This window comes from Pantoea sp. 18069, assembly GCF_902706035.1.
Taxonomy (GTDB): Bacteria; Pseudomonadota; Gammaproteobacteria; order Burkholderiales; family Burkholderiaceae_C; genus Comamonas.
This window is the reverse complement of record NZ_CACSJA010000010.1, coordinates 1-55,358: the sequence shown is the minus strand read 5'-3', so window position 1 is coordinate 55,358 and position 55,358 is coordinate 1. Positions and strand designations below refer to the sequence as shown.

At 65.9% G+C, this 55,358-nt stretch carries 55 protein-coding genes and 1 tRNA gene (1 of these 56 running past the window's edge); 40 read left to right on the top strand and 16 right to left on the bottom strand.

Annotation, left to right across the window (positions count from 1 at the left end):
- The 5 genes in view from GVL12_RS10150 to GVL12_RS10130 are tightly spaced (at most 60 nt apart) and all read left to right on the top strand, a layout consistent with a single transcriptional unit that may run on beyond the window.
- Positions 1 to 480: the 3' portion of a 3-hydroxybenzoate 6-monooxygenase gene (locus GVL12_RS10150; protein WP_159913465.1), read on the top strand. 723 nt of this gene lie to the left of the window's left edge; only the last 480 of its 1,203 coding nucleotides appear in the window; its start codon lies off the left edge, out of view; the stop codon is at positions 478 to 480.
- A gap of 21 nt (positions 481 to 501) precedes the next feature.
- Positions 502 to 1,539, top strand: coding sequence for a cupin domain-containing protein (locus GVL12_RS10145; protein WP_159913463.1), 1,038 nt, complete (start codon positions 502 to 504; stop codon positions 1,537 to 1,539).
- A 36-nt stretch (positions 1,540 to 1,575) separates the two neighbouring features.
- The gene (locus GVL12_RS10140; RefSeq protein ID WP_159913461.1) at positions 1,576 to 2,280 is read left to right on the top strand and encodes a fumarylacetoacetate hydrolase family protein; all 705 of its coding nucleotides are present in this window, start codon (positions 1,576 to 1,578) and stop codon (positions 2,278 to 2,280) included.
- Positions 2,281 to 2,290: 10 nt separating this feature from the next.
- Positions 2,291 to 2,932: a maleylacetoacetate isomerase gene (gene maiA, locus GVL12_RS10135; RefSeq protein WP_159913459.1), complete on the top strand. Its 642-nt coding sequence runs from the start codon at positions 2,291 to 2,293 to the stop codon at positions 2,930 to 2,932.
- 60 nt (positions 2,933 to 2,992) lie between these two features.
- Entirely contained in the window at positions 2,993 to 3,976 is a 984-nt protein-coding gene (locus GVL12_RS10130) for a tripartite tricarboxylate transporter substrate binding protein (protein WP_200843653.1), read from the top strand.
- Between the two features lie 396 nt (positions 3,977 to 4,372).
- Here GVL12_RS10130 and GVL12_RS10125 read toward each other — a convergent pair whose 3' ends face one another.
- Positions 4,373 to 5,275, bottom strand: coding sequence for a LysR family transcriptional regulator (locus GVL12_RS10125; RefSeq protein WP_159913457.1), 903 nt, complete (start codon positions 5,273 to 5,275; stop codon positions 4,373 to 4,375).
- Positions 5,276 to 5,436: 161 nt separating this feature from the next.
- On the opposite strand from GVL12_RS10125, the gene GVL12_RS10120 reads away from it, so the two are divergent.
- From GVL12_RS10120 to GVL12_RS10090, 7 genes are all read left to right on the top strand, one after another.
- Positions 5,437 to 6,960, top strand: a complete 1,524-nt coding sequence (locus GVL12_RS10120; RefSeq protein WP_159913455.1) for a CoA-acylating methylmalonate-semialdehyde dehydrogenase — start codon at positions 5,437 to 5,439, stop codon at positions 6,958 to 6,960.
- Positions 6,961 to 6,990: 30 nt separating this feature from the next.
- Positions 6,991 to 7,398, top strand: coding sequence for a lysozyme inhibitor LprI family protein (locus tag GVL12_RS10115; RefSeq protein WP_159913453.1), 408 nt, complete (start codon positions 6,991 to 6,993; stop codon positions 7,396 to 7,398).
- Between the two features lie 197 nt (positions 7,399 to 7,595).
- On the top strand, positions 7,596 to 8,762 hold the full coding sequence (locus tag GVL12_RS10110) for an acyl-CoA dehydrogenase family protein (RefSeq protein ID WP_159913451.1): 1,167 nt from the start codon (positions 7,596 to 7,598) through the stop codon (positions 8,760 to 8,762).
- A 10-nt stretch (positions 8,763 to 8,772) separates the two neighbouring features.
- Positions 8,773 to 9,156: a TfoX/Sxy family protein gene (locus GVL12_RS10105; RefSeq protein WP_159913449.1), complete on the top strand. Its 384-nt coding sequence runs from the start codon at positions 8,773 to 8,775 to the stop codon at positions 9,154 to 9,156.
- Between the two features lie 29 nt (positions 9,157 to 9,185).
- On the top strand, positions 9,186 to 10,100 hold the full coding sequence (gene mmsB / locus GVL12_RS10100) for a 3-hydroxyisobutyrate dehydrogenase (protein WP_159913447.1): 915 nt from the start codon (positions 9,186 to 9,188) through the stop codon (positions 10,098 to 10,100).
- 188 nt (positions 10,101 to 10,288) lie between these two features.
- Entirely contained in the window at positions 10,289 to 10,849 is a 561-nt protein-coding gene (locus GVL12_RS10095; RefSeq protein ID WP_159913445.1) for a PepSY domain-containing protein, read from the top strand.
- 86 nt (positions 10,850 to 10,935) lie between these two features.
- Positions 10,936 to 11,265 (top strand): cupin domain-containing protein, encoded by a 330-nt coding sequence (locus tag GVL12_RS10090; RefSeq protein WP_159913443.1) that lies wholly within the window; start codon positions 10,936 to 10,938, stop codon positions 11,263 to 11,265.
- Positions 11,266 to 11,299: 34 nt separating this feature from the next.
- Here the strand turns inward: GVL12_RS10090 and GVL12_RS10085 are convergent, their stop codons facing one another.
- On the bottom strand, positions 11,300 to 12,775 hold the full coding sequence (locus tag GVL12_RS10085; protein ID WP_200843652.1) for a PLP-dependent aminotransferase family protein: 1,476 nt from the start codon (positions 12,773 to 12,775) through the stop codon (positions 11,300 to 11,302).
- Between the two features lie 148 nt (positions 12,776 to 12,923).
- Between GVL12_RS10085 and GVL12_RS10080 the strand changes: the two genes are divergently transcribed.
- Complete coding sequence (locus GVL12_RS10080; protein WP_159913439.1) at positions 12,924 to 13,541, top strand: LysE family translocator; 618 nt, start codon at positions 12,924 to 12,926, stop codon at positions 13,539 to 13,541.
- Here the strand turns inward: GVL12_RS10080 and mnmH are convergent.
- Positions 13,538 to 14,593 carry a tRNA 2-selenouridine(34) synthase MnmH gene (gene mnmH / locus GVL12_RS10075; RefSeq protein ID WP_159913437.1) on the bottom strand — a complete coding sequence of 352 codons (1,056 nt, stop codon included), beginning with the start codon at positions 14,591 to 14,593 and terminating at the stop codon, positions 13,538 to 13,540. The two genes, GVL12_RS10080 and mnmH, sit on opposite strands and share 4 nt — an antisense overlap.
- A 188-nt stretch (positions 14,594 to 14,781) precedes the next feature.
- Here mnmH and GVL12_RS10070 point away from each other — a divergent pair, with 188 nt between their 5' ends.
- The 6 genes from GVL12_RS10070 (at position 14,782) to GVL12_RS10045 (ending at position 20,848) form a co-directional block, all read left to right on the top strand.
- Positions 14,782 to 15,465, top strand: a complete 684-nt coding sequence (locus GVL12_RS10070) for a DsbA family protein (protein WP_159913435.1) — start codon at positions 14,782 to 14,784, stop codon at positions 15,463 to 15,465.
- Positions 15,466 to 15,585: 120 nt separating this feature from the next.
- On the top strand, positions 15,586 to 16,770 hold the full coding sequence (locus tag GVL12_RS10065) for an imelysin family protein (RefSeq protein ID WP_159913433.1): 1,185 nt from the start codon (positions 15,586 to 15,588) through the stop codon (positions 16,768 to 16,770).
- A 14-nt stretch (positions 16,771 to 16,784) separates the two neighbouring features.
- A complete protein-coding gene (locus GVL12_RS10060; protein WP_159913431.1) occupies positions 16,785 to 18,272 on the top strand; it encodes a di-heme oxidoredictase family protein in 1,488 nt (495 codons plus the stop codon).
- Between the two features lie 15 nt (positions 18,273 to 18,287).
- On the top strand, positions 18,288 to 19,361 hold the full coding sequence (locus GVL12_RS10055) for an imelysin family protein (RefSeq protein WP_159913429.1): 1,074 nt from the start codon (positions 18,288 to 18,290) through the stop codon (positions 19,359 to 19,361).
- Between the two features lie 4 nt (positions 19,362 to 19,365).
- Positions 19,366 to 20,544 (top strand): DUF1513 domain-containing protein, encoded by a 1,179-nt coding sequence (locus GVL12_RS10050; RefSeq protein WP_200843651.1) that lies wholly within the window; start codon positions 19,366 to 19,368, stop codon positions 20,542 to 20,544.
- A gap of 64 nt (positions 20,545 to 20,608) precedes the next feature.
- Positions 20,609 to 20,848: a hypothetical protein gene (locus GVL12_RS10045; protein WP_159913425.1), complete on the top strand. Its 240-nt coding sequence runs from the start codon at positions 20,609 to 20,611 to the stop codon at positions 20,846 to 20,848.
- Positions 20,849 to 21,030: 182 nt separating this feature from the next.
- Here the strand turns inward: GVL12_RS10045 and GVL12_RS10040 are convergent.
- Positions 21,031 to 21,107: transfer RNA gene (locus GVL12_RS10040), tRNA-Met, on the bottom strand.
- 433 nt (positions 21,108 to 21,540) lie between these two features.
- On the opposite strand from GVL12_RS10040, the gene GVL12_RS10035 reads away from it, so the two are divergent.
- On the top strand, positions 21,541 to 22,149 hold the full coding sequence (locus tag GVL12_RS10035) for a hypothetical protein (RefSeq protein ID WP_159913423.1): 609 nt from the start codon (positions 21,541 to 21,543) through the stop codon (positions 22,147 to 22,149).
- Between the two features lie 177 nt (positions 22,150 to 22,326).
- Here GVL12_RS10035 and icd read toward each other — a convergent pair whose 3' ends face one another.
- On the bottom strand, positions 22,327 to 23,589 hold the full coding sequence (gene icd, locus GVL12_RS10030) for an NADP-dependent isocitrate dehydrogenase (protein ID WP_159913421.1): 1,263 nt from the start codon (positions 23,587 to 23,589) through the stop codon (positions 22,327 to 22,329).
- Entirely contained in the window at positions 23,586 to 23,795 is a 210-nt protein-coding gene (locus tag GVL12_RS10025) for a hypothetical protein (RefSeq protein ID WP_159913419.1), read from the bottom strand. The genes icd and GVL12_RS10025 overlap by 4 nt, the downstream gene beginning before the upstream one ends.
- Before the next feature lie 3 nt (positions 23,796 to 23,798).
- On the opposite strand from GVL12_RS10025, the gene GVL12_RS10020 reads away from it, so the two are divergent.
- On the top strand, positions 23,799 to 24,302 hold the full coding sequence (locus GVL12_RS10020; RefSeq protein ID WP_159913417.1) for a DUF192 domain-containing protein: 504 nt from the start codon (positions 23,799 to 23,801) through the stop codon (positions 24,300 to 24,302).
- An 88-nt stretch (positions 24,303 to 24,390) separates the two neighbouring features.
- Here the strand turns inward: GVL12_RS10020 and GVL12_RS10015 are convergent, their stop codons facing one another.
- The 3 genes from GVL12_RS10015 to xseA all read right to left on the bottom strand — a co-directional run bounded on the left by GVL12_RS10015 (position 24,391) and on the right by xseA (position 29,076).
- Positions 24,391 to 26,628 carry an NADP-dependent isocitrate dehydrogenase gene (locus GVL12_RS10015; protein WP_159913415.1) on the bottom strand — a complete coding sequence of 746 codons (2,238 nt, stop codon included), beginning with the start codon at positions 26,626 to 26,628 and terminating at the stop codon, positions 24,391 to 24,393.
- A gap of 352 nt (positions 26,629 to 26,980) precedes the next feature.
- Positions 26,981 to 27,562, bottom strand: a complete 582-nt coding sequence (locus tag GVL12_RS10010) for a Fe-Mn family superoxide dismutase (RefSeq protein ID WP_159913413.1) — start codon at positions 27,560 to 27,562, stop codon at positions 26,981 to 26,983.
- A 200-nt stretch (positions 27,563 to 27,762) separates the two neighbouring features.
- A complete protein-coding gene (gene xseA / locus GVL12_RS10005; protein WP_159913411.1) occupies positions 27,763 to 29,076 on the bottom strand; it encodes an exodeoxyribonuclease VII large subunit in 1,314 nt (437 codons plus the stop codon).
- 140 nt (positions 29,077 to 29,216) lie between these two features.
- On the opposite strand from xseA, the gene GVL12_RS10000 reads away from it, so the two are divergent.
- The 5 genes from GVL12_RS10000 to kdsB are packed head-to-tail and all read left to right on the top strand — an operon-like array spanning position 29,217 to position 32,343.
- Positions 29,217 to 29,846 (top strand): MotA/TolQ/ExbB proton channel family protein, encoded by a 630-nt coding sequence (locus GVL12_RS10000; protein ID WP_159913409.1) that lies wholly within the window; start codon positions 29,217 to 29,219, stop codon positions 29,844 to 29,846.
- 28 nt (positions 29,847 to 29,874) lie between these two features.
- Positions 29,875 to 30,300, top strand: a complete 426-nt coding sequence (locus tag GVL12_RS09995) for a biopolymer transporter ExbD (protein ID WP_159913407.1) — start codon at positions 29,875 to 29,877, stop codon at positions 30,298 to 30,300.
- Between the two features lie 34 nt (positions 30,301 to 30,334).
- Positions 30,335 to 31,324 carry a tetraacyldisaccharide 4'-kinase gene (lpxK, locus tag GVL12_RS09990; protein WP_159913405.1) on the top strand — a complete coding sequence of 330 codons (990 nt, stop codon included), beginning with the start codon at positions 30,335 to 30,337 and terminating at the stop codon, positions 31,322 to 31,324.
- Between the two features lie 18 nt (positions 31,325 to 31,342).
- A complete protein-coding gene (locus tag GVL12_RS09985) occupies positions 31,343 to 31,525 on the top strand; it encodes a Trm112 family protein (RefSeq protein ID WP_159913403.1) in 183 nt (60 codons plus the stop codon).
- 56 nt (positions 31,526 to 31,581) lie between these two features.
- Complete coding sequence (kdsB, locus tag GVL12_RS09980) at positions 31,582 to 32,343, top strand: 3-deoxy-manno-octulosonate cytidylyltransferase (protein ID WP_368855042.1); 762 nt, start codon at positions 31,582 to 31,584, stop codon at positions 32,341 to 32,343.
- A gap of 206 nt (positions 32,344 to 32,549) precedes the next feature.
- Here the strand turns inward: kdsB and GVL12_RS26880 are convergent, their stop codons facing one another.
- Positions 32,550 to 32,684 (bottom strand): hypothetical protein, encoded by a 135-nt coding sequence (locus GVL12_RS26880; protein WP_306770590.1) that lies wholly within the window; start codon positions 32,682 to 32,684, stop codon positions 32,550 to 32,552.
- On the opposite strand from GVL12_RS26880, the gene adk reads away from it, so the two are divergent.
- Positions 32,683 to 33,339, top strand: coding sequence for an adenylate kinase (adk, locus tag GVL12_RS09975; protein WP_159913401.1), 657 nt, complete (start codon positions 32,683 to 32,685; stop codon positions 33,337 to 33,339). The genes GVL12_RS26880 and adk overlap by 2 nt on opposite strands.
- Positions 33,340 to 33,427: 88 nt before the next feature.
- On the opposite strand, the gene GVL12_RS09970 is transcribed toward adk, so the two are convergent.
- Entirely contained in the window at positions 33,428 to 34,408 is a 981-nt protein-coding gene (locus GVL12_RS09970; RefSeq protein WP_200843650.1) for an asparaginase, read from the bottom strand.
- Positions 34,409 to 34,497: 89 nt separating this feature from the next.
- Here GVL12_RS09970 and lexA point away from each other — a divergent pair, with 89 nt between their 5' ends.
- The 10 genes from lexA (at position 34,498) to GVL12_RS09915 (ending at position 44,524) form a co-directional block, all read left to right on the top strand.
- On the top strand, positions 34,498 to 35,172 hold the full coding sequence (lexA, locus tag GVL12_RS09965; protein WP_159913399.1) for a transcriptional repressor LexA: 675 nt from the start codon (positions 34,498 to 34,500) through the stop codon (positions 35,170 to 35,172).
- Between the two features lie 135 nt (positions 35,173 to 35,307).
- On the top strand, positions 35,308 to 35,616 hold the full coding sequence (locus GVL12_RS09960; protein ID WP_159913397.1) for a hypothetical protein: 309 nt from the start codon (positions 35,308 to 35,310) through the stop codon (positions 35,614 to 35,616).
- 154 nt (positions 35,617 to 35,770) lie between these two features.
- Complete coding sequence (locus tag GVL12_RS09955) at positions 35,771 to 36,526, top strand: PP2C family serine/threonine-protein phosphatase (protein WP_159913395.1); 756 nt, start codon at positions 35,771 to 35,773, stop codon at positions 36,524 to 36,526.
- A gap of 526 nt (positions 36,527 to 37,052) precedes the next feature.
- Entirely contained in the window at positions 37,053 to 38,234 is a 1,182-nt protein-coding gene (locus GVL12_RS09950) for an ABC transporter substrate-binding protein (protein WP_159913393.1), read from the top strand.
- A 37-nt stretch (positions 38,235 to 38,271) separates the two neighbouring features.
- Entirely contained in the window at positions 38,272 to 39,192 is a 921-nt protein-coding gene (locus tag GVL12_RS09945) for a branched-chain amino acid ABC transporter permease (RefSeq protein WP_159913391.1), read from the top strand.
- Between the two features lie 73 nt (positions 39,193 to 39,265).
- A complete protein-coding gene (locus GVL12_RS09940; protein ID WP_200843649.1) occupies positions 39,266 to 40,231 on the top strand; it encodes a branched-chain amino acid ABC transporter permease in 966 nt (321 codons plus the stop codon).
- Positions 40,228 to 40,995: an ABC transporter ATP-binding protein gene (locus tag GVL12_RS09935; RefSeq protein WP_159913387.1), complete on the top strand. Its 768-nt coding sequence runs from the start codon at positions 40,228 to 40,230 to the stop codon at positions 40,993 to 40,995. The genes GVL12_RS09940 and GVL12_RS09935 overlap by 4 nt, the downstream gene beginning before the upstream one ends.
- The gene (locus GVL12_RS09930; protein ID WP_159913385.1) at positions 40,992 to 41,702 is read left to right on the top strand and encodes an ABC transporter ATP-binding protein; all 711 of its coding nucleotides are present in this window, start codon (positions 40,992 to 40,994) and stop codon (positions 41,700 to 41,702) included. Before GVL12_RS09935 ends, GVL12_RS09930 begins: the two co-directional genes overlap by 4 nt.
- A complete protein-coding gene (locus tag GVL12_RS09925; protein WP_235033843.1) occupies positions 41,695 to 42,522 on the top strand; it encodes an alpha/beta fold hydrolase in 828 nt (275 codons plus the stop codon). Before GVL12_RS09930 ends, GVL12_RS09925 begins: the two co-directional genes overlap by 8 nt.
- Positions 42,523 to 43,054: 532 nt before the next feature.
- Complete coding sequence (locus tag GVL12_RS09915) at positions 43,055 to 44,524, top strand: methyl-accepting chemotaxis protein (protein WP_159913383.1); 1,470 nt, start codon at positions 43,055 to 43,057, stop codon at positions 44,522 to 44,524.
- A gap of 40 nt (positions 44,525 to 44,564) precedes the next feature.
- On the opposite strand, the gene GVL12_RS09910 is transcribed toward GVL12_RS09915, so the two are convergent.
- Positions 44,565 to 46,097 carry an amidohydrolase family protein gene (locus tag GVL12_RS09910; RefSeq protein ID WP_159913381.1) on the bottom strand — a complete coding sequence of 511 codons (1,533 nt, stop codon included), beginning with the start codon at positions 46,095 to 46,097 and terminating at the stop codon, positions 44,565 to 44,567.
- A 305-nt stretch (positions 46,098 to 46,402) separates the two neighbouring features.
- On the opposite strand from GVL12_RS09910, the gene GVL12_RS09905 reads away from it, so the two are divergent.
- Both GVL12_RS09905 and GVL12_RS09900 read left to right on the top strand, forming a co-directional pair.
- Complete coding sequence (locus GVL12_RS09905) at positions 46,403 to 47,539, top strand: iron-containing alcohol dehydrogenase (protein WP_159913379.1); 1,137 nt, start codon at positions 46,403 to 46,405, stop codon at positions 47,537 to 47,539.
- Between the two features lie 37 nt (positions 47,540 to 47,576).
- The gene (locus GVL12_RS09900) at positions 47,577 to 49,037 is read left to right on the top strand and encodes an aldehyde dehydrogenase family protein (protein WP_159913377.1); all 1,461 of its coding nucleotides are present in this window, start codon (positions 47,577 to 47,579) and stop codon (positions 49,035 to 49,037) included.
- Between the two features lie 215 nt (positions 49,038 to 49,252).
- Here the strand turns inward: GVL12_RS09900 and GVL12_RS09895 are convergent, their stop codons facing one another.
- The 4 genes from GVL12_RS09895 to GVL12_RS09880 form a co-directional block, all read right to left on the bottom strand.
- The gene (locus GVL12_RS09895; RefSeq protein WP_159913375.1) at positions 49,253 to 50,248 is read right to left on the bottom strand and encodes a tripartite tricarboxylate transporter substrate binding protein; all 996 of its coding nucleotides are present in this window, start codon (positions 50,246 to 50,248) and stop codon (positions 49,253 to 49,255) included.
- On the bottom strand, positions 50,245 to 51,144 hold the full coding sequence (locus GVL12_RS09890) for an alpha/beta fold hydrolase (protein WP_159913373.1): 900 nt from the start codon (positions 51,142 to 51,144) through the stop codon (positions 50,245 to 50,247). Before GVL12_RS09890 ends, GVL12_RS09895 begins: the two co-directional genes overlap by 4 nt.
- Positions 51,145 to 51,294: 150 nt before the next feature.
- The gene (locus GVL12_RS09885; RefSeq protein WP_159913371.1) at positions 51,295 to 52,200 is read right to left on the bottom strand and encodes a LysR substrate-binding domain-containing protein; all 906 of its coding nucleotides are present in this window, start codon (positions 52,198 to 52,200) and stop codon (positions 51,295 to 51,297) included.
- 126 nt (positions 52,201 to 52,326) lie between these two features.
- Entirely contained in the window at positions 52,327 to 53,364 is a 1,038-nt protein-coding gene (locus tag GVL12_RS09880) for an amidohydrolase family protein (protein WP_159913369.1), read from the bottom strand.
- Positions 53,365 to 53,635: 271 nt separating this feature from the next.
- On the opposite strand from GVL12_RS09880, the gene GVL12_RS09875 reads away from it, so the two are divergent.
- A complete protein-coding gene (locus tag GVL12_RS09875) occupies positions 53,636 to 54,685 on the top strand; it encodes a porin (RefSeq protein ID WP_159913367.1) in 1,050 nt (349 codons plus the stop codon).
- Positions 54,686 to 55,358: the final 673 nt, after the last annotated feature.

Genomic DNA, 55,358 nt, shown 5'->3' with positions numbered 1-55,358 from the left:
TGGGGGGTGCGCGACGGCAGCCGCGACGAAGTGCAGAGCTATTACGCCAGTTGCTGCCCGCGCGCCCACCAGCTCATCGACCTGCCCAAGAGCTGGAAACGCTGGGCCACGGCCGATCGCGACCCTATAGCCCAATGGAGCTTCGGCCGCGCGACGCTGCTCGGTGATGCGGCCCATCCCACGCTGCAGTACATCGCCCAGGGCGCATGCATGGCGCTCGAAGACGCGGTCACGCTGGGCGAAGCGCTCAAGGCCTGCGACCAGGACTTCGTCAAGGCGTTCGCGCTCTACGAGCGCTCGCGCATTGCACGCACCGCGCGCGTCGTGCTGTCGGCGCGCGAGATGGGCCGCATCTTCCACGCCCGGGGCGTCGAGCGCCTGGTGCGCAACGACCTGTGGAAAGGCCGCACGCCCGAACGCTTCTACGACGCGATGGAGTGGCTCTACGGCTGGAAAGTCGACCACTGCCTCGCCGACTGAACCTATTCAAGGAAAAAAAGAATGGAAGAACTTGGCCGCCTCGAAGACCTGCCCCAGGATTACCGTGACGAACTGGTGCGCAACAACCTCGTGCCGCTGTGGCCCAGCCTGCGCAGCGTCATGCCGCCAAAGACCCCCAAGCCGCGCACCCAGCCCATACTCTGGACCTATGACAGCATCCGCCCGCTGCTGATGCAGGCCGGCGAACTCACGCCTATCGAGAAGGCCGAACGCCGCGTGCTGGTGCTCGCCAACCCGGGCCACACGCTGGAAAAAATGCAGGCCAGCGCGGCCATCTACCTGGGCATGCAGTTGCTGCTGCCCGGCGAATGGGCGCCTTCGCACCGCCACACGCCCAACGCCGTGCGCATGGTGGTCGAAGGCGAAGGCGCGTGGAGCACCGTGGACGGCGAGAAATGCCCCATGCTGCGCGGCGACCTGATCCTGACGCCGACCGGCCTGTGGCACGAACACGGCCACGACGGCGACCAGCCCGTGGTCTGGCTCGATGTGCTCGACCTGCCGCTGGTCTATTACATGGAATCCACCTACCACGTCGACGGCCCGCGCCAGCAGACCCTGCCCGGGCGCGGCGACCGCGCCTACGCGCGCGGCGGCGTCGCGCCGACCCGGGTCTTCAAGCGCAGCGGCAAGCAGTACCCGATGCTGCGCTACCCCTGGGCCGACGCGCGCGCGGCGCTGGTGTCGCTGGCCGAAGACCAGCCTGATCTCGACTGCGTGCAGGTCACCTATGTGAACCCCGAGACCGGCGCCGACTGTGAAAACATCCTGGGCTTCTACGCGCTGATGCTGCGCCCCGGCCAGACCCTGCAGCTGCCCGCGCGCTCGCCGGCCACGGTCTTCCATGTGATCGAAGGCGGCGCGCTGGTGGCGGTGATGGACCAGGACTGGCGCCTGAGCGAATCCGACACCTGCTGCGTACCGGGCTGGGCGGCTATCACGCTGCGCAATGCCTCGACCACCCAGACCGCCTTCCTGTTCATTGCCGATGAAGCGCCGCTGCACCGCAAGCTGGGCATCTACGAAGTGCGCGACTGAACGCCATCCAACCCTGTTTTCCGAAGGATTCTTCTCATGACCACCAACTATCTCTGGACTCCGCCCGCCGTCCAATCCCTGCCCGTGCGCGGCAGCGACCAGCGCCTGCCTATCCACCGCCTGTTCTTCGTCGGCCGCAACTACCACGCCCATGCGGTCGAGATGGGCCGCCCGGTCGACAAGAGCGTGGAGCGCCCGTTCTACTTCACCAAGGCGCCTTCGACGCTGGTCGAATCCGGCGCCACGGTAGCCTACCCGCCCGAAACCCAGAACTACCATTTCGAAATGGAACTGGTCGTGGCGATCGGCAAGGCGGGCTTTCGCATCGCCGCCGAGCATGCGCATGAATACATCTACGGCTATGCCTGCGGCCTGGACATGACGCGCCGCGACCTGCAGCTCGTGGCGCGCGACAAGGGCCGCCCCTGGGACCTGGGCAAGGACGTCGAGCAGTCGTCGGTGGCCAGCGAAATCGTGCCCATGGCCGGCACGGTGATAGACAGCGGCGCGATCGAGCTGTCGGTCAACGGCGCGGTCAAGCAGCGGTCCGACGTCGACAAGCTGATCTGGAACATCCGCGAAATCATCGCCGACCTGTCGCTGTTCTACCACCTGCAGCCCGGCGACCTGATCTATACCGGCACCCCCGAAGGCGTGGGCGCCGTCGTTCCCGGCGACAAGATCACGGGCAGCGTCGCCGGCGTGGGCAGCGTGGCGCTGACCGTGGGCGCGGCCGAGTAGGCAGTCCGACATGAAGCTCTACAGTTTCTTTCGCAGCGGCACCTCGCACCGGCTGCGCATCGCGCTCAACCTCAAGGGCCTGAGCGCCGACTACATTCCCGTCGACCTGCGCGTGGACGAGAACAGCGGCGCGGCCTTCAAGGCCCTCAATCCCCAGGGGCTGGTGCCGGCGCTGGACGTCGACGGCCAGGTGCTGATCCAGTCCCCGGCCATCATCGAGTGGCTGGAGGAAACGCACCCCACGCCGCCACTGCTGCCCCCAGGCGCCGCGGCCCGCGCCCGGGTGCGTGCGCTCGCGGCCATCATCGGCTGCGACGTGCACCCCATCAACAACCGCCGCATTCTCATCTACCTGCGCCAGCAGTTCGGCGCCGACGAAGCCGCAGTGAACGCCTGGTGCGCAACCTGGATCAGCGCCGGCTTCGATGCGTTCGAAGCCCTGCTGGCCCAGGACCCGCAACGCGGCGACTTCTGCTTTGGCGGCGTGCCCACGCTGGCCGACGCCTATCTCGTGCCCCAGGTCGAAAGCGCGCGCCGCTTTGGCGTGGACATGGGCGCCTGGCCGCTGATCAGCGCCGTCGACGCGGCCTGCGCGCAACTGCCGGCCTTTGCCAGGGCCGCCCCGCTGGCCCAGCCGGACGCACCCCACTGAAGTCACCGCGCCCCCAAAGCCCTGGAAACACAGGGCCTTCCTTTTCTCCTGGAGACAAACTTGAACCCTTTTTCCTCTACCCCGGTGCTGGTCGCCGCCGCCTTGCTGACCACGGGCGCCAGCGCCTTCGCCCAGAACGCCCCCTACCCCAGCAAGCAGGTCAATGTGGTCACGGCCTTTGCCGTGGGCAGCGGCCCCGACGCCGTGTTGCGCCTCGTGGGCCAGAAGCTGGGCCAGCGCTGGAAGCAGCCTGTGACCGTCGAGAACCGCCCCGGCGGCGGCGGTTTCGTGGCCATCGAGGCCGTGCGCCGCGCCCAGCCCGACGGCTATACGCTGCTGCAGCTCGACAGCGAGCATGTCTCGGCCCTGCCCTACCTCTACGCCAAGCGCAATTTCGACACGCTCAAGCATTTCGACGCGGTCGCGCCGCTGTTTCTCACGCCGTTCTTCATCGCCGTGCCCACGCAGTCGCCGTGGAAGAACATGGCCGACCTGATCAAGGCCGCCCAGACCGAACCCGGCAGTCTCAGCTACGGCTCCTGGGGCGTGGGCAGCCCCGGCCATCTGGGCGGTGAATGGCTGGACTACCTCACGGGCAGCAAGATGACCCATGTGCCCTACCGCGAAGTCAGCCAGCTGTTCACTTCGGTCGCCAATGGCGACCCGGCCTGGAGCTTTGCGAGCATTCCGTCGAGCCAGGGCATCTACCGCGCGGGCAAGCTGCGCTACCTGGCCGTGGCCAGCCCCAAACGCAACCCGCAGATGCCCGACGTGCCCACGGTCGCCGAATCGGGCGGCCCGGCCGAACTCGACGTGAACTCCTTTGTGTCCCTGCTCGCGCCCAAAGGCATAGCGCCGGCAGTGCGCGACAAGATCCACGCCGATGTCACGGCCGTATTGCAGGACCCCGAAGTCAAGGAGAAGTTCGCGACCTTCGCCTTCCAGCCCATCACCTGGCCGCTGGCCCAGATGGACCAGTTCGCCAAGGGCAAGGCCGAGCAGTACAGGCTGTTGATCCAGAAGGCGAATATCAGTCTGGATTGACAAGGGACTTGCGCTGCTGGAGCGCAGTCCGTTCATGGTGCGGCGGGCCGCCGAGCGGGGCTCACCACGAACGGGAGGCCCGTTTACCCTGAGAGCGGTGGTTTGGCTCGCAGTGGAAAAATCCGTTCGGGCTGAGCGAGGTAAGCGAGACGAGTCTCGCCAGGCGTTATCAAGAAACAGCGTGGCATGAGGACAGGCCGTTCATGGTGCGACGGGCGCGCCGAGCGAGGCTCACCACGAACGGGTTTCCCCTGTTCGCCCTGAGCTTGTCGAAGGGTCGGTCTTTTGAGCGTAAGCCACTCATCGCCGCTGTTTGCCCAAATTGGAGACTTTCTAAGTCATTGATTTAGTTGACGAAAAAAGCCGTTTCTTGAGAGCCTGTCGGAGCCCCCGTATTCAGTGCGGCGGCTGCAGCCGCTGCGCCTCCTCCTTCAACGTCTCCTTGAGCCAGCGCCACACCGCCTGAATCCGCGGCACCGACTGGCCCTCCTGCGGCATGGACATCCAGAAAGTGCGCGTGAAACGCGCCTGCGGCTGGTGCACGCGCGCCAGCCGCGGGTCGCGGTCGGCAAGAAACGCCGGCAGCACGCCCAAGCCTGCGCCCGCGCGCACGGCCTCGTACTGGGCAGTGATGCTGGTGCTGCGAAACGCATAGCGCTGCGGCTGGTAGAGGCTGTCGATGAGCTGCAGCTCCTTGGTAAACAGCAGGTCATCGACATAGTGGACGAACGCATGGTGGCGCAGGTCCGCGGTCTCGCGCACCAGCGGGCGGCGCGCGAGGTATTCGCGCTCGCCGTAGAGATAGAGGTCGTAGTCGGCCAGCCGGGTCACGACCACCGCGCCGCGCTTGGGGCGCTCCAGCGAAATGACGATGTCGGCTTCGCGCCGCGACAGGTGCAGCAGGCGCGGCAGCGCCAGCAGATCGACCGACAGCTGCGCGTGCCTGCAAGTCAATGCCGCGAGCTTGCCGGCCAGCAGCGTCGTTCCCAGCCCTTCGGTCGTGCCCACGCGCACCAGCCCGCTCGGGCCTTCGGCCGATGTGGCGGCCTGGTCGACGCTGCGCTCTATGCCGCGCGCGGCCTGGGCCATGGCTTCGACGGCGGGCAGCAGCGCGCGCCCGGCCTCGCTGGGCCTGAGCCCGCCGGGCTCGCGCGTGAACAGCGCCTGGCCCAGGCTTTTTTCCAGCGCCTGGATGCGGCGCGCGACCGTGCTGTGCTCGACCTGCAGCACGCGCGCGGCGGCCGACAGGCTGCCGTGCTGGCCCACGGCGGCGAAATAACGCAGATGTTCCCAGTCCATGAAAACCCTTAAGAAATACGCACGATCCAACGCTGGCGCGGCTTGCGCGGCCTGTGCATTTTTGCAAAGCGAAAATGCACAAACTGCTGTTGCCCCGCGAAATTCGCACAGCTAGCATAGTGCATCGCTGCAGGATTTCTAATTACATCGGAGACCATGTCATGAACGCCCCTACCGCTGCTTCCGTTCTCGCCCCCTCGGTCAAATTGCTGATCGACGGCCAACTGGTCGAATCGCGCACCACCCAGTGGCGCAACGTGGTCAACCCCGCGACCCAGCAAGTGCTGGCGCGCGTGCCGTTCGCCACGCCCGAGGAAATCAACCTCGCCGTGAGCAGCGCCAAGAAGGCCTTCACGACCTGGAAGAAGACGCCCATAGGCACGCGCGCGCGCATCTTTCTCAAGCTGCAGCAACTGATACGCGAAAACATGGGCGAACTCGCCGCGCTGCTCACGGCCGAACAAGGCAAGACGCTGGCCGACGCCGAAGGCGATGTGTTCCGCGGCCTCGAAGTCGTAGAGCACGCGGCCGGCATAGGCAACCTGCAGTTGGGCGAGCTCGCCAACAACGTCGCCAACGGCGTGGACACCTATTCCATACTGCAGCCGCTGGGCGTGTGCGCAGGCATCACGCCGTTCAACTTTCCGGCGATGATTCCGCTGTGGATGTTCCCCATGGCCATCGCCACCGGCAACACCTTCGTGCTCAAGCCTTCGGAGCAGGATCCCATGGTCACCATGCGCCTGTGCGAGCTGGCCGTCGAAGCCGGCCTGCCGCCGGGCGTGCTCAATGTCATCCATGGCGGCGAAGACGCCGTGAACGCGATCTGCGACCACCCCGACATCAAGGCCATCAGCTTTGTCGGCTCTACCCAGGTCGGCACCCATGTCTACAACCGCGCAAGCCTGGCCGGCAAGCGCGTGCAATGCATGATGGGCGCGAAGAACCACGCCATCGTGCTGGCCGACGCGAACAAGGAGCAGACGCTCAACGCGCTTGCCGGCGCGTCCTTTGGCGCGGCCGGTCAGCGCTGCATGGCGGTCTCGACCGCGGTGCTCGTGGGTGAAGCCCAAAGCTGGATTCCCGAGCTGGTGGCCAAGGCGCGCACGCTGAAAGTCAGCGCCGGTGTCGAGTCCGGCACCGACGTCGGCCCGGTCGTGTCCTGCGCGGCGCTGGCGCGTGTCGAAGGGCTGATCGCGCGCGGCGAAGCCGAAGGCGCCAAGCTCGAACTCGACGGCCGCAAGCCCGCCGTGGAAGGCTATGCCAGCGGCAATTTCGTCGGCCCGACCATCTTCAGCGGCGTGCAGCCCGGCATGGCGATCTACGACCAGGAAATCTTCGGCCCCGTGCTGTGCCTGATGGCCGCCGACACGCTCGACGACGCGATCGCGCTGATCAACGCCAACCCCAACGGCAACGGCACGGCGATCTTCACGCAGTCGGGCGCCGCGGCGCGCAAGTTCCAGGAAGAGATCGACGTAGGCCAGGTCGGCATCAACGTGCCGATTCCCGTGCCCGTGCCCATGTTCTCGTTCACCGGCAGCCGCGCCTCCAAGCTCGGCGACCTGGGCCCCTACGGCAAGCAGGTCGTGCTGTTCTATACGCAGACCAAGACCGTGACCGCGCGCTGGTTCGACGACAGCACGACAGCAGCACGCGTCAACACGACGATCAACTTGCATTGAAGGCAGCGCCAAGGCTGGGATGATGGCGGCATGAACGCTTTGCCTTCCCCCTCCCTTCTCGGCGCCGCAGCGCTGGCGCTGCTCGCCGGCCTGGTACCGGCCATCAGCCAGGCCCAGGCCGGCGCGGCCTGCGAGCGCGCGGCCGTTGACGCCGGCGCGCGCAATGCCTGCGCCGTGCTCGACTTCCAGGCCGCGGACACCGCCAACACCATTCTGTATGGCGACGTGATGCGCGCGCTGTCGGCGCACGAGCGCCCGGCATTGCGCAAGGACCAGACCGCCTGGGCGCGCCAGCGCATCACGGCCTGCAAGACCGCCCATGCCAGCGAAGAAGCCCTGGCCGACTGGCCCGCGCGCTATCACCAATGCCTGCGCCTGACCACCGAGGCGCGCCGCGCCGCACTGATGCACTGGCTGCAACATGGCGAGGGAAAGTGAAGCACCCCCTGAGCCACTTCATGGCTTCCCCCTCTCATCCTTCGGTGGAGGGGGGCGCCCGGCCAGGGGCGCCCGGCGAGGGACGGCACCCTCGCTGCGGGGCGGCCCTTGCTCGGTGCCCCTCGCCTGGGCAACGCCAGTTTCGGGCGATGTAAACGATACAAGCGCGATTAATAAAATGAAAAGAGGAGCATCCCATGGACTTTGAACTCAGCGACGAACAGCAGGCCTTTGCCGACACCGCACGCCAGTTTGCCCAGGCCGAGTTCGCGCCCCATGCTGCGCGCTGGGACGCCGACGGCCACTTTCCGCGCGAAGCCATCGCCAAGGCCGGCGAACTGGGTTTTTGCGGCCTGTACGCGCCCGAAAACGCCGGCGGCCTGGCCTTGCCCCGGCTGGACGCGACGCTCGTATTCGAGGAAATGGCGGCCGTAGACCCGTCGACCACGGCCTTCATCACCATACACAACATGGCGACCTGGATGCTGGGCACCTGGGCCCGGCCCGCGGTGCGCGACGAATGGGGGCCGCAGCTCGCCAGCGGCGCCAAGCTCGCCTCGTACTGCCTGACCGAACCGGGCGCGGGCTCGGACGCAGCCGCGCTGGTCACGCGCGCCGAACGCGACGGCGACAGCTACCTGATCAGCGGCAGCAAGGCCTTCATTTCGGGCGCGGGCAGCACCGACATGCTGGTGCTGATGGCGCGCACCGGCGCGGCCGGCTCGGGCGCGGCCGGCATCAGCGCGTTTGCCGTGCCCGCCGACCTGGACGGCATCACCTATGGCAAGAAGGAAGAAAAAATGGGCTGGAACAGCCAGCCCACGCGCGTGATCCATTTCGACAATGTGCGCGTGCCCGCGCAGAATCTGCTGGGCAGCGAAGGCGAAGGCTTCAAGATCGCAATGAAGGGGCTGGACGGCGGCCGCATCAACATCGCCTGCTGCTCGGTGGGCGCGGCCCAGGGCGCGCTGACCCAGGCCCAGGCCCATCTGCACGCGCGCCGCCAGTTCGGCAAAAGCCTGGCCAGCTTCCAGGCGCTGCAGTTCAAGCTCGCCGACATGGCGACCGAGCTTGTGGCCGCGCGCCAGATGGTGCGCCTGGCCGCGAGCCGGCTCGACGCCGGCGCGCGCGATGCCTCGACCTATTGCGCCATGGCCAAGCGCTTCGCGACCGACGCGGGCTTCATGGTCTGCAACGAGGCGCTGCAGCTGCATGGCGGCTATGGCTATATCCGCGAGTACCCGCTCGAGCGGCTGATGCGCGATGCGCGCGTGCACCAGATTCTCGAAGGCACGAACGAAATCATGCGCGTGATCATCGCGCGGCGCATGCTCGAGGCCGACGCGCCCGACGTGATCCGCTGAAAGCCCTGCCATGCCGCGCGATCCCGACGCCTTTTCCCCCGGCCTGGTGGCCGCGCTGCGCCATGCGCTCGACAGCCGCAGCGACGTCGAAGAGCGCCAGATGTTCGGCTGCCTGTGCTTCATGGTCGACGCCAAGATCTGCCTGGGCGTCAAGCGCGAGGAACTGCTGGTGCGCCTGCCGCCCGCGCGCCATGACGAATTCGCCGAGCAGCCCGGCGTGCGCGAGCTGTCGCCCCAGGGCGGCATGCAAGGCTATTTCTTCATCGAACCCGATGGCTATGCGCGCCGCGAGCAATGGGAGTTCTGGCTCGGCGAAGCGCTGGCCTACAACCCCCAGGCGCGCGCCAGTCCCAAGCGCAAGCCGCGCGCCGTGCGCATAGACAGCGAAGACTGAATTTCCAATAACCACACCAGGAGACAAGCATGCACATCGCATTCATCGGCCTCGGCCACATGGGCGGCCCCATGGCCGTCAACTTGCAAAAAGCCGGCCACAGCGTCGCGGCCTTCGACCTGTCGCCGCTTGCCTGCGACAAGTTCGCGGCCGCCGGTCTCACGATTGCATCGAGCGCCGCCGCCGCCGTGCAAGGCGCGCAAGTCGTCATCAGCATGCTGCCCGCGAGCCGGCATGTGCAGGCGCTGTACCTGGGCGCACCGGGTGACAGCGGCGGACTGCTCACGCAGATCGCCCCGGGCACGCTGGTGATCGACTCGTCGACCATCGCCGCCGCGACCAGCCAGCAGGTCGCGCATGCGGCCGACGCCGCGGGCATAGACTTCATCGACGCGCCGGTTTCCGGCGGCACGGGCGGCGCGATCGCCGGCACATTGACGTTCATGGTGGGCGCCAGCCATGCGCAGCTCGAGCGCGCGCGGCCGGTGCTCGAGAAAATGGGCAGCAACATCTTCCACGCGGGCCACGTGGGCGCGGGCCAGACCGCCAAGATCTGCAACAACATGCTGCTGGGCATTCTGATGATAGGCACCAGCGAAGCGATTGCGCTGGGCGTGGCCAATGGCCTGGACCCGCAGGTGCTGTCCGAAATCATGCGCCGCAGCTCGGGCGGCAACTGGGCGCTGGAAAAGTACAACCCCTGGCCCGGCGTGCAGGAGAGCGCGCCCAGCAGCAAGGCCTATGCGGGGGGCTTTGGCACCGACCTGATGCTCAAGGACCTGGGCCTGGCGCAGGAGAACGCCGGCGCCGTGCAGGCCTGCACGCCGCTGGGCGGCCTGGCGCGCTCGCTGTATGCCATGCACTCCATGGCCGGCCATGGCGGGCTGGACTTCTCGAGCATCGTCCAGAGCCTGCAAAAGCGCGCCGACGCATCGGCGAGTTGACGCGCGGGCGGGTCTTCGCCTGCCAGGTGCGCAGAAAGGTCGGCGCGATTGGGCAACAATGCAGGCTGCGTTCCGGCACGGCGCGCCGCCGCTGCACCGACATCCGGCCGGTCGCGGCGCCCTTGAAAATCTAGGCGCCGCCACTTCTGCGCGCGTCGCGCGCAACTCTTGCCCGAAAGGAAATCTGGATGAAATACCTACAACCTTCCGCCATTGCCTCGGCCCTGCGCGCAGGCGGCCTGAGCCTGATCAGCATGGTCGTCATGGGAGCCGCCAGCGCGCCCCTGTATGCCGAGACGCCGGCCCAGTGGCAGGCCGCGCTGCAGCAGACCCGGCTGTCGCTGGCGCAGGCGATCGACGCGGCCGAAAAGGCCGTGGCGGGACGCGCCTTCGATGCCCAGCTCGACATCGACGACGGCTCGCCCCACTTCGAGATCGACATCATCACGACCCAGGGAGACCATGTCGAAGTGCATGTCAACGCCGGCACCGGCGCTGCGCTGCAGCACAAGAACAAGGGCTCCGCGTCCTCCAAGGACAGGAAGCGGCTGGACGCCAGCAAGATCACGCTCAAGCAAGCGCTGGACGCCGCGCTGCGCCACACGCCCGGAACGGCCGTCGATGTGGAACTGGGCAATGACTGGGGCCGCGCCGTGATCGCCGTCGATGTGCTGACCGCGGCCGGACAGCGCATGGAAATCAAGGTCAACCCCGCGGACGGCAGCGTCATCAGCGCCAAAGCCGACTGAGGGCTCGAAGGGGGCGGACAGGCGCAGCTTGCCCATTGGCGCAAGAACCGCCAGAATTTCCCCATTCCCCTTCCGGAGCACATGCCATGGCCATTCCCCACGCCTTGCCCGCACAGGCCATCGACGTCCACCCGTTCGGGCCGCGCCTGGCAGACGAAAAGTCCGTGGCGCTGTTCAAGTCGGATGACCTCGAAGTGATACGCATGGTGCTGCCCGCGGGCAAGCGCCTGCCTTCCCACAAGGTCGCGGGCGGCCTGGTGCTGCACTGCCTCGAAGGCCGGCTGCAGGTGGATGTCGACAGCCAGCAGCATGCGCTGCGGGCGGGCCAGTTGCTGCACCTGCCAGGCAATGTCGCGCATGCGGTCAGCGCGCTCGAAGACTCGTCGGCGCTGCTGACGCTGGTGGTGCGCAAATAAGTCGCGTAAGTCAGTAAGTCGCGCGCGAGCGTCTTCAGCCCGCGGCGCTGCCCAGCGCCTGCGCGAAAAGGCCCCAGGCATGCGGGTCGTCCACCATAGGCACCGGCACGCGCAGCATGCGGCTGGGTGCGGACTGCGGCGAAAACAGCACGCCCGGCGCGAGCAGCAGACCCAGTGCAACCGCCTTGCGCGCCAGCTGTTCGGAATCCCGGCCGCAATCGGCCCAGACGAACATGCCCGCCTGGGGCCGGTGCGCCACATGACAGCCCAGTTCCTCCAGCCTGGACAGGCAATGGCCCCGTGCCTGGTTCAGGCGCTCGCGCAGCCGGTCCACATGGCGGCGGTACTGGCCATCGGCCAGGATGCGGTGCACCACCTGCTCACCGAGCTCGGGCGAGGTCGGACTGCCGAGCAGCTTGCCATCGACCAGCCGGCGTATCAAGGCCTCGCCGCCCGCGATATAGCCCACGCGCAGACCGCCGCCTAACGTCTTGGCGTAGCCACCGATCAGCAGCACGCGCTGCAGCCGGTCGAGCGCGGCCAGCCGCACCGGTGTGCCGGGATGGAAGTCGGCGAAGGTATCGTCCTCGGCGAGCAGAAAGTCGAAGCGCTCGGCAATCCGCAGCACTTCATGGGCCACGCCCACGGACAAGGTCGAGCCCGTGGGGTTGTGCACCGCGGTGTTGACGATGAACATCCGCGGCCGGTGGCGCTCGGCGATCTGGGCCAGCGCTTCGAGATCGGGGCCGTCCTGGCGGCGCGGCACGCCGACCACCTGCAAGCCCTGGGCCTGCAGCAGGCCACAGACCAGAAACCAGCCCGGGTCCTCGACCAGTACCGTGTCGCCTGGCCGCAGCAGGCTGCGCACCAGCAGATTCAGCCCCTGGGTCACGCCCGCCACCGTCATCAAATGCAGATCGGGATGGGCCGGCACGCCCTGCGACTGCAGCACGGTGGCGATCTGCTGGCGCAGCGGGCGATAGCCATGCGGCGTGCCATAGCCGAGCAGGCTGGTGCCGGCCGTGCGGCCCACGCTGCGGATGGCGCCGCCAAGCATGTCGCCATCCAGCCAGTGGGGCGGCAGCAGTCCCGCGCCGGCCGCATGCCCGCCGCCCCCCGGGTCGCTGAACATGCTGCGCAGCAGGAACGCCGTGTCGAACGCCACGGGCGGCACATGGGCGCACGGCACAGCCGAAAGGCAGGCTGCCTCCTGGGGCTGCGCACAGACAAAAAACCCCGCACTGCGGCGCGAACAGACCAGCCCCTGGGCCTCGAGCCGGCCATAGGCCTGCACCACCGTGCAACGGCTCAGGCCCGTGGCATTGGCCATCGCGCGCACCGAAGGCAGACGCATGCCCGGGCGCAGCCCCTGGTTGGCTATCAGCCCGCAGACATGCGCAACCAACTGCTCCACCAGCGACAGCGGCGAGCCGCGCAGCGGTTGCCAGCCATGCCCAAGAGGGCTGCGCGTGCGGTCAGGCGCCATCGCCTTGCTGTCGTCAGGTGTCATGGTGTTCCGGTCAGGCCAGTCAGACCACATTATTAATTAACTGTATCGATATTAATTTACCAATAGTCAATAGCATGACATGGTTCCGCCGGTTTTCCTAGCCCACGCGCCAGGACACCACTCCGATTCACCTTGATTGGATTCAGCCATGAACGCTTCCGCCTTTTATCCGCTGCTCATGTTCACTTTTGTGTACTCGATCACGCCTGGCCCGAACAACATGCTGCTGGCCGCCTCCGGCGCGGCATTCGGCTATCGCCGCAGCCTGCCGCATATGCTGGGAGTGAGCCTGGGGGCGGCGCTGATGCTGCTGGTGGTGGGCTGCGGGCTGTGCACGGTGTTCGAGCGCGTGCCGCATCTGCACACCGCGCTCAAGTACTTTGGCGCGGCCTACCTGGTCTGGCTCGCCTGGTGCATCGCGCGTTCTGGCAACGCGGGCAACCACCGGCCCGCGCCGAAACCGCTGTGCTTCTGGCAGGGCATGGCCTTGCAGTGGATCAATCCCAAGACCTGGGTGATGGCCGTGGGCATCGCCGCCACCTATACGCCACGCGATGGCTATTTTCTCCACCTGCTGCTCGCCGGCGTGCTGCTGATACTGGTGAGCTTTCCCAGCATCAGCGTCTGGACCCTGTTTGGCCAGTGCGTGGCCTGCACGCTGCGTTCACCTGCGGCCATTCACCGCTTCAACCGCACCATGGCCGCCCTGCTGCTGGTGTCGCTGTATCCCTTTGTCGTTGAAATCTGGGATTGCCTCTGCGGCTAGCTCCCCGCCACGTCGCGGACCTGCTGCGCGAGCCGCGCAATGCCGGCATCGCTCAGATCCGCGCAGGCGATGCGCGCGCGCGCCGCCCAGCCGCGAAAGTGGCGTGCCTGCGAGCGCTCGTACTGCGGGTCGTAATGCAGCGCCATGAGTTCGCCGAACAGCGGCGCCAGCGCCTTTTCCTCGGCCCAGCCCTGCCAGCGCGCGACGCAGGCATTGCCCTGCAGTTCCTTGAGCCGGCCCAGTTGCTGCGACAGTGCGGGCGCGTCGTCACCCAGATACGCATAGTCGCGCAGCAGGTAGTCGAGCCGGGCGTCCACCGTGGCGTCGATTTCAATACAGGGCGCGTCGCGCATGCGCTCGACCAGGCCCAGCGGCAGCGCGATCCGGCCTATGCGCATGCTTTCGCCTTCGATATAGACGGGGCGTGCGAGATCCAGCGTTTCCATGCGCTCGACCAGTTGGGTTTCAAAGGCTTTTTGCGACGGCTGGGCGATTCCCGGCAGTTGCCCCAGCAGCGAGCCCTTGTGGCGCGCACAGCCTTCGAGATCGATCACTTGCTCGCCTTGCCCGGCCAGCGCATGCAGCACGCGCGTCTTGGCGCTGCCGGTCGCGCCGCACAGCACGCGCAACTGCAGTTGCGGCACCAACTGCTCGAGCTGGGCCATCACATGGTGGCGAAAGTACTTGTAGCCGCCCGCGAGCTGCTGCGCATCCCAGCCCACCAGCCGCAGCCAGGTGACCATCGAGCCGCTGCGCAGGCCGCCGCGCCAGCAGTAGATCAGCGGCTTCCAATCGGCGGGCTTGTCGGCGAAGGTCTCGCGCAGATGGCGCGCGAGGTTGGCCGAGACCATGGCCGCGCCCAGGCGCTTGGCTTCGAACGGGCTGACCTGCTTGTAGATCGTGCCAATCATCGCGCGCTCGTCGTTGTCGAGCACCGGGCAGTTGATCGCGCCGGGAATGTGGTCGAGCGCGAACTCGGCGGGCGAGCGCGCGTCGATCAGCGCATGGAACTGGTGCTTGTCGGTGATGCGTACGGGAGAGCGATGGGACACGGAAGAGGCTTTCTGAAGACGGCATGGGCTTCCAGTGATCGAGCCTCGATACGAGCTGGACGCCGCGACGGCGCTTGCCGCGGGCGCGGGCAAGGGGCGGCCATTGTCGCATTGCATGCCCGGCAATGCACGAAGGCCTAGCATGGGCGTACATTCAGATTTCCGCCCCTTCACCTCCCTGCGCTGCCATGTCTTCTTCCCCCGCTCCCGTTTTGCACTACATCTTTGATCCGCTGTGCGGCTGGTGCTATGCCGCCGCGCCGCTGCTTGCCGCGAGCCATCTGCCCGGGCTGGAACTGCAGTGGCATGCGGGCGGCATGCTCAGCGGCGCGTCGCGGCGCACCATCACGCCCGACTGGCGCGCCCATGTGATGCCGCACGACGAGCGCATCGCCGCGCTCACGGGCCAGCCGTTTGGCGACGCCTACTTCAACGGGCTGCTCAACCAGATCGGCGCGACGCTTGACTCCAGCCCGCCGATCGCCGCCATGCTGGCGGCCGAAACCATGGCCGGCCGGGGGCTGGAAATGCTCGCACGCGCGCAGACGGCCCACTACGTCGAAGGCCGGCAGATCGCGACGCTGGGCGTGCTGCAGTCGCTGGCCAGCGACCTGGGGCTCGATGCCCAGGCATTCGTTGCGGAGTACCAGGGCGCGCTCGCGAACGCCGTGGTGCCCCACATCCAGGAAAGCCGCGAATGGCTGCAGGCTTCGGGCGGCCAGGGCTTTCCGACTTTCCTGCTCGAGTACACCGAGCCCGCAAGCGGCGCGCGCGTGGGCCAGCGCCTGGACATCTCGCCCTGGCTGGGCAATCCCGCAGGCTGGCAGGCGCATCTGCAGCATTTGCTGGCCGCCGCGCCCGCCCGGGCCTGAGCGGACCCGCGTTGCAAAGGCGGTCATCTCGATAACAATGAGAAAAATTCTCATTACAATTTCAGATTCCACCTTTTCTTCCCAGTCCACTGTCGGGCCGCGCGCCCTGCCATTTCTGATATGCATAAATTGCTGTTGATCGCTGCGCTCGTGGCCGCCCCCGTGGTTGCCCCCCTCGCCCAGCCCGTTGCCCCCATCGCTGCGCAGCAGTCGGCGCTCAGCGTCGATCAGATCGCCGGCCATTACGCCCAGTTGGTCCATGCCGGCTACAGCGATTCGCTGCAATCGGCCCAGGCGATGCAAAAGGCCATCCATCGCCTGCTCGCCCAGCCCGGCGCCGACACGCTTGCCGCCGCGCGCAAGGCCTGGCTGCACGCCCGCGATTTCTACGGTCAGACCGAGGCCTTCCGTTTCTACGACGGCCCTATCGACAAGGAAGACGGCCCCGAAGGCCGTATCAACGCCTGGCCCATGGACGAGTCGTATGTCGACTACGTGCAAGGCAATGACAAGGCCGGCATCATCAACGACCGCAGGCAGCCGATCACGGCCGAAGCGCTGTCCGAGCTCAATGAAAAGGACGGCGAGGAAAACATCGCCACCGGCTGGCACGCCATCGAGTTTCTGCTGTGGGGCCAGGACCTGAGCGCCACCGGCCCGGGCGCGCGCCCGCACACCGACTTCGTCAACGGCAAGAAGGCCAACGCCGATCGCCGCCGCCAATACCTGCAGGTCGTCACCGACCTGCTGATAGCAGACCTGGCCACGGTGCGTGATGCCTGGGCGCCCGGCGTCAAGGACAACTACCGCGCCGAATTCGTTGCCGGCGGCAATGAGTCGATCCGCAAGATCTTTGTCGGCCTGGGTTCGCTGTCGCGCGGCGAACTCGCGGGCGAACGCCTGGAAGTGGCGCTCGCCAGCCAGGACCAGGAAGACGAGCACTCGTGCTTCTCCGACAACACCCACAACGACGCGATCGCCAACGCCAAGGGTATCGAGAACGTCTGGCTGGGCCAGTACCGGCGCCTGGACGGCAGCCTGCTGCGCGGCCCTGGCCTGCGCGACTGGGTGGCGCTCAAGAACGCAGCGCTCGCCCAGGAAACCACGACGCACATCCGCAAGTCGGTGGCCGGCGCGCAGCAGATTCCCGTGCCTTTCGACCAGGCCATCCAGGGCCAGCGCTCGTCGCCCGCGCGCGCCAAGATACAGACCGTCATCGACAGCCTGACCCAGCAGAGCAAGGACCTGGCGGCATCCGCCCAGGCCGTGGGCATTGAGCGCCTGAACATCGTTCAACCCGAGTAAGCCGACTGCGTTCCATGAAAAGATTGACGGGCCGCCAGGCCCTGGCTGTGGTGGCGACAGCCGCCGCAGTCGCCACGGCGGCGCTCGCCGCCCAGGTTTTTGCCGACACGCGGCCTGCGCCGGCAGATGCCCCCAAAGCCGCGCAGACCGCCAGCACGCCCCCGGCCGACCACCTCCCCGGCGGCCAGACCACGGTGTTCGCGACCGGCCGCAATGCGTTTTCCTTTCCCGCGGCCAACCTGGGCGACGCCGAGCGCACGCGCTTCGTGATCGGCAATTCGTTCTTCAAGCGCAACTGGGTGCAGGCGCCGGCGTCGACCACGGCGCGCGACGGCCTGGGCCCGCATTTTCTCGCGCGCTCGTGCGGCGGCTGCCATGTGCAGGACGGCCGCGCCCAGCCGCCGGACTTCCACAACGGCCTGGCGCCGCGCAGCCAGGCCGGCCTGCTGCTGCGCCTGTCGGTGCCGGGCAAGAATGCCCTGGGCGGCCCGCTGCCCGAGCCGACCTATGGCGACCAGTTCAACGACCTGGCCATCGAGGGCGTGCGCCCCGAGGGACAGGTGCATATCCGCTACGAAACGCTTACCGGCGCCTTCGCCGACGGCACGCCCTATACGCTGGAGAAACCGGTATATACGCTGCGCGAGCTGGGCTACGGCCCGCTCGCGGCCAAGGCCATGCTCAGCCCGCGCATTGCGCCCCAGGTCATTGGCCTGGGCCTGCTCGAAGCCATTCCCGATGCCGAAATCGAAGCCAATGCGCGCGCGCAAAAAGCAGCGGGCGGCCCGGTGCGCGGCGAAGTCAACCGGGTCTGGGATGCCTATGCACAGGCCACGCTGATCGGGCGCTTCGGCTGGAAAGCCAATGTCGCCACGCTGGCCCACCAGACTGCGGGCGCGTTTCAGGGCGACATCGGCATCACGTCCAAGAATTTCCCCGAAGAGACCTGCACCACCGCGCAGAAGGACTGCCTCAAGGCAGCGCGTGGCGCCAACGGCAAGGGCATGGAAATCGACGACAAGACGCTGGACGACGTGATCTTCTACCAGGCCACGCTGGCCCCGCCCGCGCGGCGCAACGCCGCCGACCCGCAGGTCGTGCAGGGCCAGCAGATTTTTGCACGGGCCCAGTGCGCGAGCTGCCACCGGCCCAGCTATGTCACCGGCCAGCCGCCGTTCCCGCGGCTGAGCAGCCCGGCGCTGTCGGGGCAGACCATCTTCCCCTACACCGACTTGCTGCTGCACGACATGGGCCCTGACCTGGCCGATGGCCGGCCCGACTTCCTGGCCAACGGCAACCAGTGGCGCACGCCGCCGCTGTGGGGCCTGGGACTGGTGCCGGCCGTCAATGGCCACAGCCGGCTGCTGCACGATGGCCGCGCACGCAATCTGCTCGAAGCCGTGCTCTGGCATGGTGGCGAAGCGCAGGCCTCGCGCGACGCCGTGCTGCAACTGGGCGCCCAGGAGCGTGACGCGCTGGTGCGCTTTCTCGAATCGCTCTGACCCCGCAGGAATCCCATGAACCACCCTTTCGCACTACGCCCGCTTGCCTGGGCCTGCACTGCGCTGGCCCTGATGGCTGGCGCGGCATCGGCGCAGAGTATCCCTGCAGCCTATGCCGAAGTCGCGCTGCCCTTCTACAACCCGGCCCACCTGAGCGCGGGCCTGGCCAGCCAGTGGTATGACAGGAACGCCAGTGCTTTCGAGCAAAGCGCGCAAGCCATGGCCGGCAGCTGGCAGCAGTACTGCGCGGGCCAGGGCGCGATCGCCGAAGTGCGCGCGCGCTGGCGGGCCGCGGCCACCGACTGGGAACGCCTGTCGGCTGTGGCGCTGGGCCCGCTGGTCGAGCGCCGCTCCATGCGCCTGATCGACTTCCAGCCCCTGCGGCCCGCGGCCGTGCGCAAGGCCATCACCACTGCCCCGGCCGACCTGCTGGGCATGGAGCGCGTGGGCGCGCCGGCCAAGGGTTTCCCGGCGCTCGAATGGCTGCTCTGGACCGAAGCCGCGGCGCCGAACACGCCGGCCTGCCGCTACGCGGTGCTTGCGGCGCGCGAAGTCCATTCGGAAGCGCAGGCGCTGCAGCAGGCATTCTCCACGCTCGCAGGCACGCCCTGGGATGAAGACGAATCCGAGGCCGCGGCCAGCCTGATGGCCGAGTTCATCAACCAGTGGATAGGCGGGCTGGAGCGATTGCGCTGGCAGCAGATGGAAAAGCCGGTGCGCAGCCAGGGCAAGGCCCCAGCCCCCGACTTCGCGCGCAGCGCGAGCCAGACCAGCCTGCAGTCGTGGCGCGCGCAATGGTCGGCGCTCAGGACGCTGGCCGTGCACAGCGCGGCGGCCACACCCGTGCCGGGCAAGGATATCGTGCCCATCGAGCTCTACCTGCGCGGACGCGGCCTCAACGACCTCGCCCAGCAATGGGTCAACGCGGTACAGGCCGCCGACCAGGCCATGGCCCAGCTCAACTCGACAGACGGCGACGCCGTGCTCCAGGCCGTGCGCGCGCTGTCGGGCGTCAAGCAGCAGATGCAGGACAAGATCGCGCCTGCGCTGCAGGTCCATATCGGTTTCTCGGATGCCGATGGAGATTGAGGCCATGCGCGAACCGATGGACCGCCGGCAGTGGTTGCTGCAGGCGCTGGGCTGGTCGCTGCTGCCCGCCCTGCCCCTTGCGGCACGCGCGCAGGCAAGCGCCGCGCTGGCGCAGACCGGCCAGCCACGCTTCATTGCGGCCTGGCAGGTGGGCACGCAGCAGCATATCGGCCAGTTGGCCTGGTCCCAAGCCGGGCCTTCGGCCGAGCCGCAACTGCTGGCGCTGCATGCGCTCGAAGTGCCCACGCGCGCGCATGCGCTGCTGCAGGAAGCCTCGGGCGCGGTGCTCTCGGTCGCGCGCCGGCCCGGCGACTGGCTGGTGCGCTGGCATCCGGGCCGGGAGCCGCAATGGCTCTGGATAGAACCCGACCGCGTGTTCAACGGCCATCTGCTGGCCAGCGCCGACGGCCGCCACATCTACACCACCGAAACCGATCTGGCCGACAGCCAGGGGCTGATAGGCGTGCGTGACGCGGTCAGCCTCGAGAAAGTCGCCGAATGGCGCACCGGCGGCATGGACCCGCACCAGTTGCTGCTCGACAGCGACGCCAGCCTGGTGGTCGCCAACGGCGGCATTCCAACGCAGGCCGAAACCGGCCGGCGCAAGCTGCGGCTGGACCATATGGATTCGTCCATGGTTCGCCTCGCGCCCCGGTCGCGCGGCGAACTGCTGGGCCAGTGGAAACTGGACGACCCGCGCCTGAGCCTGCGCCATCTGGCCTGGGGCGCGCAGCTGCGCCCAGGCCACGGTCGCCGCTGGCTGGGCGTGGCCTTGCAGGCCGAGCACGACAATGCCCAGGCCAAGCGCCAGGCGCCCGTGCTCGCGGTCTTCGACGGCGAATCGCTGCGCACCGTTGCTGCGCCCCAGGCGCTGGCCGGCTACGGCGGTGATATCGCTTTTACCGGCGATGCGTTTGCCGTGAGCTGCCCGCGCGTGGACCGCGTGGCTTTTTTTGGCAGCGCCCGGCCCGGCGCGCCCATCGCCTGGCAGGCGGAGCATGCGCTGCCCATGGCCTATGCGCTCGCGGCCGTGCCTGGCGCTGGTCAGGCCGATGACCCCCGCGTCTGGGTAGGCGGCGGGCAGCAGGCCATCGCCCTCGATGCCGCAGGCCACGACAGCCGCATTGCGCCGGCGCGCGTGGGTGCGATCCAGCTCGACAACCACTGGCTGCGCGCGGGCTGAGCCCGACACGGGTCTGGCTGCGCCCCCGAAGCGGCCGACTGCAGACTCGGCGCGTGTTCATCGCTTGATTTTCCTGCGCTGCCAGCCGTTGGACCTGGACGGGCAAAAAGCAAAATTGCTGCCCGTCACTGCCCGCCAGTGGCAGGGCCATGCCACGATCGAGCCCCAGGGTCATGGCGAGCAGCTCTGGCGCATCGAACTGCCTGAGCCAGGCCGTGGTTTCCTTGTCGCTGGGCTCCATCAGGCCATCGTCGCCATTGAACGAGACATGCCATTGGCCGGCATGGATGCTGATGTGCAATGAAGCGGCTGGCTGCTGACGATATGGACCGCGAGCGTGGCGTCACTCGCGGGCCTGGCTCATGCGGCAGTTCATGGCCTGGGGCGGCATGCTCGGTTGACGGCCCGGGGCGCTGCGCCACCCAGACGCAAGAAAGCCCACCGAAGTGGGCTTTCTTGCATGTTCCGGCCAGAGCCGGAACAGGTTGGTTGCGCGAGAAGGATTTGAACCTACGACCTTTGGGTTATGAGCCCAACGAGCTACCAGACTGCTCCATCGCGCGGTATTTCTTCAGCGAGGGAGGCATTTGCTGCATCCCCTGCGTCGATGGATGAACTATAGCACGGTCTTTGCGCTTATTGAAGATTGAGCGAAACAAATTATCGAATTTCCTGCGTATTCGAAAATCTTTCTTTCCATCATCGCGGCTCCACGGCTGATTTCATGCCGCAGTGTCTTTGCGCACCGGCATCCCTGCTGCGCGGGAGCCCCAGTCGCGCTGGACCGGATGCCATCTGGAACACCGCGCAGCATGGCCCTGTCGCAAACCCTAATGATAGATGGAACCTATCGATGCAAGCAGGCACATAGATTAGTCTTTATTGTTCAACAATAACGATTTTTCGCCCCTTCAAACCCCTGACCAGACCGGGTCGCAAACCTGTCAAGCCACGACAGTGGATGCCAGCTTGCCCACCCTTCCGATGGATACCGACATGCCTCAGAAACCCAGCCCAGATAACAGTGCAGTTATTGAAATTGCAGGGGCCCCCATAGATTTCTCTTTCCCCGCCGATGAAGAGGAGGACCTTGACCTCTTCGAGATGGAGTCGGATATGAACGCCGCCTTTGCCCACCAGCATGATGATCATCAAGACAACGCCACCAGCATCAGCAAGGCTGCGCTACTGTATGCCTTTATAAACATGCATATACCCCAACTGGACTCCATCGATGAGAGTCCGGGTCTCGTTGAAACAAGCGTTTCGCCGCCGCCCAAGGATCGCACGGCACCCATGATCTGGGCGATGAATCAGTCCGTGCGAGTGGGCGACGCCAGCCTGCGTGAAATCGAGCATCTCCCACTGTCAAGGACGGACACCATTTCATGGAGCCTCCTGGTGAATGGAGCGAACAACGTCGACTACGACTGCGACGACTGGCTTTTTCAAAGCAGTTGCGATACTGCGCCTGCCAGGGTCGCGTCGAACATCGCGGGGGCACCTTGCTACCTGATCGGAGACTTAGTGGATACGGACAGCGACGACTCCGACTCCGATTTCGACTCGGAAATGGTTTGTCTGCCCAATGTCTTCATCGACTGATGCGAGCGGGCATGGCCAGTCCGCAGGGCGTGCCATGCACTCCCATGGACTACCCCACACCAGGCAATGCAAGCTGGAAAAGCCCTGCGCAAAAGAAAAAACGGCGACGCGATACGCGCAGCCGTTCTTGCACCATGCGCCACATGGCGCGGCGGTTTTACGCGCCAGGCGCAGGGCTCAATCCATCTGGGCAATCATGACTTCGCCAAAGCCCGAGCACGAGACCTGCGTGGCGCCGTCCATCATGCGCGCGAAGTCATAAGTCACCTGCTTGCTCAGGATGGCTTTTTCCAGCGAACGGATGATCAGGTCGGCGGCCTCGGTCCAGCCCATGTGGCGCAGCATCATTTCCGCGGACAGGATTTCCGAGCCCGGGTTCACATAGTCCTTGCCCGCATATTTGGGCGCCGTGCCGTGCGTGGCCTCGAAGCAGGCCACCGAGTCCGACATGTTGCCGCCGGGCGCGATGCCTATGCCGCCGACCTGGGCCGCGAGCGCGTCGGAGATGTAGTCACCGTTGAGGTTGAGCGTGGCGACCACCGAGTACTCGGCCGGGCGCAGCAGGATCTGCTGCAGGAAGGCATCGGTGATCGAGTCCTTGATGACGATGTCCTTGCCGGTCTTGGGGCTCTTGAACTTGCACCAGGGGCCGCCGTCGATGGGCTGGGCGCCGAACTCCTTTTGCGCCAGCGCATAGCCCCAGTCGCGAAAGCCGCCTTCGGTGAACTTCATGATGTTGCCTTTGTGCACGAGGGTCACGCTGGGTTTGTCGTTGTCGATCGCGTACTGGATGGCCTTGCGCACCAGCCGCTCGGTGCCCTCGATAGACACCGGCTTGATGCCAATGCCCGAGGTATCGGGAAAGCGGATTTTCTTGACGCCCATCTCGTTGATCAGGAAATCGATCAGCTTCCTGGCCTTGTCGCTGCGCGCTTCGTATTCGATGCCCGCATAGATGTCCTCGGAGTTTTCCCGGAAGATCACCATGTTGGTCTTCTCGGGCGCCTTGAGCGGCGACGGCACGCCCTTGAAGTACTGCACCGGGCGCAGGCACACATAGAGGTCGAGCTCCTGGCGCAGCGCGACGTTGAGCGAGCGTATGCCGCCGCCCACGGGCGTGGTGAGCGGCCCCTTGATCGAGACCACGTATTCGCGCAGCACCTGCAGCGTTTCCTCGGGCAGCCAGACGTCGGGGCCGTAGACGCGCGTCGCCTTCTCGCCGCCGTAGACTTCCATCCAGTGGATCTTCTTCTTGCCGCCATAGGCCTTGGCCACGGCTGCATTCACCACCTTGAGCATGACCGGCGTGATGTCCTGGCCGGTGCCATCGCCTTCGATATAGGGAATGATGGGCTCGTCCGGCACGTTCAACGACATGTCGGCATTGACCGTGATCTTCTGGCCTTGGGCGGGCACCTGGATATGCTGGTAGCGGGTCATTGACAAAATTCTCCGGTGAGAACGCTGAAATTCATCAGCAAGGGGAAAAGCCCCACGATTTTAGCGACAAAGTCCTGCGAGTTTGCACCAAGATGGCGCATGTTCGATTGCAGGATTTTGCCGCCCTTGCGCGACAGCCAGAGCCCCGATTCTGGCAGACTGCATGCATGCCGCTTTCTTCCATGCATCGTCTGAACATTTTCCACGCCATGCCTGCTTTTTCTGCCTGCCTCACCGCGCTGCGCACGCCTTTGCGCCGCCCTGCCCTTGCCGCCTGCCTCGTGGCGCTGCTCGGCGCCGCCGCCGCGCCCCAGGCCCATGCCGCGGACGCGCCGCAACTGCACTTGCCACGCACCGAGCTGCGCGCGGGCATGTTCCGCATAGACGCCCAGGTCGCGCAGACGTTCAACGAACGCCAGACCGGCCTGATGCACCGCAAGCAGATGCCGGCGCACGAAGGCATGCTGTTTGTCTTCGAGCAGCCCGGGCGCCAGTGCTTCTGGATGAAGAACACCTTGCTGCCGCTCACCGCAGCCTTCGTCGCCGATGACGGCACCATCGTCAACCTGGCCGACATGCAGCCGCAAAGCGAGGAGTCGCACTGCTCGGCCCAGCCCGTGCGCTATGTGCTGGAGATGAACCAGGGCTGGTTTGCGCAGAAGAACCTGCGCGCGGGCGCCAGGCTCTCGGGGCCTGCGTTCACCAGCCGCTGAACACAAGGCACGAAAAAGCCGGCGGCCCCTTTCGGAGACCGCCGGCTTTGTGCTTTCAGCCACGCCCCGCAGGCGGGGCGCTGGTGCATCAGGCCTGGGCAGATGCCAGGGCTGCGTTCAGCGTGCTGCTCGGGCGCATTGCGGCGTCGAGCTTGGCCAGGTCGGGCTGGTAGTAGCCACCGATGTCGACCGGCTTGCCCTGCACGGCCAGCAGTTCGGCGACGATGGTCTGCTCGTTGTCGGCGAGCTGCTTGGCCAGCGGCGCGAACTGGGCGGCCAGCTCGGCGTCGTCGGTCTGCGCGGCCAGCGCCTGGGCCCAGTACAGGGCCAGGTAGAACTGGCTGCCGCGGTTGTCGAGCTGGCCGGTCTTGGGCGAGGGGTTCTTGTTGTTGTCGAGCAGCTTGCCCGTGGCTTCGTCCAGCGTCCTGGCGACGATCTTGGCCTTGTTGTTGCCGTTCTTGAGCCCCAAGTCTTCCAGCGACACGGCCAGCGCCAGGAACTCGCCCAGCGAATCCCAGCGCAGGTGGTTTTCCTCGACCAGCTGCTGCACATGCTTGGGCGCCGAGCCGCCGGCACCGGTTTCGTACATGCCGCCACCGGCCATCAAGGGCACGATGGACAGCATCTTGGCGCTGGTGCCCAGTTCCATGATGGGGAACAGGTCGGTCAGGTAGTCGCGCAGGATGTTGCCGGTCACCGAAATGGTGTCCTGGCCGCGGATCACGCGCTCGAGCGTGTAGCGCATGGCGCGCACCTGCGACATGATCTGGATGTCGAGACCATTGGTGTCGTGGTCCTTGAGGTAGGTCTCGACCTTCTTGATCATCTCGGCTTCGTGCGGGCGATAGGGGTCGAGCCAGAACACGGCAGGCATGCCCGAATTGCGCGCGCGCGTCACGGCCAGCTTGACCCAGTCGCGGATAGGCGCGTCCTTGACCTGGCACATGCGCCAGATGTCGCCGGCTTCGACGTTCTGCGACAGCAGCACTTCGCCCGTGGCCAGATCGACGATATTCGCCACGCCGGCTTCGGAGACTTCGAAGGTCTTGTCGTGCGAGCCGTATTCCTCGGCCTGCTGGGCCATCAGGCCCACGTTGGGCACGGTGCCCATGGTCACGGGATCGAAGTTGCCGTTGGTCTTGCAGAAGTTGATGACTTCCTGGTAGATGCGGGCAAAGGTCGACTCGGGGATCACGGCCTTGGTGTCCTTGGGCTTGCCGTCGGCGCCCCACATCTTGCCGCCGATGCGGATCATCGCCGGCATCGAGGCGTCGACGATCACGTCGTTGGGCGCGTGCAGGTTGGTGATGCCCCTGGCCGAGTCGACCATGGCCAGTTCCGGACGGTGCTCGTGGCAGGCGTGCAGGTCGCGGATGATTTCCTCTTTCTTCGAGGTCGGCAGCGTCGCGATCTTGTCGTACAGGTTGACCATGCCGTTGTTGACGTTCACACCGAGTTCGTCGAACAGCTTGCCGTGCTTCTCGAAAGCTTCCTTGTAGAAGATGCGCACGGCATGGCCGAAGACGATGGGGTGGGACACCTTCATCATCGTTGCCTTGACGTGCAGCGACAGCATCACGCCGGTCTTGCGCGCGTCTTCGAACTGGTATTCATAGAAGTCGCACAGCGCCTTCTTGCTCATGAACATGCTGTCGATGATTTCGCCGGCCAGCAGCGAGACCTTGGGCTTGAGCACCTGGGTCTTGCCGCTGGCGGTCACGAGTTCCATCTTGACATCGCGCGCCTTGTCCAGCGTCAGCGACTTTTCGCCATGGTAGAAGTCGCCGTGCAGCATGTGCGCCACATGGCTGCGCGAAGCCATGCTCCACTCGCCCATGCTGTGCGGGTTCTTGCGCGCGTAGTTCTTCACCGCGGCGGGTGCGCGGCGGTCGGAATTGCCTTCACGCAGCACGGGGTTCACGGCGCTGCCCAGGCACTTGGAGTAGCGCTTGAGGATGGCCTTGTCTTCGTCGCTCTTGGGGTCTTCGGGGAAATCGGGCACGGCGTAGCCCTTGCCCTGGAGTTCCTTGATCGCGCTGACCAGTTGGTGCACCGAAGCACTGATATTGGGCAGCTTGATGATGTTGGTCTCGGGCAGCAGCGTCAGGCGTCCGAGCTCGGCCAGGTTGTTCGGGACCTTCTGTTCTTCGGTCAGGAATTCGGGGAACTCGCCCAGAATGCGGGCCGCCACCGAGATGTCACTGGTTTCGACATTGACGCCCGCGGGCGCGGTGAACGTGCGCACGATGGGCAGAAAAGCGCTGGTCGCGAGGCGCGGCGCCTCATCGGTCAGGGTATAGATGATGGTGGATTGCTGGGTGCTCATCTCTTGTCTCAGGTAGTAAAAAGGGTGGTCAAGCCGCCGGCCAGCCTCGCGCCGCGCAGTCCGATGGAGTAATCCACAAGGATTGTGCGCGCGTCGCAAAAACTGTTCGCAATTTTTTGCAACGGGTTCTCACAATGCAAAAATTCTAACCCGAGCCGGCCGCTTTTTTCTTATGTCTTGTATAAGAGTTGGTCTTTTTCCCTGCTTTACCGACTGGGACAAACCCCAGCCAGGCATAAAAAATATTTGCCGCAGTGCAGCAATCGCGTGTAGCAGCGCACGAAAAAAAAAGCCTGAAGATTGCGCTTCAGGCTTTTCGTCATGGAACGGGCAGCATGCTGCCCGGCCGCGATCAGGCGAAGTTGGCTTGCGCGAACTTCCAGTTCACCAGCTTGTCGAGGAAAGTCTCGACGAACTTGGGACGCGCATTGCGGTAGTCGATGTAGTAGGCGTGTTCCCAGACGTCGACGGTCAGCAGGGCCTTGTCTTCGGTCGTCAGGGGCGTGCCGGCAGCGCCGGTGTTGACGATGTCGACCGAGCCGTCGGCCTTCTTCACCAGCCAGGTCCAGCCCGAACCGAAGTTGCCCACGGCCGACTTGACGAAGGATTCCTTGAAGGCGGCGTAGCTGCCCCACTTCTGGTTGATGGCGTCCAGCAGCGCGCCCGTGGGCTCACCGCCACCATTGGGGGTCATGCAGTTCCAGAAGAACGTGTGGTTCCAGATCTGCGCCGCGTTGTTGTAGATGCCGCCGGACGAACGCTTGATGATCTCTTCGAGGTTCATCGATTCGAATTCCGTGCCCTTTTGCAGGTTGTTCAGGTTCACCACATACGCGTTGTGGTGCTTGCCGTGGTGGTACTCCAGCGTTTCCTGGCTGTAGTTCGGTGCCAGGGCATCAATGGCGTAAGGCAATGGTGGCAGGGTATGTTCCATGGTGTTTTCCTCGTGGTGGTTTGAATTCTTCACAAGCCAGGCCCGGGCCTTGCAGCTCGCAGATCTGATGGGGCTGGGGCGCGCTGGCCCGCAGTGCGCCGTCCTCACAGCAGACATTGTAGGAAGAACCGCAGGCCGCGCGCAGCATTTGCGGCCGCTGCGGCCATGTTTCGCCGCTGTCCGACAGTCTGCGGGCGTTTCTACAGCAGCCGCGGCTGGCCCACGGTCAGATCGATGTCTCCGTCCGACAGCGACGCGCGCAGCGCATCGCCGGGCCGGGCCTGCGCGATGCGGGTCACGGCCTGGCCCTTGGCATCGGTCAGCAAGGCATAGCCGCGCTGCAGCGCATGGCGCGGATCGAGCAGTTCGAGGCGCAGCGCCGCACGTTCGAGCCGGCGCTGCTGGGCGTCCAGCCCGCGCTGCAGGCCCTGCGGAATCTGCCGCGCGAGCTGCTGCTGGCTGTGCCGGTGCTGCTGCAGGCGCAGTTGCATGGCATGGCGCAGGCGCTGCGCGCTGCGCGCGAGCTGCAGCTGGTTGCGGCCCAGCTGCCCCGAAGGCCGGCCCAGGCGCTGGCTTGCATGGTCCAGGCGCTGCTGGTGGCGGTCCAGGTGGCGCTGCGCGGCCGCCTGCAGGCGCTGCGCGCCCTGGCCCAGTTCCGCGAGCCAGTTGTCGCGCGGCAGCGACACCAGCTCGGCCGCGGCCGTGGGCGTGGGTGCGCGCAAGTCGGCGCAGAAATCAGCAATCGTGAAATCGGTTTCGTGGCCCACGCCGCTGACCAGCGGCACCGGGCTTTGCACGATCAGCCGCGCAAGCTGCTCGTCGTTGAACGCCCAGAGGTCTTCGATGGAGCCACCGCCGCGCACCAGCAAAATCACATCGATCACCGGCCCGGGATCTTGCGCCCCGGGCTCGGCCTGCGCCATGCGGTAGAGCTGCGCCAGCGCATCGCGCAGCGATTGCGGCGCCGACGCGCCCTGCACCAGCGCCGGCACCAGTACCACGGGAATGTGCGGCACGCGCCGGCGCAGCGCCGTGACCACATCGTGCAGCGCGGCCGCGCCCAGCGAGGTGACCAGGCCTATGCCGCGCGGCATCGCAGGCAGCCGGCGCTTGCGTTCGGCATCGAACAGGCCTTCGGCCTGCAGCTGGGCCTTGAGGCGCAGGAACTGCTCGAACCACGCGCCCTGGCCCGCGCGCTGCAGGCTGTCGACGATCAGCTGCAGGTCGCCGCGCTGCTCGTACACCCCGAGCTTGCCGCGCAGCTCCACGAGTTCGCCATCGCGCGGCGAAAAATCGAGCTGCATGGCCGCACGGCGGAACATCGCGCAGCGGATCTGGCCTTGCGCGTCCTTGACGCTGAAATAGCAGTGGCCGCTGGCCGCGCGCGAAAACCCGGTGATCTCACCGCGCACCGTGACCGGGTTGAAGCGCGCCTGCAGCGCATCGGCCACGGCCCGGCACAGCGCCCCCACCTCCCAGACCGTGGCCCGTGGAGGCTCGGAAAAATCATACATATGGCAAAACGCTTTCTAAAAATGCCCGCAGCGCGGGCCCGCTGTGCGGTGCAGCGCGGCATTCGTTCGAACTTTGCCACCGGGGGGCCAGCCGCCTGGGCCATAATCCCGAGTTGCACCCCTTCGCGTGGAGAGAGTAATTGCTGTCGATCATACAAGCCGCAGGCTGGCCCATCTGGCCACTGATTGCCTGCTCCATCCTGGCGCTGGCGCTGGTTTTCGAACGTTTCATGGCGCTCAAGACCGCCCGCGTCGCGCCGCCGCAATTGCTCAATGAGGCCCTTGCGGTTTCGTCCAGAGGCGTTCCCGCGCCCGATGTGGTGCAGCAACTCGCCCAGAACTCGGCTCTCGGTGAAGTGCTGGCCAGCGGCCTGCGCACGCTGCATGTGCACCCCGGCGCCTCCGAGGAAGAGCTGCGCGCGGCCGTCGAAGGCGCGGGCCGCGCTGCGGCGCACAAGCTGGAGAAATACCTGAGCGCGCTGGCCACCATTGCTTCGGCCGCGCCGCTGCTGGGCCTGCTGGGCACGGTGATAGGCATGATAGAGATCTTCGGCTCGCAAGCCAGCGGCCCCACAACAGGCGGCGGCGACCCGGCCCAGCTCGCGCACGGCATCTCGATCGCCCTGTACAACACCGCCTTCGGCCTGATCGTGGCGATTCCGGCGCTGATCTTCTGGCGCTATTTCCGCGCCCGCGTCGACGAATACCTGCTGACGCTGGAGCTGTCGGCCGAACATTTCGTGCGCCACCTGTCCCGGCTGCGCAAGTAAGCCACGTCCAGAACCCAAGGCCTGCCCGATGAATTTCCGTCCCCGCCACCGCGACGAGCCCGAGATCAACCTGATCCCGTTCATTGACGTGCTGCTGGTGGTCCTGATCTTTCTGATGCTGTCGACCACCTACAGCAAGTTCACCGAACTGCAGCTGACGCTGCCGGTCGCCAACGTCGAGCAGCAGCGCAACCGCCCCCAGGAAATCATTGTTTCCGTGGCCGCGGACGGCCGCTATGCGATCAACAGGACGGCGCTGGCCGACACCAGCGTCGCCGCCCTGACCCAGGGCCTGAACGGCCTGGCGCAAAACGGCCCGGACAGCGTGCTGATCATCAGCGCCGACGCCACCGCGCCGCACCAGGCGGTGATTTCGGTGATGGAAGCCGCGCGGCGCGCGGGCCTGTCGCAAATCACTTTCGCGACCCAGTCGTCCAAGACCGAGCGGCGCTGAACGCGCTTTCTGCCGGCTGGCCGCTTTCCCCCTGATGGCCTCCTCCTCCACACTTCAGACTGCCTGGCGCCGACGCGGGCCCCTGGCCTGGGCGCTGTGGCCGCTGTCGCTGCTCTACGGCGCGCTGGTGCGCCTGCGCCGGGCGCTGTATGCGACGGGGCTTCTGCGCCAGCAGCGCGCCGGCATTCCGGTGATCGTGGTCGGCAATGTGATCGCCGGCGGCGCGGGCAAGACGCCGGTCACGCTGGCCGTGGTGCGCCATCTGCGCCAGCGCGGCCTGGCCGTGGGCATTGTCTCGCGCGGCTACGGCCGCAGCACCCAGGACTGCCGCGAAGCCCTGCCTGACAGCCCGGCCGACAGCGTAGGCGACGAGCCCGCGCTGCTCGCACGCGCCAGCGGCGCGCCGGTGTTCGTCGCACGCGCGCGCATCGATGCGGTGCGGGCCTTGCGCGCGCGCTACCCGGCAACGCAGGTCATCGTCTGCGATGACGGGCTGCAGCACCTGGCGCTGGCGCGCGATGTCGAGCTGTGCGTGTTCAACGACGAAGGCACGGGCAACGGCTTCCTCTTGCCTGCGGGGCCGCTGCGCGAACCCTGGCCGCGCAAGGTCGATCTGGTGCTGCACGCGGGTGCACGCCCTGCCGGGCCGGCGCCCGCGTTTGCGCTGCGGCGCCGGCTCGCGGGCCATGCGCACAACGCGCGCGGGGAGCGCATCGCCCTGACGGCGCTGCGCGGCCAGCCGCTGCACGCGCTCGCGGCCGTGGCGCGGCCCGCGGACTTCTTCGCCATGCTCCAGGCCCAGGGCCTGACGCTGGCCACGACCGAGGCCTTGCCCGATCACTATAATTTTGAGAGCTGGAACGGCATGAACGGCGCCGCGAAGGCGTTGATCTGCACCGAGAAGGATGCGGTCAAGCTGTGGACCAGACACCCCGAAGCCTGGGCCGTGCCACTGGAAATTTCCATTGCCGAGGGATTCTTCCCTGCCCTGGAGCAGGCTCTCTCACTATCATCGAATCACTGATCTTCTTTTCCTACCGCCATGGACGCCAAATTCCTCGAACTGCTCGTCTGCCCTGTGACCAAGGGCCCTCTGACCTATGACCGCGAGCGCCAGGAACTGGTCTCGCGCAGCGCGCGCCTGGCCTATCCGGTGCGCGACGGCATGCCCATCCTGCTGGAGAACGAAGCCCGCACCCTGAGCGACGAGGAGCTCGAAGCGTGAGCGCCGACACGCACGCCCACGCCGCGCCCGCGCTGTTCACCAGCAGCGGCTTCACGGTGCTGATTCCCGCGCGCATGGCCTCGAGCCGCCTGCCCGACAAGCCGCTGGCGGACATCGCCGGCCTGCCCATGGTGGTGCGGGTCGCCCAGCGCGCGCTGCTGAGCCAGGCCACGAAAGTGGTCGTCGCCGCGGATGACGAGCGCATCGTCGAGGCCTGCGAAGCCCATGGCGTGCAGGCCATTCTCACGCGCGCCGACCACGCGAGCGGCAGCGACCGCCTGGCCGAAGCCTGCGAGCAGCTGGACCTCGACGGCAGCGATTGCGTGGTCAACGTCCAGGGCGACGAGCCGCTGATCAACCCGCAGCTGATCGACGCTGTCGCGCAACTGTTGACCGACAGGCCCGAAGCCAGCATGGGAACCGCTGCCCACGCAATCGAGACGCTGGAAGACTGGCGCAACCCGAACGTGGTCAAGCTCGTCTGCGACGCGCAGGGCCTGGCCCAGTATTTCAGCCGCGCGCCGATTCCGTTCGCACGCGACCACGCCGACCACGCCTGGTGGAACAACGCCGCGGCCCTTGGCGGCCATGCGGGCTTTGCGCCGCTGCGCCATGTGGGCATCTACAGCTACCGCGCGGGATTTCTGCGCCACTTTCCCCAGCTCGCCCCCGCACCGACCGAAGCGCTCGAAGCGCTCGAACAGCTGCGCGCGCTGTGGCACGGACACCGGATTGCAGTGCATGTGACGCAGGACGCGCCCGGCGCAGGCGTCGATACGCCAGCCGACCTCGAGCGCGTGCGCGCGCTGCTGGACTGAGAACGCAAGCAGGTTCCGAGGGCTGCGCGCGTTCCGCAGCGCAACAATCGGCCAGCGTGCGCACCACAAATCGTGGGAATTTCAACCGCTACTTTCTGAAATAACAGAAAATCAAAACAATTCGCAAATTCAGGGAGCGCATGCACAGCACAGGCGAATGCGCCTGACTGGCCACTTTGCCCGGCATGGCCGGTGTCACGAATCCATCAGCGGCGCGCATTCCACAGGGGTGCTCGCGTGCTATCCTTGCCGCGAAAAAACGCGACATGGCCTGCGCCGGCGCAACTGCCGGCCGGCTCCATCGTCGCCCAAAAATATTTCAACACTTCGAGGATTTCCATGAAACTGATTTTGTTGGGCGCTCCCGGCGCCGGCAAAGGCACACAGGCTGCTTTCATCTGCCAGAAGTACGGCATCCCGCAAATCTCGACCGGCGACATGCTGCGCGCTGCCGTCAAGGCCGGCACGCCGCTGGGCCAGCAGGCCAAGGCGGTGATGGACGCGGGTCAACTGGTCAGCGATGAGATCATCATCGGCCTGGTCAAGGAACGCATCCTGCAGGACGACTGTGCCAAGGGCTTCCTGTTCGACGGTTTTCCCCGCACCATTCCCCAGGCCGACGCAATGAAGGCCGCGGGCGTCAAGCTCGACTACGTGCTTGAAATCGATGTGCCGTTCGACGCCATCATCGAGCGCATGAGCGGGCGCCGCTCGCACCCGGCTTCGGGCCGCACCTACCACGTCAAGTTCAACCCGCCCCAGGTGCCCGGCAAGGACGACGAGACCGGTGAAGACCTGGTGCAGCGCGAAGACGACAAGGAAGAAACGGTGCAAAAGCGCCTGCAGGTCTACAGCGACCAGACGCGCCCGCTCGTCGACTACTACCGCCAGTGGGCCGAAAAGGATGCCGCCCAGGCGCCCCAGTACCGCGCCATCAGTGGCATGGGCACGGTCGAAGAGATCACCGCCCGCGCGCTCGCGGCTCTCGCCAGCTGATTGCCGGCTGCGGCGCTGCCCTACAGCGCCGGAAAAAAGGCCGCGCCCCCGGGCTGCGGCCTTTTTTGCGGGCTGCGCGCAAGATGATCTAGGCGCGATGCGCCAGCAGTGCGAGCTGCAGGCTGATGCGCGCCTTGAACGGCGGCAGGTCCACGGGCCTGGGCTGCCGTTCGGCCTGCGTGGCATGGCCCTGCGCCGCCACCAGCTGCCCTTCGCTGCAGCGCGTGCTCAGCCACACCGGCACGCCCGCCTGCAACGCCCTGTGCAAGGCCGGCCCTAGCGCGCGGTGCAGCGTGCCATTGCCCGTGGCCGCAACGACCAGGCCTTGCACGCCCTGGGCAAGCAGGGCATCGACCGCACGGCCATCGCAGCCCGCATGGCTGCTCACGACCTCGACCCAGGGCCAGTCATCGCACGGCAAGGCCTCAACATCGGCTTGCCAAGCCGAGGCTTCGGGGAGCCGACACTGCGGCGGCTGCTGCCAGCGCACCTGCCCTTCTTCGATCCAGCCCATGGCGCCCTGCTCGGCCGAGGAAAACGCATCGAGCCGGTAGGGGTGCTGCTTGCGCACCGCGCGTGCGCCGTGCACCTGGCCTGCGACGACCACCAGCACGCCCTGGGCCTGCGCATCGACGGCGCAGGCCACGGCATCGCGCAGGTTCTGCGGGCCGTCGGCAAGCAAGGCCGTCGCGGGCCGCATCGCACAGGTCAGCACCACGGGCTTGCCGCCCGCCGGCAGCACCTGCTGCAAAAACCAGGCGGTTTCCTCCAGCGTGTCCGTGCCGTGGGTGATGACCACCGCCGCCACATCGGCGCGCGCCAGCCAATGCCGGCAGCGCAAGGCCAGCTGCCGCCAGGCAGCGTCATCCATGTCCTTGCTGTCGAGCTGGGCCACCTGCTCCGCGATGAGGCCGCCGCCGGCGACCTCCGCCAGATCCGGCACGGCCGCCAGCAACTGGTCCACGCCCAGTTGCGCGGCGCTATAGCCCACGGACTGCGAAGAACGGGCCGCCGTGCCCGCAATCGTGCCGCCTGTGGCCAATATCACCACATTATTTGAATTGCCCACTTGCGGCTCCTTGAAAACTGGTGAAAAATACAGTCACTGTATAAAAAAACAGATTGCTTTAGCCAGCACCCATCTGCACAAGGACCGCCATGCTCGACCATCCCAAGCTCACACCGCGACAGCAGCAAATCCTGGACCTGATCCAGTCTGCCATCGAGCGCACCGGTGCGCCCCCGACCCGCGCCGAAATTGCCGGCACGCTGGGCTTTCGCTCCGCCAACGCCGCCGAAGAGCATTTGAAGGCCCTGGCGCGCAAAGGCGTGATCGAACTGGTCAGCGGCACGTCGCGCGGCATCCGCCTGCGCCATGACACGGTGCGCAACATCAACGCCGCGCGCGGCGCGAGCTTCGCATCGCCGCTGGCCGCCATGGCCTCGCTGGTGCTGCCCCTGGTCGGCCGCGTGGCTGCGGGCTCGCCCATTCTGGCGCAAGAACACATCGACCAGACCTATGCGGTCGAACCCAGCCTGTTCCAGGCCAGGCCCGACTACCTGCTCAAGGTGCGCGGCATGTCGATGCGCGACGCCGGCATCATGGACGGCGACCTGCTGGCCGTGCAGGCCAGCAAGGACGCGCGCGACGGCCAGATTGTAGTCGCGCGCCTGGGCGATGAAGTCACCGTCAAGCGCCTGCGCCGCACGCGCACCGGCATTGAACTGCTGCCCGAGAATCCCGATTTCCCCATCATCCATGTCAAGCCTGACGAACCGTTCGCGATCGAAGGCCTGGCGGTGGGCCTGATCCGCAACAGCATGTTCATGTAACAGGCCTGTTTCCCCGCTGGGCCCTCCCAGGCCCATGCATTGCACCTTTCGACTGACGCCGTGCGCGGCCCGGTCGAAGCACGGCTACGGCCGCCGCGGCTACGGCCGTCCTAGTACCTTTGCTGGAGATATCACATGCAATTTGCTTTGCAGGCCCTGCCTTTCTCGCGCCACGCCCAGAACGACATGCTGTTCGGACATTTGACGGCCGCGCCGGGCGCCGTCAACCGCCGGCCTTCGCCGTCGGCCCCAAGCACACTGCATTCCGCGCGCCCCGCGTCCGTCGCCCGCCTGCCGCTGTGCCCGCCTGCAGCGCGCGGCGGCGTGCGCATACTGCGCAATGAAGCCCAGAGCGAGGGCGGCCGGCTGCTGATCTCGGGCCGCATGGCCGATGTCTGCGCCGCGCTCAACCGCCTGGCATTCAACGAATACGCCTGCGGCTGAGCCGGGCGCCGGGCTGCCGGGCATGCACCGCCCGCGTGCATGCCCGCTGATGGCATCGCGCCACACCGGGCAAGCCCGAAGGAGCGCGAGAAATCCTGCCGCTACACTGTCGGCACGCGCACTTCCCCCTCATTTTCGTGGGCCGCATCGCTCCATGCCTGCCTCTTTTCGTCTTCTTGCCTCGACCGGACTGCACCGCGGTGACCGTGAATACCAGCAGGACCAGGTCCTGCTGCTCACGCACGCACGCCTGCATGGCTGCGTGCTGGGCGTGGTCGCGGACGGCATGGGCGGACGCAGCGGCGGGCGCAAGGCGTCGGACCAGGTCATGCTCACCTGCAGCCAGCTGTTCGAGCGCTACGACCCGGCGAGCGACGACGCAATGCTGCTGCTGCAGACCATGGTGCAGGAAGCGCATACCGTGATCCGGCTCACGGCGCTTTCGGCCGAGCAGGAGCCGCACAGCACGATGGCCGCGTTCATCATTCAACCCAGCGGCGCCTGCCACTGGGTGCACTCGGGCGATTCCCGGATCTACCATTTCCACGAGGACCGGCTGCTGCACCGCACACGCGATCACTCCTATGTGCAGACGCTCGTCGACCGCGGCGACCTGACCGAGCTGCAGGCGCGCAGCCACCCGCAGTCGAATATCCTGGTCGGCTGCCTGGGCGCGACCTCGGCGCCGCCCGCGACACCGCACCATATCGCCCAACTGCAGCCAGGCAGCACGCTGCTGGCCTGCAGCGACGGCCTCTGGCACTATTTCAACGCCGAGGAACTGGCCGCGCTGCTGCAGGCACTATCGCCGCGCGATGCGGCCGAATCGCTGATCCGGCAGGCGCGCGCACGCGCCGGGGGCGCGGGCGACAATCTGAGCCTGGCTATCGTCAAAATCGAAGCGCTGTAAATCGAGGCAAGCCGACAGTACGCGCAGACGTACTGCGCGAAGCGGGGTTTGCAGCCCTGAATGCACTTTTGCGACGACCTGCGCGCGGCACATGGGCCGCACAGGGGCGCATCGCGTAGATGCATTGGGCCGAATGCGCCCATGGGCCGCCGCTGCGCAAGCACCTGCGCCAACCGGCCCGCAGTGAGCACCGCCCGGGCGCTGAAGCCGGGCACGAGCGCAATGCCCAGGCCGGCGATCGCCGCGTTGCGCAGGGCTGGTGGCCATCGGCCGCGATACCCCCGGTGAATCACTCGATCTTTTTTGGCATCTTCTTGGTGCCCTGGGACGCTTCTAGCATGCCTGCTGCTTCCCATGCATCGAGTGCGCATGTGACGCTTCCCAATCTGCCTGACCAGGGCGTGCACATTGCCGGCGCAGGCCCGTTGCGGCCTGCCATGCGGTATGCGATGCCCGGCTGATTTCACCACCCCGTGCAAGAGCCTTGACCACAAAAGGCCGCACGTTCACTACATCGGAGACAAGCATGTTCAACCTCAGAACCCTCAAGAACGCCACCGCCATCCTGGCCTTGGGCGCTTCGTTCTGCGCTCAGGCGCAGGCCCAGACGCCTATCAAAATCGGTTACCTCGGTACCTTCTCCGGCCCCATCGGTGCCCTAGGTCAAGACAACTACGATGGCTTCATGCTCGCACTGGAGCAACGCGACGGCAAGCTCGGAGGCGTGCCGGTGCAGGTGCTCAAGGAGGACGACCAGTTCAAACCCGATGTAGGTTTGCAGATCGTGCAAAAGCTCGTCGAGAAAGAGAAGGTGCCGATCATCACCGGCGTGATGGGCTCCAACGTGATGCTGGCGGTGCACCGCCCGATCACCGAAAAGCAGGTGTTCCTGATCGGCTCCAACGCCGGCCCGTCTGCCCAGGCCGGTGCCCAGTGCTCGCCCTACCAGTTCATCGTTTCCTGGCAGAACGACGGTCACGCGGAGGCGGCTGGAAAGTTCTCCACCGACAAAGGTTACAAGCGCATGGTGTTGATCGCCCCCAACTACCAAGCCGGCAAGGACGCACTGCAGGGCTTCAAGCGCACGTACAAGGGCGAGGTGCTGGAAGAACTCGCACCGGGCATGGCACAGCCCGACTTCTCCGCCGAGATCGCGCAAATCGCCGCCGCCAAGCCCGATGCCGTTTACGCCTTCTTTCCTGGTGCGCTGGCAGTGAACTTCATCCGCCAGTACCAGCAAGCCGGACTGAACAAGACCATTCCGCTGCAGACCTCGTCGATGCTCGATGCCACCACGTTGCCGGCGCTGAAGGACTCGGGCCTGGGACTCTTCAGCACGCACTGGTGGGCGCCTGATCTCGACAATGCCGCCAACAAGGGCTTCGTGGAGGCCTTCGAGAAAAAGTACAACCGCATCCCCTCGCTGTTCGCCGCGCAGGGCTACGATGCGGCGCTGCTGCTGGACACCGCCATCACCCGCGTCAAGGGCAACATCAGCGACAAGCCGGCCTTCATGGCCGCGCTGAAGGCCGGCAACCCGAATTCGGTGCGCGGCGTGCTGAAGTTCGGCAACAACAATTTCCCGATCCACGACTATTTCGCGTTCACCGTGGTGAAGGACGCCAAGGAGCGCCACACCCTGAAAACGGTGGCCACGCCGCTCAAGTCCCACCAGGATGCCTACCACGCACAGTGCCCGCTGAAGTGATCGCCCCCGGCGCGATTTCTTTCAAGGAGTATTCGAAATGACAGGCTCACTGGTGCTTACGCAGTTGCTGAACGGGTTTCAGCTCGGCGTGCTGCTGTTTCTGCTGTCCGCAGGACTGACTCTGGTGCTGGGGATCATGCATGTGATCAACCTGGCGCATGGCTCGCTTTTCATGATGGGGGCGTACTTTGCCGCGACGGTATACGGGTGGAGCGGCTCCTTCATGCTGGCCGCACTGGCCGCCGTGGCGGGCAGTCTGCTGCTCGGGCTGGTGCTCGAGCGCACGGTGATCTCGCGGCTCTATGAGCGCGATCACCTGTACCAGGTGCTGGCCACCTTCGGCGTCATCCTCATCTTCAACGAAGTGGCGCGTTTCGGATGGGGCCAGGCGCCGGTGTTCATGAACGTACCCGAAGCCCTGGCCGGCACGGTGGACCTGTTTGGTGTGGCATACCCGTCCTACCGCTTGGCCATCATCGCCGTCGGCTTGCTGGTGGGCGCTGCGCTGTACTGGCTGGTGCACCGCACGCGCGTCGGCATGCTCATCCGCGCCGGAGCCACCGATGCGGGAATGGTTTCGGCGCTCGGCGTCAACATCGGCCAGCTCAACGCCCTTGTCTTTGCCGCTGGCGCCGCACTCGCCGGGTTGGCCGGGCTGATGGCCGGCCCCATCTTTTCGGTGCAGCCGGGCATGGGCGAGCCTATCTTGATCCTCACCCTGGTCGTGTTGATCACTGGCGGCGTTGGCTCCATCCGCGGCGCCTTCTACGGAGCGCTCATCGTGGGGGTCGTGGACACCATCGGCCGGGCCTTCATGCCGGGGCTGATGCGCGAACTGATGGAACGCTCGCTGGCGCAAACAGCCGGGCCGGCCATCGCCTCGATGCTGATCTATCTCCTCATGGCAGTCGTGCTCGCAGTACGGCCTGCCGGATTGTTCCCGGTGAAACATGGCTAAAGCTCTGATACCCCCAATGACTCCAAATGATGCCTGTCCCGCAGGAAGTCCGGCTCCCGCGCGGCGCCCTGCCATGAGGACCAAGGTCGCAGTTGCGTTGATTGCGCTGCTTGCGCTGGTACCCGTTTTCTCGCATTTCACGGGCGAGAGCTTCTACGTCACCTTGGTGTCGCGCATGATGATCTTCGCGCTGGCCGCCACCGGACTCAACCTGGTGATGGGCTACGGCGGGATGGTCAGCTTCGGGCACGCACTGTACATCGGCCTGGGCGCGTATGTGGTGGGTGTCCTGTCCTTCCACGGCATCGGCAGCGGCTGGATCCACCTGGCAGCGGCGCTGGGAGTTGGCACGGTGCTGGCCGCGCTGATCGGCCTGGTGTGCCTGCGCGCCAAGGGCGTGGGCTTCATCATGATCACCCTCGCGTTCGCACAGATGTTCTACTTTCTGGCGGTCAGCCTCAAGCAGTACGGCGGCGACGATGGCTTCAGCATCACCGACCGCAGCGACTTCGGCGTGATCGACCTGAATAACAACGTTGTCCTGTACTACGTGATCTTCAGCGTGCTCACTGCGGTTCTGTTCGCCTTCCACCGGCTGGTGCACGCACGATTCGGCATGGTACTGCGCGGCTGCCGCACGAACGAGCGCCGCCTCGAGGCGCTGGGAATGCCCGTGTCCCGGGTGAAACTGACGGCCTATGTGCTGTCGGCCCTGGTGTGTGTGCTGGCCGGCGTGCTGCTGGCCAACCTGACGCGCTTCATCTCCCCTTCCTACATGCACTGGGTGGTTTCCGGCGATCTGATCGTCATGGCGGTGCTCGGCGGCCTGGGAACGCTGGTCGGCCCGGTGGCAGGCGCGATCCTGTGGCTGAGCATGGAGGATCTTCTCTCCTCGTTCAACATCGGCTGGCCTGTGCTCGATGACTTCGTGCGCAACCATTGGCTGGGCGTGCTGGGCCTGATGGCCCTGCTGGTCGCGCTCAAGCTCAAGGACGGCATCTACGGGATCATCACCGCCCGCTATGGAGAAAAGCCATGAACGCCGCCAAGGGATCCACGCTCAGCGTCAACGGGCTGGTCAAGCGCTTTGGCGGATTGCTGGTCACGGACCACTTCAACCTGGAGGTCAGGCCCGGCGAGCTGCACGCCATCATTGGCCCCAACGGCGCCGGCAAGACCACCTTGATCAACCAGCTCTGCGGCGAACTCATGCCGCAGGCCGGCAGCATCCTGCTTGACGGGCGCGAACTGGTGCGCGAGTCGGTGCAACGCCGGGCACGCATGGGCATTTCGCGCAGCTACCAGATCACGTCGGTGTTCCGCGAATTCACGGCACTCGAGAACGTGATGCTGGCGGTGCAGGGTGCGAGCGGGCGCAACTTCTCCTTCTGGAAACCCGTGCTTGGCGACGCCAGCCTGCTCGGGCCGGCGCAGGCCCTGCTGGAGCAGGTAGGGTTGGGCGCGCAGGCGAAAACCCCGGTATCGGCCATGGCGCACGGTGCGCACAGGCAGCTGGAGCTCGCAATGACGATGGCGCTGCAGCCCAAGGTCATGCTGCTCGACGAGCCCATGGCGGGCATGAGCCATCAGGAGTCGGAAGACATGGTGCGCCTCTTGCAGACGCTCAAGGGCCGCTACGGCATCGTGCTGGTCGAGCACGACATGGATGCGGTGTTCGCCCTGGCCGACCGGATCACCGTGATGGTCTACGGCAAGGCGATTGCCTGCGGCACCAGCGAGCAGATCCGCAACGACCCCGATGTACGCATGGCATACCTGGGAGATCAGGTGGAGACAGTATGAAGACACTTCTGGAAGTGAACGGTATCGAGACCTTCTACGGCAGCAGCCAGGCGCTGTTCGGCATGAGCTTTGACGTGCGCGAGCGCGAGGTGATCACGCTGATCGGGCGCAATGGCATGGGCAAATCGACCACGGTGAAGTCCATCATGGGCCTGCTCACGCCCCGCCGGGGTTCAGTGCGGGTCGCGGGTGAGGACGTGACGGGGCGCGCGGCACACCGGGTGGCTTGCAGCGGCGTCGGCCTCGTGCCGGAAGGCCGCCGCATCTTCCCCAACCTCACCGTGCGCGAGAACCTGGTCGCGACCGCTGGCAACCGGCAGCAGCATGCCTCGCCCTGGACGCTCTCGCGCGTGTACGACATGTTTCCGCGCCTCCAGGAGCGTGAGCGCAACCTGGGCAGCAACCTTTCGGGCGGTGAACAGCAGATGCTGGCGATCGGACGGGCGCTGATGACCAACCCGAAGCTGCTCATCCTGGACGAAGCCACCGAAGGCCTGGCACCGCTGGTGCGCGCCGAGATCTGGAAATGCCTTGAGCGCTTGAAAGGCGAAGGCCTGTCGCTGATCGTGATCGACAAGAACATCGCTCCCTTGCTGCGGCTCGCCGACCGCCACTGCATCGTGGAAAAAGGGCGCGTGGTCTGGCGCGGCACCTCGCAAGAGCTGCGGCAGCAACCCCAGTTGCTGCAGGAATACGTAGGTGTCTGACGCCATGCCCGAAAAACACAAGGAGACCCTTTTGCACAACGACACGATGCATTTGACGAGTTGGGGCCAAACCGGCCCCAAGGTGGTGATGGTGCACGGCAGTGCCCAGGGCAGCCGCCTCGGTGGCGAACGCCACTTCGTGGCGCAAAGGCGGCTTGCCGAGCAAGGCTGGCAGGTCATCGTTCCCGACCGGCCTGGGCATGGGCTTACGCCCTGTCCCGGCCGCCCCGACGACGCCCGGGCAGATGGCCAGTTGGTAGGTGCACTGATGGACGATGCCGGAGTGCATCTGGTGGGCCATTCCTTTGGCGGGTGCGTGGCCTTGGCGGCAGCAGCGGACAACCCTGGGCGCGTGCGCTCGCTGACCCTCATCGAACCGGCCATGGCTGCGCTTGCGATGGACGTGCCGGTGGTGCGGCGCTTCGGCCTGCAGATCGTGAACGTGCTGTTCCTCTCCCTGTCTGCGCGCTCGCGCATCGTGCGCTTCATGAAGCTGGCCAATATCCCCGACGACATTGGCGGGCACTCGTCCGAGGACGAACTCCGGCGGATGGGGCGCGCCATCCTGCGGCTCAAGCTGCCCAACCGGAAGACGCTGGCGCACCAGCTTGCCACCGTTCGGCAGGCCGGGGTGCCGGTGTTCGTCGTGTCGGGCGGCTGGAGTCCCGCTTTCGAAGCGATTTCCGAGCGCGTGGCCGAGGTCGTCGGCGGCCGCCGGCTGGTGATTCCCTCGCCTCACCATTTTCCGCAACAGGTATCCGACGCGTTCAACGAGGCGCTGGATGCCTTCATGCGGGAGAGTGACGCAAAAAGGCCATGACGGGTATCAACGCGGTGGCGCTTCGGATCCTCCGCGAACTGCGGGCCGGCGCCAGCCTGTGCAACGTCGAGCGCGCGCGCCGTGCCCGGCGAGGTCACTGGCAAGCCGTGGACTGATACGGCCGCCTCTCGCGCTGCCCTACGCTGCCCGGCGGCGGGTCACGGACCCCGACGTCTTCATCGGCCTCAGGCAACGGAACCTCGACGCGCTCGAGCATTTCGCGCAGCCGATGCGCATGCACGATGAAGTGACGCAGTACTGCCGCATCCGGTCTGCGGTGAACGACATGGCCCCACGGGAACGCTTCACCGTGGAACGGCTGTCGCCCAGGGGCCAGGTCCCGAAGATCCGGTCCGGCCTTGCGCTCAAGCAGGTGCGCTGCAAGACGGCGCTGCCACTGCAGCGGACCTGGCGGCACATCGGCACATCGGCGCCAGGGTCCTTCTCTCGAACAAGCTCTCGAACGATCTCTTGAACGGGGTCGCTCACAACGCGGGGCGAGGCCAGGCCATGCCCCCAAAGGAAATGCCACGTGAAATTTCGCCAGAAGATATGGGCGCTGCCCTTGAGTGCATGTCTCGTGTTCGGCCTGGGTGTATCAAGCAGCCTGGTCATCGCGTCCAGCAGTGCCTCGCAGTTGAACCAGTTGCGCCACACCGACAATCGCCTGCTGGAAGTCACCCTCCAGATGGAGCGTCTGTCCGAACGCATGGACAACGCACTCGAAGCTGCGGCCATGGGAGACTCCCGCAAGCTCGAGGAGGCCAAAGAGCATGCGCAGGAGATCGAACAGCGGCTGGCCAGCACCACGCCGGCGCTCAAGGCCTCTTTTGCTGCACACCGCGAGCACGGCTTCGCCGTGGTGGAGGGAATGATGTCCGGGCAGGACGTTTCGGGGCGCGTCGCGCAACGGCGCAGCGCGCAGGCCCAATGGAGCGCCGACCGGCAGGCCGTGGTCGGGCAGACCCGGCTCGCGGTCGAGGCCGGCTTCGACGGGCTCGAAAAGGCCTTGCGAAACACCGTGCTCGCGAGCGCGCTGACGGCCCTCACCGTGCTGATGGTACTGGGCCTGGCATCGTGGCTAATCGTGCGATCCGTCTGGCATGAGCTTGGCGGCGAGCCGGACGAATTGCGCCGGGTGGCCGAGCAAGTTGCCGCGGGCCGGCTGGACTGGGATGCCACGCCCGGCATCAGGAATTCCCTGCACGCGGCCATGGGGCGCATGACCAGCCGGCTGCGCGAAACCGTGACCATGATCCACGAGACCTCGCGCTGCATCAACGACGCCGCCATCGAGATCGCCGCCGGCAACCAGGATCTGAGCCATCGCACCGAGACGGCTGCGGGCAGCCTGGAAGAAACCAGCGGATCGGTTCAGCAACTGGCCGATGTGGCAAGAGAAAGCGGGCGGGCGGCTACCGCGGCAAATGCGCTGGCGTTGTCCACCACCGAAGCGGCCAGCCGGGGCGGTCAGGTCGTGTCCCAGGTAGTGGCCAGCATGGAGGAGATCAACCAGTCGTCTCGCCACATTGCGCAGATCATCGGCGTGATCGACGCCATCGCTTTTCAGACCAACATCCTCGCGCTCAACGCCGCCGTGGAAGCGGCGCGCGCCGGCGAGCAAGGGCGCGGCTTTGCCGTGGTGGCGAGCGAGGTCCGCACACTGGCCGGGCGCAGTGCCGAGGCTGCGAGCCAGATCAAGACCCTGATCCAGGCGTCCACGGCCCGGGTCGACAGCGGCGCCCTGCTGGTGGCCGAGGCCGGCGCGGTCATGGCGCGCATCGTCGACAGCGTGCGGAGGGTGGGCGAGATGATCGAGGGCATCCACCACGCCGCGAGCTACCAGTCGGCAGAGATAGGCACCATCAGCGAGGCCATCGTCCACCTCGACAACATGACGCAGCAGAATGCAGCGCTGGTTGAGCAATCGGCGGCGGCCTCCCTGAGCCTGCAGGAGCAGACGCGCCGCCTGGCCAGCACAGTCGCAGTATTTCACCTGTAGGAGCGGTGCTGCCGGCCACCGCTCACAGGCCGGTGGCCGGTCAGTGGCGGTGGCTGGTATCGATCACCGTGCTGGGGTCGCGGACCGGCGCGGCAGCATTGGCTGTCGCCACCGCCGCGGTCATTGCATCCAGCGTGCTCTTCGGGAAGTACTTGCCCGCATTGAACACTCCCGCGATCTTCGACAGGTTGGCGACGTCGGCCACCGGGTTGGCGTCCAGCAGCACCAGGTCGGCGTTCTTGTGGGCTTCCACCGTGCCCATCGTGCTCTCACGATGGAGAAAACGCGCACCGTTGAGCGTGGTGGCCTGCAGGATCTCGAGCGGTGTGAAGCCGGCTTTCGCGAACGCGCGAAACTCCTGGTGCAGCGAGAACCCGGGCACCACCCAGATACCGCCGATGTCCGTGCCGATCAGCATCTTAGAGGCACCGCCGTTCTCGCGCAGCTGCACCAGGGTGCGCTCGAACGAGGCGTAGGAGCTTCGGAACGTCGCGGCGGCGCCAGCAGGCTGCAGGTCCTCGAAGTCCTTCGAAAGCTTGTTCCAAAGAGCACGCGTCGTCGGGTCCACATACTTGAGATTGGGGTCGTTGCGGAACTCGGCGCTGTCGCTGTTGGTCATGGTCTGCAGCCGTATCATCGTGGGCACCTGCCACGTACCCTTTTGCACCACGGTTTTCGTGACGGTGTCGCAGGCGGCACTGTCGTAGGTGTCCAGCGAGCGCTGCACGAACGGTGCATCCGCCGCGCCGTGAATGAAAGGGCTGATGGCGAACGTGGGCGGAAATGGCGAAGGCATGGTGGCGCCCTTGCCGGCCCCCAGATCGGCACGGATGGCGGCTTGGTCCTTAGCGCAGTCCAGCGCAATGCTCCAGCCACCGCCCAGGTGCTCCATGGCCGTCCAGCCTATGGTCGCGGCCTCGACGGCGCCCATGCCTGGCGAGAGATGGCCGGCCACATCCAGTCCCTGCGCCCGGGCTTCGGCGACGATGGACTTCAGGGCGGCGGGCGAGGCGCCGACCACTTTGACGAAGCTGCCGCCCATCGCCTTCGTCTGGCGCACTGCGGCCACGCCGTCTTCGGGGGTACGCGCGCCGACCACCGGTGGGCCTGGAATCTGCAGGACTTCAGGCGCGTCCAGCGCGCCGGCAGTGCGCGCGGCATTGAATTGCTGGGCAGCGGCAATCAGCGGGGGCGCGCCGGCCATTTCGCGTATGCCTGTGACACCGTTGGCGATCAGCAGCGGCCACTGAGGCGCCTTCTGAAACACCGCGGACGGAAGGGAGTGGGTGTGCATGTCAAGGTAGCCGGGCACCACGTATTTGCCCGCGCCATCCACCACAGTGGCGTTGCCGCCGACACGCACGGCAGCGTCCGGCAGCACCTGGCGGATCTTGCCCTGGTCAATGACGACGGCCATGTTGCCCGCCAGCGAACCTGTCCGGGTGTCGACCACCGTGACATTGCGAAGCACGGTGCCGACTGTCACCGGCGTGAGCTCTGTGGGAACGGCGCATGCCGTGACGGTGGCACCCACAACGGTGGCTGCGGCGGCGGCAAGGATGGACCTCTGCATGGAATGAATCTCCTGGTTGAAATGAGCGCATAAGGGGAGCGCAAGCGCGCACTGACTCTAGAGCGGCCACCGTGATTGCAAAAGATGCGCAAAAGCTGGCACTGATGCACTTTCCGTATCGCTCCGCAACCATGCCGGGCCTGTCGGCGCGACCGCCACCAGCGTTGCACCGCACCAAGGGCCTGGCACCGGCTGTCGGGCAAGGTGGCGCTCGCTGGCGCCTGTCCGGGTGATTCAGAAGCGCTATCAGTGATTCAAAAATGCCATCTTCCACGTGTCGGTCCTGCTCCCTAGGATGCTTCGACATGACCGAGCCTTCTCCCCCCCAACACGCTGCCGTGCTGCCCTTGCCCCGCTGGGTCCTGGGTCCAGGCAGCATCTCCAGCCTGGCCGGCGAACTGGCCCTTCTGCGCATTGCGCGCCCCTTGCTGCTGAGCGACGTGGGTCTCGAGCGGGCCGGCGTGCTGCAGACGGTGGCCGCATTTCTGCCCCCATCGAGTGCGCGCCACCTGCTGGCATCGGAGGATCCCACCTGCCTGGATGCAGACCAGGCATTCGCCGTCTACCGGGAGGCCGGCTGTGACGGCATCGTCGCGCTGGGCGGGGGATCGGTCATCGACACGGCCAAGATACTGGCGGCACTGGCACAGGCACCGGCCGCAGGCGCACGCGGATTGCTCGGGCGCCCCGACCTCATAGGTCCGGGGGTGGCTCCTTTGCTGGCCATACCCACCACCATCGGTACCGGCAGCGAGAGCTCACCCGCCACCGGCCTGCACCCCGATCAGAACACGCGGGCCATTGGCACGCGCAGCCCTTTCCTCGTTCCCCGCTCTGTGGTCAGCGACCCCATGCTGGTGCGAAGCCTGCCACAGCGGCTCATTGCTGCGACGGGCATGGACGCGCTGGCGCACTGCCTGGAAGGCTATCTCGCGGACCCACCGCACCCCTTGGTGGATGCCATTGCGCTCGACGGGCTGAGCAGGGCCTACGGCCACGTGCGCGAAGCGCTGCGCCCCGAATCGGACGGTGCGCGCCAGGAACTCATGGTGGCGTCGTTTGCAGGAGGTGTGGCCATCCACAAGGGCCTGGGGCCGGCCCATGCGATTGCCCTGGCATGCGGCGACCAGCGCCTGCACCACGGCATGCTCGTGGCAGCCGCCCTGCCCTGCGCCATGGAGATCGCCGCAGCCAAGGTTCCAGCCAAGTCAGACCGCATGGCGCAGGCACTCCAGCTCGGTTCGCGCTTCGATCTGGCACCGGCCTTGCGCGCGCTGAATGCCGCGCTGGGCCTGCCGTCTCACCTGGGCCGCGCAGGCTATCGGGTGACGGACCCCGACGAACTGGCCAGGGCCATGGCAAGCAGCCCTTTCAACCGCAACGCTGCCTATGCGCCCAGCACCGACGAGTACCGCGCAATGGCCAACACGCTTTTCTTTTGACCCTTTCGAACACCACAACACCTGAACCGGAGACAAAATGTCAAAAATTCTCGAGCACACGACCCACTTCATTGGAGGCCGCTGGAGCGCCCCCGATTCCGCGACCTTCCCGGACCACAATCCGTTCACGAACGAAGTGGTGGCGCAGGTGGCCGCCGGCACACGGCAGCATGCGCAGGCGGCCATCGATGCCGCCCACGCCGCATTTCCCGCATGGGCCGCAATGCCTCCCGGGCAGCGGCAGCGGCTGTTCCTCGCGGCGGCCGACATCGTGGAGCGCCGCACCGAAGATTTCGTGCGCCTGCTGGCGGCAGAAACCGGAACCGCCTCGGGCTTTGCGCGCTTTCAGATCCGCTGGTCCGTAGACCTCCTGCGCCAAGCCGCCAACTGGGGGTACCGGCCCGTGGGGGATGTGCTGCGCAGCGACACCCCGGGCCGGTTCGCGATGGCCGTGCGCAAGCCCTTGGGGGTGGTGGCCGGCTTTGCGCCCTGGAACGGCGCATTCTGCCTGGCCTGGCGCACGGTGGTGCTGCCCATGGCCTTTGGCAACACCATGGTGCTCAAGCCTTCCGAGGAGGCACCCTTGTCGGCCGGGCTGGTACTGGCCGAAGTGCTGGAGGAAGCCGGATTTCCCGCCGGCACATTCAACGTGGTGACGCACGGCCCCGGCGAAGCGGCCCCCATTGCCGACGCCTTCTTTGAAAGCCCGCATGTGCGCAGCATCAACTTCACCGGCTCTTCGGCCACCGGGCGCATGCTGGCCGAGCGCGCGGGACGGGCCCTCAAACGCATCGTGCTGGAGCTGGGCGGCTACAACCCCCTGCTGGTGCTGGAAGACGCGGACATCGATCAGGCAGTCAACACCACGGCCTTCGGCGCCTTCTTCCACCAAGGTCAAATCTGCATGAACACGCGCAAGGTGCTGGTCGATCGCTCCATCGCCGACGTTTTCGTGGATCGCCTGGCGGCCAAGACCAGGTCATTGCCTGCTGGCGATCCAGCTCTGCCGGGCACCGTGATCGGCCCACTCATCAATGACAGGGCGCTGGCCCAGGTAAGCCAGCGCGTGGACGAGGCTGTGGCTTTGGGCGCGCGCGTGGTGACGGGAGGAAAAGCGAATGGCCGCGTCTATGAACCCACGATCCTGGTGGACGTGCCGGCCCAGGCCAAGCTCACATGCGAAGAAACCTTTGGCCCGGTCCTGATTGTCCAAGCCGTTGACAGCACCGAGGACGCCATGTCGCAAGCGCTGGCGACGCCCTACGGACTTTGCGCCGGCATCCTGACCCGTGATGCCCAGCGAGGTCTCGCGCTCGCAGAACGCTTCGACTGCGGCATGGTGCACATCAATGGCGCCACCATGGCCGGAGAGCCTGCCATGCCCAATGGGGGCGTGAAGGACAGCGGGTGGGGACGCTCCGGCCACTACGCCATCGAGGACTTCACCGAGATCCGCCTCACCACGCTCACGCAAGGCGCGCTCCACTATCCCGTGTAAGGCCTTTCTGCGGCGCATCACCGCAGCGCGTATTGCAGACACAGAAAACCCGAACCTGCCCCTGGTGCAATGGCGCATCCAGGGGCATTCGCGCTTTTGGCGCGGTCCACGCCATGCAGGCAGATCGCAGCTGCCAACAAAAATGCCAGTCGGCGATGGCCTGACTGGCATTCTTTCTCCATCCGGCGCAGCAGCGAAGCCCCGCGCCGGCCGATTCAGTCGGGAGTGATGCCTGCCCGTTGCACGACCGCCTTCCACCGGGCCGCATCGCTGCCGATCAGCGCGGTGATCTGGGCTGGCGTGCCCGTACTGACGCGCAAGCCCTGCTTGGCCATCTCGGCCTTCACGTCGGCACGGTTCATCGCCTCGACAAAATCATGGTTCAGGCGCTGCACCAGGTCGGCAGGCGTGCGCGCCGGCGCCAGCACGGCATACCAGGCGTCCACCGCATCCATCGCGGGATAGCCCTGCTCGCGGAACGTGTGCACCGCGGGCAGAAGCTCACTGCGCCCCTCCCCCGTCACGGCCAGGGCCTTCACGCGCCCCGCCTGTATCTGCGTGCGCAGGGAGGGGACAGACCCGAACATCATCTGCACCTGGCCGCCGATCAGGTCGGTGGTGGCATTGGCGATGCCGCGGTAGGGAACGTGGACCACGAAGAGCCCGTTGTCCGACTTGAACAGCTCCATGGCCAGATGGTGGGGCGTGCCATTTCCCGGCGTTGCGTAGTTGAGCCGGCCTGGCTGGCTTTTGGCCAGCGCAATGAGCGACTTCACATCCTGTGCCGGCAAGCCTGGATGCACGGCGAGCACGAAGTTGGCCTCCGCCAGCTTGGCCACGGCGGCGAAATCGCGTACCGCGTCATAGGGCTGACTGGGCTGGACTGCCGGCGTCATGGTGTGCGTGTTGATCGCCATCAGCAGCGTGTGGCCGTCCGGCTCGGCCCGGGCAACCGCTTGCGTGCCCAGGCTGCCGCTGGCACCGGGCTTGTTGTCCACCACCACCGGCTGCCCCCATTTGGCAGCAAGGTGCGGGCCGATCAGGCGGGCGATGGTGTCGCTGCCGCTGCCAGGCGTGAATGGAACGACCAGCGTGACCGCCTTGGCGGGGAAAGGCGCACGATTTTGCGCATTGGCGCTCAAGGCGCCCCCAAGCAAGCTGCCCGAGACAGCCAGGCACGCAAGCAGATGCCTTCTGCGGATTGTTCTCATGCGGCCTCGCATGCGCACTGCAGCGCGAATGCCAGTTGCTGCAGTTGCAGCGAGTGGCCATAGTGATGGAAATCCATGCAATGCCCCGTTTGCTGGACCATGGCGGCATCCACGCGGGGCGAATTTTCAAGTGCCCTGGCAAATCCGTCCACCTCTGCGGCCCCCATGATCCAGAGCGGATCCTGCGCCGACTGGCGGTAATGCACCGGCACGCGGATGGCGGCCAGCGTCGCGGGTGCGTTGGCGGTCCAGGTACTGACGATGTCCACGAGTTCGGCCTTGGGCGCGGGCGCGTCCGCTGCCTGGCTGGCTTCGACGATGGCAGGGTGGTAGCTCCCCGCCGGGCCGAACATCATCTGCACCTTGACGGGCCCAGGCATTTCCACGGTAGGAGTGTCCGGCAGGCTTTCCCACAGCGGCTTGTGCTCGGGAGGCGTCTTCAGGCACATGCCCGACAAGGCCAAGCCCAGCAACGGGAAGGCGGGGGAAGCGCTGGCCGCCTGTGCAGCGATGCTGGCAGCGATGGCACCACCGATGGAGTGGCCGATCAGAAAAATCCCCCGGGTGCCTTCGCCATAGCGCTGCCAGCAGTCTTCCAGGGCCTTCAGCAGATAGGTGGCTTGCCCTTTCACCGTGCTTTGCCCGGCAGGCAGCGCGGGGCTGGCGCCGTAACCCGGGCGATCCAGCGCCACGACGGGGATGCCGTTGGCCGCCGCGCAATCCAGAAGCGATGCGCCCGGGACATCGAAGTAGCGCGAGGTATAGGTGCCGCCGTGCAATGCCACGACGAGCGGCAGCGGCGGGCGGTTGATGCCGCTGCCTGGCAGCCGCACCCGCCCCGTCAGATCGCCAGCGACCTTGGCGGCATGGCCCGGTTGAAATGAGGATGTATTCATGCTTTTTGTCTCCGTTGAAATACTTGCCGGGCAATGCGCAGGCGCACACTCACCCACCGAAGGTGCAGCGTAAGGCCTCGGAAGAACAACGGACAGATGAGAAAGATGAAGAACCGATGCCGCGATTGCATCGCAGCGAGCGCTACCGCCTCAATGCGCCACGAAGTCCATGTGCATTGCGGCCCGGCGGATCATGTCGCAGAAGTATTCGGCCGCAGGTGTGAGGGGCAGGCCCGTACGGCGGACAATGCAGATGGGAGGCGCGGCCAATGACTCCTGCACGTCGATCGGCTGCAGGAAGCCCTTGAACAAGGGCACCTGAGCCCACTGCTGAGGAAGCATCGTCAGCAGGTCGGAATGCGCCACCACGAAAAAGAAGGTCAATGCAGAGTGGCCCTGCACCACCAGCCTGGGAGCAGGCAGGCCGTGCTGCTTGAACAATGGCGACAGCTCATCCTCTGCACGATGCGTCACCGAAGTGCTGACCCATTCGGCGTCCACGAGGTCATGCAACGATCTCGCGGATGACAGAGGATGCCCTTTTCGGCCAAGTATTACGCGCTTGTTGTCAAAGAGCTTCTCCACCGTCAGCTCGCCGGAAACCTCTCCGAGGATGGGGCCGATGTAGAAGTCCATCGTCCCACCAATCAGCTCCAGCTCGACCCGCGGCAAGACCGCGTCGAACAGGTCAAGCGTCACGTTGGGAAAGGCCTGCCTGAATGGCCCCATGGCATTGGGAAGCAAGGCCATGTGGGAAACGCTAGAAAGGCACATCCGGATGTGCCCGCGCGTCGCGCCCTGGAGCTGTTCAATCTCATCCTGGGCACGCTGGAACTCGCTTCGCACCGCCTTTGCGCGCCGCAGGAATACCTCTCCCATGGACGTAAGTTGAACGCCCTTCGCACGGCGCTCGAACAAGACCGCACCGAGCTCCTTTTCCAGCTCTTGAATACTGCGCGTCATGGCCGGCTGCGCGAGCCCGAGCTGGCGCGCTGCGGCACGCAAACTTCCACGTTCCGCTACCGCCAGAAAATCACGAATCGAGTTGAACTTCACTGGCGGATCTTGGCGGTGGATGCACTATGGGGGGGGAAAGGGGAGAAAGCCTGAAATTATCGATCCTCCCATGTGCGCCTGGCATCCGGAGAATCCCGCACGAGCGACCCGAAGGCCGCAGTGCTTCTAGCAGTCGCCGTGCATCCCGAGCAATTTATACGCGTTGCCGAAGTACAGCTTGCGCGCATCGCTTTCGTTCAGGTCCAGGTCTTCGATGGAACGGATGCCCTCGCGGATGAACATGGGCCCTCCTTCGGGATCGAAGGGGCAATCGCTGGCAAACACCACGTGGTCGGCGCCGAAGAAATCCAGACCGCAGCGCAGCGCGGAGCTCGATCCGCCGAGCACCGTGTCGCCATAGAACATCTTGAAGTATTCCATCGGCGGCTTGGACAGACGTTTGAGCGCATCGGCGTCCGAGCCATCGATGCTGCGGCTGCCCAGCTGGGCCCACAGCGTTTCGGCGCGGCCGGAAAAATAGGGCAGCATGCCGCCGCAGTGGTGCGTGATCAGGCGAAGGTCCGGCAGCTTTTCAAGCAGCCCCGAGAACACCATGCGGGCCATGGCGACGCTGGTCTCCACGGGCCAGCCCAGCACCTGCCATATCTCGTACTGGGACTTGTCCTCGTCGGGGTAGTCCGCCCTGCTGGCCGGCCGCGTGGGGTGCATCCACACCGGCATTCCATGCTTCTTGGTCACGCGCTCGAAGATCTGGAACACCTCCGGCCCGTCCAGGGCGCTGCCATTGATGCTGGTCAGGATCTGCACGCCCTTGGCACCGAGTACCTCGATCGCGTAGTCCATCTCGTCGAGCGCGGCCGCCGGGTTGTTCATCGGCAATGAAGCAACGAAGGCCGGGAACTTGTGGGGCCATTGGCGACAAATGTCAGCCATTCCCTCGTTGGCAACCCGGGCGAATCCCGGCGAGACATCGGGTCCTCCCAGCATCTCGGGCGAAGGCACCGCACAGGTGATGACCTGGCGCACCTCGGGCCACTGGTCCAGCATCTTCACACGGGCCTCCATGTCCCAAAGCATGCGCAGGGAATTCATGCGCCGGACCATGCCAGGCTCCTTGCCATGGCGGTTCACCAGCTCCAGGTAGGCGGGCGGCATGACGTGGTTGTAGATGTCGATCTTGGTGGGCTTTGCAGTCGTGTTCATGGGTTTTCAATGTCTCCTACTGCAAGAACTCTAAGCGCCCGGAGGGGTTGCCGGTAGATAACAAAAACGCGCAGGCGCCACTGATTCTGAATCGCTCTGCACGGCCTCACGGGAGCGGCGCATCGGCTTGATGCGTCCCCTGCGTCAAGCCGATGCGCCAGCGATATCGGACAGACGATTTCGTCATCTATTCCGGAACACCTTCACTCCCTATCTTCGGGACCCAGTCGCTTGCAACCACGTGCAGCGGCTCACAACATAAGGAGACAAAGTGAAGAAATCCGTGCTCGCCATGGCAGCCGCAGCTGCTACCTTTCCGTTTTCCATTTACGCGCAATCGAACGTCACGCTGTACGGCCGCCTCAACGTCGGCGTCGAACATCTGAGCTATGGCTCCACGCCCACGCGTTCATCGTCGCACCTGACCGCGATGACCAGCGATGCTTCACTGTGGGGTGTACGCGGCAGCGAAGACCTGGGTGATGGCTACAGGGCCTACTTCAAGCTGGAGTCAGGCTTCCAGGCGGACACGGGCGCAGCCACCGACGCCGGCAAATTCTTCAACCGCGAATCCTATGTGGGCCTGAGCAACCCCCGGCTGGGTTCGCTGCAGTTGGGAAGCCAATGGGCGCCTGGCCTGTGGCAATCGCTGCGCGCGGATCCGTTCCTGCGGTTTGGCCCGGGGGGCCAGCCATACCTTCTGCAGGTACAGCGCGGATATACCCTCCGCTACGACAACGCCATCCAATACATCACGCCGAAGTGGGGCGGCGCCTCGGCACGCCTGTACCATGCGCTGGGTGAAAGCCAGGCCGTCGGCAGGGCGAGTGCCGTGAGCATCGACTACGACAACGGACCTTTTTACGTCGGTGCATACGTGGAGCAAAGCCGGGTTGCCGGGGCTTCCGTCGGTCTGCCGGGGGGCCCCGTCTCCAGCCGCACGACTTCGGTGGCAGCGTCCTACAACCTCACCGTCGTGAAGCTGCATGCGCAGGCACAGACCAACAGGGTGGACGGTCTGGCCAACGTGAACGGCTACCTGCTCGGTGCGTCCGTGCCCGTGGGAGTGGGCCAGATCAAGGCGTCCTATGTGCACAAGGACGCGAACAACGCGGACGCCTCGTCCTTGGGCATGGGCTACTGGCATTCGCTGTCCAAGCGCACCACGCTGTATGTGAATGTGGCGCGCTTGTCGAACAAGAACATGGCGGCCTATCGCCTCGGCCCGGCGCTGGCTGAACAGGCCGCACTGGGCGCCGCCGGCCCGAGCGCCGGGCAGCGGGCCACGGCAGTGCACTTGGGCATGCTGCACACGTTCTAAGAACGTGTTTGCGATCTCCACGCGTCGCATTGCGGCGCAATCGGGATGAGTTCGAAGCGCTGCGGCGCCGCTTGCACCAGGGTGCAAGCAAGCTGCAGCGCGAAGAGATCTCCCGATTTCGTCCCAACCCTTCGGGAGACTACCCTCCCGAAGATGCGCTCCATATCTGGGAACCGCCTGTGCCAGAGCACTTCATCCTCAATCACCAGTGAATTTCCCAGGCCCGAATCGCCGCAACACAGTGCGTGTTGCGGCGATTTCGTTGGTGGGCTTAGAACGTGTTCACGATCTCTTCGCGCCGCGACAGCGCCTTGGCGGGATGGGATGCTAGGCGCAGTACCGCAGCAATAGCCCTGCTATTGCGAGGATCTGCAACGACGCAGACCGCCCGCCAAGGCACTGTCCCGAAGGGTTGGGACGAAATCGGGCGATTTCTTCGCGCTGCAGCTTGCTTGCACCCCGGTGCAAGCTGCGCACCAGCGCTTCGAACTCATCCCGATTGCGTCCCAACGCGACGCGTTGAGATCATGAACACGTTCTGAGAACCATCCCTTTCAAGGTCTTTTCCCCGAAGCCTGTTTAAGCACACGAGCAGTGGAGACATGTGAGCGGGCGATGCGGCCATCGACATAGCCTTTGGCCTGAGCAGCCTTGGGCTTGCGCTTGGAGGTCG

What these genes read in the sequence shown, in the direction of transcription:
- GVL12_RS09900 (WP_159913377.1), top strand. Translation starts at nt 47,577, where the DNA reads ATGTCAAAAATTCTCGAGCACACGACCCACTTCATTGGAGGCCGCTGG.
- GVL12_RS09955 (WP_159913395.1), top strand. Translation starts at nt 35,771, where the DNA reads ATGCCTGCCTCTTTTCGTCTTCTTGCCTCGACCGGACTGCACCGCGGT.
- mmsB (WP_159913447.1), top strand. Translation starts at nt 9,186, where the DNA reads ATGCACATCGCATTCATCGGCCTCGGCCACATGGGCGGCCCCATGGCC.
- GVL12_RS26880 (WP_306770590.1), bottom strand. Translation starts at nt 32,684, where the DNA reads ATGGAAATCCTCGAAGTGTTGAAATATTTTTGGGCGACGATGGAGCCG.
- GVL12_RS10090 (WP_159913443.1), top strand. Translation starts at nt 10,936, where the DNA reads ATGGCCATTCCCCACGCCTTGCCCGCACAGGCCATCGACGTCCACCCG.
- GVL12_RS09890 (WP_159913373.1), bottom strand. Translation starts at nt 51,144, where the DNA reads ATGAATACATCCTCATTTCAACCGGGCCATGCCGCCAAGGTCGCTGGC.
- GVL12_RS09935 (WP_159913387.1), top strand. Translation starts at nt 40,228, where the DNA reads ATGAACGCCGCCAAGGGATCCACGCTCAGCGTCAACGGGCTGGTCAAG.
- lpxK (WP_159913405.1), top strand. Translation starts at nt 30,335, where the DNA reads ATGGCCTCCTCCTCCACACTTCAGACTGCCTGGCGCCGACGCGGGCCC.
- GVL12_RS09895 (WP_159913375.1), bottom strand. Translation starts at nt 50,248, where the DNA reads ATGAGAACAATCCGCAGAAGGCATCTGCTTGCGTGCCTGGCTGTCTCG.
- GVL12_RS10145 (WP_159913463.1), top strand. Translation starts at nt 502, where the DNA reads ATGGAAGAACTTGGCCGCCTCGAAGACCTGCCCCAGGATTACCGTGAC.
- GVL12_RS10055 (WP_159913429.1), top strand. Translation starts at nt 18,288, where the DNA reads ATGAACCACCCTTTCGCACTACGCCCGCTTGCCTGGGCCTGCACTGCG.
- GVL12_RS10125 (WP_159913457.1), bottom strand. Translation starts at nt 5,275, where the DNA reads ATGGACTGGGAACATCTGCGTTATTTCGCCGCCGTGGGCCAGCACGGC.
- GVL12_RS09930 (WP_159913385.1), top strand. Translation starts at nt 40,992, where the DNA reads ATGAAGACACTTCTGGAAGTGAACGGTATCGAGACCTTCTACGGCAGC.
- GVL12_RS09880 (WP_159913369.1), bottom strand. Translation starts at nt 53,364, where the DNA reads ATGAACACGACTGCAAAGCCCACCAAGATCGACATCTACAACCACGTC.
- GVL12_RS10095 (WP_159913445.1), top strand. Translation starts at nt 10,289, where the DNA reads ATGAAATACCTACAACCTTCCGCCATTGCCTCGGCCCTGCGCGCAGGC.
- GVL12_RS10010 (WP_159913413.1), bottom strand. Translation starts at nt 27,562, where the DNA reads ATGGAACATACCCTGCCACCATTGCCTTACGCCATTGATGCCCTGGCA.
- GVL12_RS09960 (WP_159913397.1), top strand. Translation starts at nt 35,308, where the DNA reads ATGCAATTTGCTTTGCAGGCCCTGCCTTTCTCGCGCCACGCCCAGAAC.
- GVL12_RS09905 (WP_159913379.1), top strand. Translation starts at nt 46,403, where the DNA reads ATGACCGAGCCTTCTCCCCCCCAACACGCTGCCGTGCTGCCCTTGCCC.
- GVL12_RS10060 (WP_159913431.1), top strand. Translation starts at nt 16,785, where the DNA reads ATGAAAAGATTGACGGGCCGCCAGGCCCTGGCTGTGGTGGCGACAGCC.
- GVL12_RS09985 (WP_159913403.1), top strand. Translation starts at nt 31,343, where the DNA reads ATGGACGCCAAATTCCTCGAACTGCTCGTCTGCCCTGTGACCAAGGGC.
- xseA (WP_159913411.1), bottom strand. Translation starts at nt 29,076, where the DNA reads ATGTATGATTTTTCCGAGCCTCCACGGGCCACGGTCTGGGAGGTGGGG.
- GVL12_RS10050 (WP_200843651.1), top strand. Translation starts at nt 19,366, where the DNA reads ATGCGCGAACCGATGGACCGCCGGCAGTGGTTGCTGCAGGCGCTGGGC.
- lexA (WP_159913399.1), top strand. Translation starts at nt 34,498, where the DNA reads ATGCTCGACCATCCCAAGCTCACACCGCGACAGCAGCAAATCCTGGAC.
- maiA (WP_159913459.1), top strand. Translation starts at nt 2,291, where the DNA reads ATGAAGCTCTACAGTTTCTTTCGCAGCGGCACCTCGCACCGGCTGCGC.
- GVL12_RS10020 (WP_159913417.1), top strand. Translation starts at nt 23,799, where the DNA reads ATGCCTGCTTTTTCTGCCTGCCTCACCGCGCTGCGCACGCCTTTGCGC.
- GVL12_RS10085 (WP_200843652.1), bottom strand. Translation starts at nt 12,775, where the DNA reads ATGACACCTGACGACAGCAAGGCGATGGCGCCTGACCGCACGCGCAGC.
- GVL12_RS10065 (WP_159913433.1), top strand. Translation starts at nt 15,586, where the DNA reads ATGCATAAATTGCTGTTGATCGCTGCGCTCGTGGCCGCCCCCGTGGTT.
- GVL12_RS10015 (WP_159913415.1), bottom strand. Translation starts at nt 26,628, where the DNA reads ATGAGCACCCAGCAATCCACCATCATCTATACCCTGACCGATGAGGCG.
- GVL12_RS10120 (WP_159913455.1), top strand. Translation starts at nt 5,437, where the DNA reads ATGAACGCCCCTACCGCTGCTTCCGTTCTCGCCCCCTCGGTCAAATTG.
- GVL12_RS09910 (WP_159913381.1), bottom strand. Translation starts at nt 46,097, where the DNA reads ATGCAGAGGTCCATCCTTGCCGCCGCCGCAGCCACCGTTGTGGGTGCC.
- adk (WP_159913401.1), top strand. Translation starts at nt 32,683, where the DNA reads ATGAAACTGATTTTGTTGGGCGCTCCCGGCGCCGGCAAAGGCACACAG.
- GVL12_RS10115 (WP_159913453.1), top strand. Translation starts at nt 6,991, where the DNA reads ATGAACGCTTTGCCTTCCCCCTCCCTTCTCGGCGCCGCAGCGCTGGCG.
- GVL12_RS09950 (WP_159913393.1), top strand. Translation starts at nt 37,053, where the DNA reads ATGTTCAACCTCAGAACCCTCAAGAACGCCACCGCCATCCTGGCCTTG.
- GVL12_RS10070 (WP_159913435.1), top strand. Translation starts at nt 14,782, where the DNA reads ATGTCTTCTTCCCCCGCTCCCGTTTTGCACTACATCTTTGATCCGCTG.
- icd (WP_159913421.1), bottom strand. Translation starts at nt 23,589, where the DNA reads ATGACCCGCTACCAGCATATCCAGGTGCCCGCCCAAGGCCAGAAGATC.
- GVL12_RS10110 (WP_159913451.1), top strand. Translation starts at nt 7,596, where the DNA reads ATGGACTTTGAACTCAGCGACGAACAGCAGGCCTTTGCCGACACCGCA.
- GVL12_RS10105 (WP_159913449.1), top strand. Translation starts at nt 8,773, where the DNA reads ATGCCGCGCGATCCCGACGCCTTTTCCCCCGGCCTGGTGGCCGCGCTG.
- GVL12_RS09995 (WP_159913407.1), top strand. Translation starts at nt 29,875, where the DNA reads ATGAATTTCCGTCCCCGCCACCGCGACGAGCCCGAGATCAACCTGATC.
- GVL12_RS10140 (WP_159913461.1), top strand. Translation starts at nt 1,576, where the DNA reads ATGACCACCAACTATCTCTGGACTCCGCCCGCCGTCCAATCCCTGCCC.
- GVL12_RS09940 (WP_200843649.1), top strand. Translation starts at nt 39,266, where the DNA reads ATGAGGACCAAGGTCGCAGTTGCGTTGATTGCGCTGCTTGCGCTGGTA.
- GVL12_RS10080 (WP_159913439.1), top strand. Translation starts at nt 12,924, where the DNA reads ATGAACGCTTCCGCCTTTTATCCGCTGCTCATGTTCACTTTTGTGTAC.
- GVL12_RS09945 (WP_159913391.1), top strand. Translation starts at nt 38,272, where the DNA reads ATGACAGGCTCACTGGTGCTTACGCAGTTGCTGAACGGGTTTCAGCTC.
- GVL12_RS10035 (WP_159913423.1), top strand. Translation starts at nt 21,541, where the DNA reads ATGCCTCAGAAACCCAGCCCAGATAACAGTGCAGTTATTGAAATTGCA.